At 60.7% G+C, this 57,671-nt stretch carries 45 protein-coding genes, 1 tRNA gene and 1 pseudogene (2 of these 47 running past the window's edge); 29 read left to right on the forward strand and 18 right to left on the reverse strand.

Translation table 11 applies throughout. The features are described 5' to 3' along the window. Positions 1 to 337: the 3' portion of a metallophosphoesterase gene (locus AAAX75_RS02135; protein WP_349090937.1), read on the forward strand. 209 nt of this gene lie to the left of the window's left edge; 337 of the gene's 546 nt are visible here — the last part of the coding sequence; the start codon falls outside the window, past its left edge; the stop codon is at positions 335 to 337. Between the two features lie 138 nt (positions 338 to 475). Further along, on the forward strand, positions 476 to 2,233 hold the full coding sequence (locus AAAX75_RS02140; protein ID WP_349090938.1) for a DUF2130 domain-containing protein: 1,758 nt from the start codon (positions 476 to 478) through the stop codon (positions 2,231 to 2,233). Positions 2,234 to 2,310: 77 nt separating this feature from the next. Here the strand turns inward: AAAX75_RS02140 and AAAX75_RS02145 are convergent, their stop codons facing one another. The 4 genes and pseudogenes from AAAX75_RS02145 to AAAX75_RS02160 all read right to left on the reverse strand — a co-directional run bounded on the left by AAAX75_RS02145 (position 2,311) and on the right by AAAX75_RS02160 (position 7,132). Then, positions 2,311 to 4,992, reverse strand: coding sequence for a DUF3516 domain-containing protein (locus AAAX75_RS02145; RefSeq protein ID WP_349090939.1), 2,682 nt, complete (start codon positions 4,990 to 4,992; stop codon positions 2,311 to 2,313). 309 nt (positions 4,993 to 5,301) lie between these two features. Then, positions 5,302 to 5,703, reverse strand: a complete 402-nt coding sequence (locus tag AAAX75_RS02150) for a hypothetical protein (RefSeq protein ID WP_349090976.1) — start codon at positions 5,701 to 5,703, stop codon at positions 5,302 to 5,304. An 85-nt stretch (positions 5,704 to 5,788) separates the two neighbouring features. Next, positions 5,789 to 6,142: pseudogene (locus AAAX75_RS02155) on the reverse strand (methyltransferase); the annotation flags it as partial. Positions 6,143 to 6,259: 117 nt separating this feature from the next. Next, positions 6,260 to 7,132, reverse strand: coding sequence for a hypothetical protein (locus tag AAAX75_RS02160; protein WP_349090940.1), 873 nt, complete (start codon positions 7,130 to 7,132; stop codon positions 6,260 to 6,262). Positions 7,133 to 7,399: 267 nt separating this feature from the next. Here AAAX75_RS02160 and AAAX75_RS02165 point away from each other — a divergent pair, with 267 nt between their 5' ends. From AAAX75_RS02165 to AAAX75_RS02180, 4 genes are all read left to right on the forward strand, one after another. Further along, on the forward strand, positions 7,400 to 8,122 hold the full coding sequence (locus AAAX75_RS02165; protein ID WP_349090941.1) for a helix-turn-helix transcriptional regulator: 723 nt from the start codon (positions 7,400 to 7,402) through the stop codon (positions 8,120 to 8,122). Further along, a complete protein-coding gene (locus tag AAAX75_RS02170; RefSeq protein WP_349090942.1) occupies positions 8,122 to 9,021 on the forward strand; it encodes a DUF4097 family beta strand repeat-containing protein in 900 nt (299 codons plus the stop codon). The genes AAAX75_RS02165 and AAAX75_RS02170 overlap by 1 nt, the downstream gene beginning before the upstream one ends. A 97-nt stretch (positions 9,022 to 9,118) precedes the next feature. Beyond that, positions 9,119 to 11,026 (forward strand): tRNA uridine(34) 5-carboxymethylaminomethyl modification radical SAM/GNAT enzyme Elp3, encoded by a 1,908-nt coding sequence (locus AAAX75_RS02175; RefSeq protein WP_349090943.1) that lies wholly within the window; start codon positions 9,119 to 9,121, stop codon positions 11,024 to 11,026. Next, complete coding sequence (locus AAAX75_RS02180; RefSeq protein WP_349090944.1) at positions 11,027 to 11,905, forward strand: fused MFS/spermidine synthase; 879 nt, start codon at positions 11,027 to 11,029, stop codon at positions 11,903 to 11,905. It abuts the gene before it with no gap. A 26-nt stretch (positions 11,906 to 11,931) separates the two neighbouring features. On the opposite strand, the gene AAAX75_RS02185 is transcribed toward AAAX75_RS02180, so the two are convergent. The 9 genes from AAAX75_RS02185 to AAAX75_RS02225 form a co-directional block, all read right to left on the reverse strand. Further along, positions 11,932 to 14,376, reverse strand: a complete 2,445-nt coding sequence (locus AAAX75_RS02185) for a DEAD/DEAH box helicase (protein ID WP_349090945.1) — start codon at positions 14,374 to 14,376, stop codon at positions 11,932 to 11,934. Positions 14,377 to 14,492: 116 nt separating this feature from the next. Next, positions 14,493 to 15,797: an ATP-binding protein gene (locus AAAX75_RS02190; protein WP_349090946.1), complete on the reverse strand. Its 1,305-nt coding sequence runs from the start codon at positions 15,795 to 15,797 to the stop codon at positions 14,493 to 14,495. Beyond that, a complete protein-coding gene (locus AAAX75_RS02195) occupies positions 15,790 to 17,550 on the reverse strand; it encodes a TerB N-terminal domain-containing protein (protein WP_349090947.1) in 1,761 nt (586 codons plus the stop codon). Before AAAX75_RS02195 ends, AAAX75_RS02190 begins: the two co-directional genes overlap by 8 nt. A gap of 87 nt (positions 17,551 to 17,637) precedes the next feature. Beyond that, positions 17,638 to 18,423 (reverse strand): DUF554 domain-containing protein, encoded by a 786-nt coding sequence (locus AAAX75_RS02200; RefSeq protein WP_349090948.1) that lies wholly within the window; start codon positions 18,421 to 18,423, stop codon positions 17,638 to 17,640. 49 nt (positions 18,424 to 18,472) lie between these two features. Beyond that, positions 18,473 to 19,903, reverse strand: coding sequence for a hypothetical protein (locus tag AAAX75_RS02205; protein ID WP_349090949.1), 1,431 nt, complete (start codon positions 19,901 to 19,903; stop codon positions 18,473 to 18,475). Positions 19,904 to 19,921: 18 nt separating this feature from the next. After that, entirely contained in the window at positions 19,922 to 20,203 is a 282-nt protein-coding gene (locus AAAX75_RS02210; RefSeq protein WP_152068381.1) for a hypothetical protein, read from the reverse strand. Next, positions 20,187 to 20,786, reverse strand: a complete 600-nt coding sequence (locus AAAX75_RS02215) for a hypothetical protein (protein WP_022095047.1) — start codon at positions 20,784 to 20,786, stop codon at positions 20,187 to 20,189. Before AAAX75_RS02215 ends, AAAX75_RS02210 begins: the two co-directional genes overlap by 17 nt. 89 nt (positions 20,787 to 20,875) lie before the next feature. Continuing rightward, positions 20,876 to 21,385 (reverse strand): hypothetical protein, encoded by a 510-nt coding sequence (locus tag AAAX75_RS02220; protein WP_349090950.1) that lies wholly within the window; start codon positions 21,383 to 21,385, stop codon positions 20,876 to 20,878. After that, complete coding sequence (locus tag AAAX75_RS02225; RefSeq protein ID WP_349090951.1) at positions 21,382 to 21,678, reverse strand: hypothetical protein; 297 nt, start codon at positions 21,676 to 21,678, stop codon at positions 21,382 to 21,384. The genes AAAX75_RS02220 and AAAX75_RS02225 overlap by 4 nt, the downstream gene beginning before the upstream one ends. A 344-nt stretch (positions 21,679 to 22,022) precedes the next feature. Here AAAX75_RS02225 and AAAX75_RS02230 point away from each other — a divergent pair, with 344 nt between their 5' ends. The 3 genes from AAAX75_RS02230 to AAAX75_RS02240 are packed head-to-tail and all read left to right on the forward strand — an operon-like array spanning position 22,023 to position 25,648. Then, positions 22,023 to 23,624 carry an FAD-binding oxidoreductase gene (locus AAAX75_RS02230; RefSeq protein ID WP_349090952.1) on the forward strand — a complete coding sequence of 534 codons (1,602 nt, stop codon included), beginning with the start codon at positions 22,023 to 22,025 and terminating at the stop codon, positions 23,622 to 23,624. Positions 23,625 to 23,626: 2 nt separating this feature from the next. Next, on the forward strand, positions 23,627 to 24,442 hold the full coding sequence (locus tag AAAX75_RS02235; protein WP_349090953.1) for an electron transfer flavoprotein subunit beta/FixA family protein: 816 nt from the start codon (positions 23,627 to 23,629) through the stop codon (positions 24,440 to 24,442). Continuing rightward, positions 24,443 to 25,648: an electron transfer flavoprotein subunit alpha gene (locus AAAX75_RS02240; RefSeq protein ID WP_349090954.1), complete on the forward strand. Its 1,206-nt coding sequence runs from the start codon at positions 24,443 to 24,445 to the stop codon at positions 25,646 to 25,648. It begins immediately after the preceding gene. On the opposite strand, the gene AAAX75_RS02245 is transcribed toward AAAX75_RS02240, so the two are convergent. Continuing rightward, positions 25,645 to 26,457, reverse strand: coding sequence for an HD domain-containing protein (locus AAAX75_RS02245; protein WP_349090955.1), 813 nt, complete (start codon positions 26,455 to 26,457; stop codon positions 25,645 to 25,647). The genes AAAX75_RS02240 and AAAX75_RS02245 overlap by 4 nt on opposite strands. Positions 26,458 to 26,583: 126 nt before the next feature. On the opposite strand from AAAX75_RS02245, the gene AAAX75_RS02250 reads away from it, so the two are divergent. The 4 genes from AAAX75_RS02250 to AAAX75_RS02265 all read left to right on the forward strand — a co-directional run bounded on the left by AAAX75_RS02250 (position 26,584) and on the right by AAAX75_RS02265 (position 30,093). Continuing rightward, positions 26,584 to 27,276 (forward strand): AzlC family ABC transporter permease, encoded by a 693-nt coding sequence (locus AAAX75_RS02250; RefSeq protein ID WP_349074576.1) that lies wholly within the window; start codon positions 26,584 to 26,586, stop codon positions 27,274 to 27,276. Further along, a complete protein-coding gene (locus AAAX75_RS02255; protein WP_349074578.1) occupies positions 27,266 to 27,589 on the forward strand; it encodes an AzlD domain-containing protein in 324 nt (107 codons plus the stop codon). The genes AAAX75_RS02250 and AAAX75_RS02255 overlap by 11 nt, the downstream gene beginning before the upstream one ends. A gap of 150 nt (positions 27,590 to 27,739) precedes the next feature. Further along, positions 27,740 to 28,762 (forward strand): 2-keto-3-deoxygluconate permease, encoded by a 1,023-nt coding sequence (locus AAAX75_RS02260; RefSeq protein ID WP_349090956.1) that lies wholly within the window; start codon positions 27,740 to 27,742, stop codon positions 28,760 to 28,762. Between the two features lie 188 nt (positions 28,763 to 28,950). Continuing rightward, on the forward strand, positions 28,951 to 30,093 hold the full coding sequence (locus AAAX75_RS02265) for a diguanylate cyclase (RefSeq protein ID WP_349090957.1): 1,143 nt from the start codon (positions 28,951 to 28,953) through the stop codon (positions 30,091 to 30,093). Positions 30,094 to 30,200: 107 nt separating this feature from the next. On the opposite strand, the gene AAAX75_RS02270 is transcribed toward AAAX75_RS02265, so the two are convergent. After that, entirely contained in the window at positions 30,201 to 31,136 is a 936-nt protein-coding gene (locus AAAX75_RS02270) for a DMT family transporter (RefSeq protein WP_349090958.1), read from the reverse strand. Positions 31,137 to 31,237: 101 nt separating this feature from the next. Then, positions 31,238 to 34,984, reverse strand: a complete 3,747-nt coding sequence (locus AAAX75_RS02275) for a phosphoribosylformylglycinamidine synthase (protein WP_349090959.1) — start codon at positions 34,982 to 34,984, stop codon at positions 31,238 to 31,240. Between the two features lie 184 nt (positions 34,985 to 35,168). On the opposite strand from AAAX75_RS02275, the gene AAAX75_RS02280 reads away from it, so the two are divergent. Further along, entirely contained in the window at positions 35,169 to 36,731 is a 1,563-nt protein-coding gene (locus AAAX75_RS02280; RefSeq protein WP_349090960.1) for a cation:proton antiporter, read from the forward strand. Between the two features lie 112 nt (positions 36,732 to 36,843). On the opposite strand, the gene AAAX75_RS02285 is transcribed toward AAAX75_RS02280, so the two are convergent. Continuing rightward, the gene (locus AAAX75_RS02285; protein ID WP_349090961.1) at positions 36,844 to 38,187 is read right to left on the reverse strand and encodes a homoserine dehydrogenase; all 1,344 of its coding nucleotides are present in this window, start codon (positions 38,185 to 38,187) and stop codon (positions 36,844 to 36,846) included. Positions 38,188 to 38,440: 253 nt separating this feature from the next. Here AAAX75_RS02285 and AAAX75_RS02290 point away from each other — a divergent pair, with 253 nt between their 5' ends. The 8 genes from AAAX75_RS02290 (at position 38,441) to AAAX75_RS02325 (ending at position 46,398) form a co-directional block, all read left to right on the forward strand. Continuing rightward, entirely contained in the window at positions 38,441 to 39,607 is a 1,167-nt protein-coding gene (locus AAAX75_RS02290; RefSeq protein ID WP_349090962.1) for an ABC transporter substrate-binding protein, read from the forward strand. 271 nt (positions 39,608 to 39,878) lie between these two features. Next, complete coding sequence (locus AAAX75_RS02295; RefSeq protein WP_349090963.1) at positions 39,879 to 41,066, forward strand: ABC transporter substrate-binding protein; 1,188 nt, start codon at positions 39,879 to 39,881, stop codon at positions 41,064 to 41,066. Between the two features lie 139 nt (positions 41,067 to 41,205). Next, entirely contained in the window at positions 41,206 to 42,087 is an 882-nt protein-coding gene (locus AAAX75_RS02300) for a branched-chain amino acid ABC transporter permease (protein WP_349090964.1), read from the forward strand. A 9-nt stretch (positions 42,088 to 42,096) separates the two neighbouring features. Then, positions 42,097 to 43,176 carry a branched-chain amino acid ABC transporter permease gene (locus AAAX75_RS02305; protein WP_349090965.1) on the forward strand — a complete coding sequence of 360 codons (1,080 nt, stop codon included), beginning with the start codon at positions 42,097 to 42,099 and terminating at the stop codon, positions 43,174 to 43,176. Continuing rightward, entirely contained in the window at positions 43,166 to 44,026 is an 861-nt protein-coding gene (locus tag AAAX75_RS02310) for an ABC transporter ATP-binding protein (RefSeq protein ID WP_349090966.1), read from the forward strand. The genes AAAX75_RS02305 and AAAX75_RS02310 overlap by 11 nt, the downstream gene beginning before the upstream one ends. A gap of 12 nt (positions 44,027 to 44,038) precedes the next feature. Next, the gene (locus AAAX75_RS02315) at positions 44,039 to 44,740 is read left to right on the forward strand and encodes an ABC transporter ATP-binding protein (protein ID WP_349090975.1); all 702 of its coding nucleotides are present in this window, start codon (positions 44,039 to 44,041) and stop codon (positions 44,738 to 44,740) included. A 176-nt stretch (positions 44,741 to 44,916) separates the two neighbouring features. Continuing rightward, the gene (locus tag AAAX75_RS02320; RefSeq protein ID WP_349090967.1) at positions 44,917 to 45,594 is read left to right on the forward strand and encodes a copper homeostasis protein CutC; all 678 of its coding nucleotides are present in this window, start codon (positions 44,917 to 44,919) and stop codon (positions 45,592 to 45,594) included. A 3-nt stretch (positions 45,595 to 45,597) separates the two neighbouring features. Continuing rightward, a complete protein-coding gene (locus AAAX75_RS02325; RefSeq protein WP_349090968.1) occupies positions 45,598 to 46,398 on the forward strand; it encodes a DUF4931 domain-containing protein in 801 nt (266 codons plus the stop codon). Between the two features lie 27 nt (positions 46,399 to 46,425). On the opposite strand, the gene AAAX75_RS02330 is transcribed toward AAAX75_RS02325, so the two are convergent. After that, positions 46,426 to 47,424 carry a bile acid:sodium symporter family protein gene (locus AAAX75_RS02330; RefSeq protein ID WP_349090969.1) on the reverse strand — a complete coding sequence of 333 codons (999 nt, stop codon included), beginning with the start codon at positions 47,422 to 47,424 and terminating at the stop codon, positions 46,426 to 46,428. 276 nt (positions 47,425 to 47,700) lie between these two features. Between AAAX75_RS02330 and recJ the strand changes: the two genes are divergently transcribed. From recJ to infC, 7 genes are all read left to right on the forward strand, one after another. Continuing rightward, positions 47,701 to 50,988, forward strand: a complete 3,288-nt coding sequence (recJ, locus tag AAAX75_RS02335) for a single-stranded-DNA-specific exonuclease RecJ (protein WP_349090970.1) — start codon at positions 47,701 to 47,703, stop codon at positions 50,986 to 50,988. A 15-nt stretch (positions 50,989 to 51,003) separates the two neighbouring features. Beyond that, positions 51,004 to 53,364 carry a bifunctional (p)ppGpp synthetase/guanosine-3',5'-bis(diphosphate) 3'-pyrophosphohydrolase gene (locus AAAX75_RS02340; RefSeq protein WP_349090971.1) on the forward strand — a complete coding sequence of 787 codons (2,361 nt, stop codon included), beginning with the start codon at positions 51,004 to 51,006 and terminating at the stop codon, positions 53,362 to 53,364. Positions 53,365 to 53,452: 88 nt separating this feature from the next. Continuing rightward, positions 53,453 to 54,136, forward strand: coding sequence for an MBL fold metallo-hydrolase (locus AAAX75_RS02345; RefSeq protein ID WP_349090972.1), 684 nt, complete (start codon positions 53,453 to 53,455; stop codon positions 54,134 to 54,136). Between the two features lie 194 nt (positions 54,137 to 54,330). After that, on the forward strand, positions 54,331 to 55,197 hold the full coding sequence (fba, locus tag AAAX75_RS02350) for a class II fructose-1,6-bisphosphate aldolase (RefSeq protein WP_035137086.1): 867 nt from the start codon (positions 54,331 to 54,333) through the stop codon (positions 55,195 to 55,197). 351 nt (positions 55,198 to 55,548) lie between these two features. Next, entirely contained in the window at positions 55,549 to 56,982 is a 1,434-nt protein-coding gene (locus tag AAAX75_RS02355; RefSeq protein WP_349090973.1) for a transglutaminase-like domain-containing protein, read from the forward strand. A gap of 39 nt (positions 56,983 to 57,021) precedes the next feature. Then, positions 57,022 to 57,108: transfer RNA gene (locus tag AAAX75_RS02360), tRNA-Leu, on the forward strand. A 431-nt stretch (positions 57,109 to 57,539) separates the two neighbouring features. Continuing rightward, a protein-coding gene (gene infC / locus AAAX75_RS02365; protein WP_006234423.1) for a translation initiation factor IF-3 crosses the window boundary here: on the forward strand, positions 57,540 to 57,671 show its 5' end (the start). The gene runs 438 nt beyond the window's last position; only the first 132 of its 570 coding nucleotides appear in the window; the start codon lies at positions 57,540 to 57,542; its stop codon lies off the right edge, out of view.

The raw sequence follows: 57,671 nt of genomic DNA on the forward strand, positions 1-57,671 counted from the left end.
ATGCCAAAACGTGACGCTCATACGGGGCAACCATGACGTCGATTGGGAAGATCCCGACGCACCGCAGATTTGGGAAGACGTGCGCGATTACCTGGAGATTACTCCCGGCTATGCCAAGGGCCATCGTCTGGTGATGAGTCATTACCCCATGCTCAGCTGGAATGGTAAGGCGCGTGGCGCCATCATGCTACACGGGCATATCCACAGCAGAGGAGACCGCACCAACGTGCGCAACCGCGATCGCGAGCGCCCTGTCTTTCGCTACGATGTCGGCCTCGACGCCAACGAGTACAGGCCCGTAAGCCGAGATCAAATCCTTGGCTTCTTTGGACTGTAATTCTCGAACCACCACAAAGGGAGCTGGTAACTTTGCGGTGGTTCTGGCGCCGTTGCCATTATGGTGGCGGTGCCTTTTTTGTCCGTGCGGCGCGGTAGAGTGTAAGCGGTTGAAATTTGCGTCCATCGAGGAGCTGCTATGAATGAGATCAAGTGTCCGCATTGTGGCGAAGTCTTTAAGGTCGATGCGTCTGGCTATGCGGATATCGTCAAGCAAGTACGCGATGCCGAGTTTTCGCGCGATCTGGATGAGCGTGTGAGGGCAGTCCAGCGCGAGGGCGAGCAGGCGCTGGAGCTTGAGCGCTCGCGTTCGACGGCTGCCTTGCAAAAGGCAGAGTCTCAGCGCAACGCTCAGCTTGCCGAACAGAAGAACACTGCGGAGCAGAAGCTGGCACAAGAGGTTGCCAAGCGCGACGCTGAGCTTGCCGAGCTGCGCGCCAAGCTCGAGGGCGCTGCCACAGAGCGCGAGAGCGCAAGTCAGCGCGCGGCGGTTGAGGCCCGTGCCGACGCTCAAAAGGAGAACGCCGAGCTTCAGCGAGAAATCGACAATTTGCGTGCGCAGCTGGAGCGCAAAGATGACGAAGCCAAGCTTGCCGAGTCGGCGGCGCGCAATGCTGCTCAAAACGATTTGGCTGCACGTGATGCTCAGATTGCCGAGCTGCAGGCCAGGCTTGCCGCGGCGGACAAGGCCCAGGAGATGGCGCTTGCCGCTGCCGCGGCAGAGTCGCAGCGTGAGCTCGATGCCGCTCGCAGCGAGGCCGATCGCGCGCTTGCTGACTACCGCACGCAGGTACAAGAGAAGTTTTCCACCGCAAAGGCACAGTCTGAGCAAGAGGCCGAGGGCCTGCGTGCCCAACTGCGCGAGCAGGAACTGATGGCAAAAATGAACCTGTCAGAGGCGGTCGCCGCGGCGGAACGAGAGCGCGATGAGGCACGTGCCAAGCTGACGAGCGAGCTGGCGGTGCGCGATTCTCGCGAGGAGCAGGCCAAGGCGGCACACGAGCTCGAGCTTGCGCAGGCCAAGCGTGCGAGCGATGACCTGATTCGCTACAAGGATGAAGAGATTGAGCGCCTTAAGGACATGAAGGTGCGCCTGTCCACCAAGATGGTGGGCGAGTCGCTCGAGCAGCACTGCGAGACCGAGTTTAATCGTCTGCGCATGACGGCGTTTCCTAACGCGTACTTCGAGAAAGATAACGATGCGTCCGAGGGTACCAAGGGTGATTTTATCTTCCGCGAGTGCGACGCGAGCGGCAACGAGGTCATTTCGATTATGTTCGAGATGAAAAACGAGAACGATGAGACCGCGACCAAGCACAAAAACGAGGACTTCTTTAAGAAGCTCGATCACGATCGTCGTCAGAAAGGCTGTGAGTACGCGGTGCTCTGCACGCTGCTCGAGCCCGAGAGCGAGCTCTATAACGCAGGAATCGTGGACGTGAGCTATCGCTACGAGAAGATGTACGTGATTCGCCCACAGTTCTTTATTCCCATGATCACGCTTCTTCGCAACGCCGCCATGGGTTCGCTGCGCTATAAGCAGGAGCTGGCGGAATACAAGCAGCAGAACATCGACGTTACGAACTTCGAAGCCAAGATGGAGAAGTTCAAGGACGGCTTCTCGCGCAACTACAACTTGGCGAGCAAGCAGTTCGAGTCGGCGATCAAGGAGATTGATGCTGCCATTAAACAGCTCGAGAAGACCAAGGATGATCTGCGTCGCAGTACCGAGAATCTGCGTCTGGCCCACAACAAGGCCGATGAGCTTACCATTCGCAAGCTCACGTGGGGCAACAAGACCATGAAGGCGGCGTTTGACGAGGCGCGCGGGGCTGCGCCAGAGACAAACGATGAGCCCGCCGAGGCGGATTCGTATGAGGTCGAGGATGCCGAGTAAGGCATAGCATATAGTGCAAAACGGGGCCGCTGGCGATATTGCCAACGGCCCCGCTTGTTTCGTTCCAGTATGTTCGGCTAGTCCCCGAGCAGGTCCTCGATAAAGCCGACGCGGTAGTTTTTGAAGATGACCTCGCCGCCGTCTTGTGTGGCGTCCAGATCGATATCGCCCATGATGCCAAAGTCGTGGTCGCCATCCTCGTCGGCAAAGATCTGGTGCACGTGCCATACGTGCGCGGTCTTCTCGTCGGACTCGTCGATGGAAAACATCGCGGCACTGCGGGCATCTCCGTCGGTGAGGATCTCCTCGTGCTGCTCGTGGTAGGCATCGAGTGCCTTTTGCCAGCGAATTTCGCTCATGCCCCAGTCGTCGTCGAGCTCGCCCAGGTCGCGAACGTGCTCGCGAGCGGCAAGGGTCACGCGGCGGAAGAGCGCGTTGCGCACCAACAGCGTGCAGCCGCGGCGGTCCGCCACGACCTCGTTGATGCCCTGCGGCGGCGCGGCATCGAGGGCCGCCGGGTTGCCGGCGTTCTCCCACTCGTCTACCAGGCTCGAGTCCACCGAGCGCACCACAAAGCCCAGCCACGAGATAATGTCGCGCAGGCGCTCGTCGCGCTTCTCGATGGGCACGGTGCGGTCGAGCGAACGGTAGGCCTCTGCCAGGTAGCGCAGCAAAATACCCTCGGAGCGGGCGATGCCGAGCTTTTGAATGTAGCCCTTAAAATCGCTCGCGCTTTCCAGCATATCGCGCAGAACGCTCTTGGGAGAGAGCTGGTAGTCGTTGGCCCAGGGCACTTCCTGGCAGTACTTGTCAAAGGCGGCGTCGAGCAAATCCTCGAGCGGCTTTTCGTACGTGACGTCCTGAATGCGCTCCAAGCGCTCCTCATACTCGATGCCGTCGGCCTTCATCTCGGCCATGGCGCGATCGCGTGCGGCGCGCTCCTGTGCGCGCAATACCTGCTTGGGGTCCTCGAGCGTAGCCTCGACCATCGAGATCAGATCCATGGTATAGGTCTCACTCTCGGGGTCGAGCAGCTCCAACGCGGCAAGCAAGAACGGCGAGAGCGGCTGATCGAGCGCGAAGTCCTCGGGCAGATCGACCGTCAGCGCATAGTCGATGTCTGGTGCGGCGTCAGCCGGAGCGTCAGACGCGGGCGGTACCTCGGTGCGAACGACGACGCCGGAATCAATGAGCGTGGCGAAGATTTCGTCGGCGCGAACCTCGAGCTTAGCCTTTTCCTCGGGAGTCTGCAGGCTTGTCTCGATGAGGTCGTGTACGCGGGCACGGGCGTCGCCGCCCTGCTCGACCACGCTAATCACCATGGAGTGCGTGATGCGCAGGCGCGGCTTGAGTGTCTCGGGCTGCGTCTCGATCAGGCGCTCAAAGGTCTGCTTGTTCCAGGTGACAAAGCCCTCGGGGGCCTTTTTCTTTTTAATCTTACGGAGTTTTTTGGGGTCGTCGCCCGCTTTGGCCATAAGCTTGGCATTCTCGATCTCGTGCTCGGGTGCCTCGGCAATTACCATGCCCTCGGTATCGAAGCCCGAGCGGCCGGCGCGACCGGCAATCTGATGGAACTCACGGGCGCGCAGACGACGCATCTTGTAGCCATCGAACTTGGTGAGCGCGGTGAGCACCACGGTGTGGATGGGTACGTTAATGCCGACGCCGAGTGTGTCGGTACCGCAGATGACGGGCAGCAGGCCCTGCTGCGCCAAGCGCTCGACCAGCAGACGATAGCGCGGCAACATGCCAGCATGGTGCACGCCGACGCCGCATCCAAGCAGGCGCTTGAGAATCTTGCCGAAGGCCGTCGAGAAGCTCGTCCCCTTTGCCGCCTCTTTGATGGCTTCGCGCTGCTCCTTGCTGGCGATGCCAAAATTGGCGAGCGACTGTGCCGTCGCAAGGGCGGCATCCTGGCTAAAGTGCACGATATAGAGCGGGGCCTCGCCGCGGCGCATGGCGAGCTCGACGGTGCCCTCGAGGGAGGTCGTCACATAGTCGTAGCTCAGCGGAACAGGACGCGGGGCGTCGACAACCAAGTCGCAAGCAGCGCCGGTGTGTTCCTCGAGCGAGGCGGCGATGGCAGTGACATCGCCGAGCGTGGCGCTCATGAGCATGAATTGCGTGTGGGGCAGGGTGAGCAGCGGTACCTGCCATGCCCAACCGCGGTCGGGGTCGGCAAAGTAGTGGAACTCGTCCATGGCCACGCAGCCCACGTCGGCGTCCTCGCCCTCGCGCAGTGCATCGTTGGCAAGGATTTCGGCTGTGCAGCAGATGACGGGCGCCTTGGTATTGATATGCGTGTCGCCGGTAATCATGCCGACGTTATCGCGGCCGAGCACCTGCACCAGGTCGAAGAACTTTTCGCTGACCAGAGCCTTGATAGGAGCCGTGTAGTAGCAGCGCTTGCCCTGTGCCATGCCCATAAAGAGCATGCCCAGCGCGACAAGCGACTTGCCCGATCCGGTCGGTGTTCCCAAAATGACATGGTCACCGGCGGCTAGATCCATGAGGGCCTCTTCCTGGTGGTCCCACAGCTCAATACCGCGATTGCTCGTCCATTCAAAGAAGCGTTCGAAGGCCTGGTCGGGCGTGAGCCATGGTTCGGGCTCGCTGCCATCCTCGGGCTCCCACCAGGTGGGGGAGAGTGCGCCGAGCGAGCCGAACTCGGCTTCGGTTCCCGTGCCGCCCGAGAATGAGCTGGCGGCGCCGGCGCCGGAGACGGTGCTGGCGGCGGTATCTGTCGTAGTCTGTGCCATGTGGTTGCTTTCTCTCGCGTTTGTCCGCCAACTATTATGGCGTAGCGGCGGCGCGGGGTGCCAGCGCGCGAGAAAATGCAGGAAATGGGCGTTCTGTCCAGCTGTTTGGTGCAGTTGCCAGCTAAGTGAGTAGACTTTTTGCGATATCGCGAGCACATGGCTTTTGCGCAAGGGATCTACCTGCGGTTTTAGTTTTCGTTATGCGGGTTGTGCTTGGCTATTGCAAAAAAGTCTACTCACTTAGGTTTGAGGGTCGTTTGCTGGCGCCTATTTGCGCCTGTTTGCTGACGCCGCGACCATCAGAGGCCCCTAGGACTCTTGTGGCAGGCGCTTCTTGCCTTTGCGGGCGCGGTTTTTAAAGTTCTCGACGGCCTCTTCCATGCCCAGGGGTACATAGGTGAGCTCATCGAGGTTATCGGGCAGGTAGCAGGCAAGGCTTTGCTCCTGCATGCGGCCCGCCGTGAGCTGTTCGTCGGTTGGCTGCGCACCGGGTGTGGCGCAAATGCCATAGACGACGGCGCCCATCTCGCGCGTGCGGCATTCATATTCGGTCTCGGGATGCTCGGGATGGTCGCGGCGTACGTCGTCACTTACCCAAAGCGTGTCGTAGCCGGCCGCGGCAAACTGCCCCAGGGCGTAGTCGCGCAATGGCTTGCTGTCGGTGCGCAGCGTGACGGTGGCGTCGGCTGCAAAGAGCGAGCGATAGAGCATTAGATGGTCGACATGGACGAGTCGTTTTTTTGGCGTACTTGGCCTTGGGCTGCGGCGTGGGAAAGTTAATGGTGATGGCATTGAGCTCGCCTGCGGCAAACAGCTGCGGCAGCGATGCGGCGCCTCGGGGCAGGACGAGTGCGTTGGATAGCTTCTGCTCGCAGATTTTCTGTGCGGCATAGGCGATGCAGATGGGCTCCTGGTCCATACCGATAAAGAGGGTGTTTGGCTCGTGGGCCGCGCGCTCTACAAGGTATGTTCCCTTGCCACAGCCAAGATCCAGGTGAAGGTGCTCGAAGGGCTTGCCGCCTGCGGACGCACAGGCCTTGCGCCAATCTCCGGCATAGGCCTCGGGGTTCGTCTCAATCGCATCGGCGTAGCGCTCCAGGCGCTCCTCGAGCACGAAGTTCTTAGGCGTGCGAACGTGGACGGCTCCCATGAGGCTCCTTGGTCATAAGTATGGAACGCATAGCTGCGCGTTCCGTCAATGGGTTGAAAAGGGTGGGCATAGTTTGCCCGAAAGATGCGGTGCGGCCCGGCGGCGAGTCGTCGGTGTCTACAGGCGCTTGAGGATCACATAGCGGTTGAGCTCGCCGCTGCGACCGTCGGCATGGAAGCGCTCAAGCTCGCGCACGGGGACCTCGCCGCTCTTGTAGAACGTACGGACGCCGCGCACCAGGTCGGTGATCTGCTGATCGTCAAAGTGATGACAATAGCGGTAGGCGTGGCGGTCGTTTTGCCAGCCAATGAGGTGGTCACCGGCTTCAAACTGCGCGGAATCGTAACCCTCAAACGGCGGGGTGAGCTCGGCGCGGGCCTCGGCGCGAACAGCCTTGCGCGCCATGCGCTCGTCGTTCATAAACTCCCAAAAGCTGATGGCGATGATGCCGCCCGGGCGCGTCTGGCGCACCAGGGCGTCGAGCACGCGTACACGGTACTCGCATGACGGCACGTGGTGCATAAAGCCAAAGCAGACCGAGATGTCGGCGAGCGGTGCGTCGAAAAGAACATCGGACGTCTCGGCGGGGTTGAGCTTCATGAGGGCATCGAGCACGTCGAGTTCCTGGAAGTGCAGGTTGGGAATGCGCAGGGCGTGGCCACGTGCATCGATAGCCAAATCCTGACACGAGTCGACACCATAGAACTCAAACGGGCAACTGGCATCTGCCGAGGGGTTTGCGCCGTCGACGCCCTTGGCGGCAAGTGCGCCGCCGGCGGCAAAGTTTTCGAATCGCATGTTGCCGCAGGCGAGATCGAAGACGCGGACGGGATGCTCGATTGTGGCGACGTCGAGCTGTTCGAGTGCGATGTCCATGGTGCGCACCCAGCCGGGCCACGGGGCCTGGCGCGTATCGGAAAAGGAGGCGGAGTGCTCGCGATAGAACGTATTGTTGAGCTGGATGAGCGATGAGGCGAAATCGCGGTTCACGGCGCGGAACTCCCTCCGTTGGCGGTGCGGAATTAACAGTACGACCATACTACCGTTAACGCCGCAACGGGGACAACCGAGCCGTGGGTCATTGCTTTGTTTGGACACATTTCCGCAGCTCATATGTGCCCGCAACCGCCGGTTGTCAAAAATCTCACTAGAATAGGTGGCATGCTTTTGGCGGTGGCGGATAGATTTTTAACTGTGCAAGGCGCCTTAAGAACAAAAACGGTCCGGCGGCACGGCTGGCATCACATAGGAGGAACCATGAATGTAGAAACTGCGCAGCGGCTCGCCGACCTTCGTCGCAGCAAGGGTTTTAGCCAAGAAGGGCTGGCGCGAAAGTTAGGGCTGTCGCGCCAAGCGATCAGTAAATGGGAGCGCGCGGAGAGCTCGCCCGATACCGAGAACCTGATCTCGCTCGCCAAACTCTATGGCGTGAGCTTGGACGATCTGCTCAATCCGAGCGACGAGATTGAGGACGATATCGAGTTTGAGAACGAGGACCGCGCTCGTCAGCGCGAGGCCGAGGCGGCAGAGCGCGCCCGCACCCATGAGGCGGCGGCGCGCGCCACCGAGGCGGCAACGCAGGCAAGTGACGCGGCAGCCAAGGCGGCGCAGGCGGCAAGCTGGAGTGCGCAGGCTGCCAATGCGGCGACGGCTCAGGTGACGGGTACCGGTGCGGCTGGTCCGACTCCGGTGAAGGGTCCGTTCCAGTCATTCCCGTATTGGGCCGTGTGCTGGCTGCTGTTCTTTTTACTGATGTTCCTGTTTGGTGCCGGCCCCTTTGCTGCGCTGATCTTCTTCACGATTCCCATCTATCACTGGGTGGCGCGTGCACTCGATGGCGATTGGGCGCGCGGGGATATTCAGGTTGGTCCGGCACCGGTGGCGGTCAGGGCCCAGGGGAAGGATACTTCTGCGGAACCTGATGCTGACGTGGCTACCGCGGCCACCGCTGAGCCATGTGCCAAAGAAGGTGACGAATGATGAAGCTTTCGCATGAATCCAAGCTGCGCCTGGGCGTCGGCATAGGAGCGTTTGTACTGATTATCGGGCTTGTTTTTGGCGTTTCGCGGACTTTGATTCATTTTGATGGCCCGTGGGATCTCGACGATGTTATACCCGGCTTGTCCGGTATGGACGATGTGGTTGGTGACGACGATTTTATGAACGATGGCGGTAACTATTCCGCTCGGCCTCAGCAGCTTTCGTGTACGACCTTTGATGCCGATGAGTTTCGCTACCTCGATTTCGATATCGATGCGGCTACGGTGGACGTCAAGGTTATTGATGGTAACAAGGCTCGCGTTATCGAGCGGGGACGCGTTGCCAATGGTATGGATGCCTCCAAGGCCGCGACGCAGAGCATCGCATCCGTCGAGGACTCGACGCTCAAGGTTTCCCAGTTTGGAAGTGATGACGGTAAGGCAATCGATCGCTCAGTTACGGTCGAGCTGCCGCGCCGTGTTGCCGAACATCTGAAGGGAGTCAACGCGCACGTGGGCTCGGGTGATCTGCAGATTGCCGGTGTCACCTGTGATGGTTTCGACCTTTTCCTGGGTGCGGGAGATGTTGAGTTTGCGGGCAGCGTGACTGATGCGCTCAGTGCTGAGGTCGGTTCGGGCGATGTGACGTTCGAGCTCTACCAGGCTCCCGCGAAGTCGATGGACGTAAGCGTGGACTCGGGCGATGTGGAGATAACGGTTCCGAACTCTACGGGCTTTAAGGCGAGCCTCACCGTGGGCAGCGGTGACTTCGAGAGCGATTTCCTTCCGCTTGGCTACGATGGCGAGACCATTTTGAATCTTGAATTCGATAACGGCGATAAGTCTGCTACGTATCGTTTTGAGGTCGGTTCGGGCGACATGTCGTTTGATCCGGAGTGACATGCGGTTTTCGGAGATCGGTACATATAGGCATGCTCTTTGATGAAGGCGCCGAAGCCGAGATTGGCTCCGGCGCCTTTGCCTTTACAATGGGGGCATGGAACAGATTATCTTGAACATACTTGAGGCCCTGCGTCGCGGCGAGACCGTGGACGACAAGGCGCTCGTCAAACTGATACATGCCGAGGCGCGCCGTGAGGGTGCCGACAAACGCGATTTGGCCAAGCGCCGTCTGCTGCCGTTTTACCAGCGGGTTAAACGTGAGGAGCCGGCTCGGTGGGCTGCGTGGAATGTTGATGCCGATCTGGAACGTCAACTGCTGCAGGTCCTGCGCATGAAGCCTCGTCGCACGGCTTCGGGCGTGGCGACCATTACCGTCATCACCAAGCCCTGGCCATGCTCGGGCGATTGCCTGTTTTGCCCCAACGATCTGCGCATGCCCAAAAGCTACCTGCACGCCGAGCCGGCGTGCGCCCGTGCGGAGCAAAATTGCTTTGATCCGTATTTGCAGGTGAGTGCTCGTTTGACCGCGCTTTCGCAAATGGGGCATGCAACCGACAAGATCGAGCTTATCGTTCTTGGCGGTACTTGGAGCGACTATCCGGAAGGCTATCAGGCATGGTTTATGTCGGAGCTCTTCCGGGCGCTCAATGATGATGCGGTGGCGAGCGTGGCGGCAAACCCCATGTTGGCGCGTCCGGGCATCAGCCGTGCCGAGGCAGAGCGCCTGCTCGATGACGCGCCCGCCGATGCGCTGCCGCCGGTGGTGGCGGAGCGCCGCGAGCGCTATCGGGCCGCCGGCATTGCGACAGACGAGGTCGAGCTTGCTGCCGGCGTTGCCGACGAGCAGGGGCGTGTGGATGCTGCCGTGGGCGGCTATAACCGTGCGGTGCGTCGTCTGTACGGTCCCGGTACGCCGTGGGGCGAGGTCACTGAGTGGCAGACGGCAACGATGGAGGAGCTCGAGCGTCAGCAGCGCATCAACGAGACGGCGAAGCATCGCGTGGTGGGGCTCGTTATCGAGACGCGCCCCGATGCCGTAACGCCGCAGGCCCTCACGCTCATCCGCCGCCTGGGCTGCACCAAGATTCAGATGGGTATCCAGAGTCTCGACCAGCACCTGCTCGATATCAACGAGCGTCGCATTTCGGTGGCTCAGATCGAGCGGGCGTTTTCGCTTGCACGATTGTTTGGCTTTAAGATCCATGCGCATTTTATGCTTAACCTGCTGGGCGCCACGCCCGAGGGGGACAAGCGCGACTACGAGCGCTTTATGACCGAAGGGGCCTTTATGCCCGACGAGGTCAAGGTCTACCCGTGTGCGCTCATCGAGGGCTCGCGTCTGGTGGGCTGCTACGAGCTCGGCGAGTGGCGCCCCTATACCGAGGAGGAGCTGCTCGACGTGCTGGCCGATGACATCGTGGTGACGCCGGCGTTCTGCCGTATTAGTCGCATGATCCGCGACTTTAGTTCCGACGACATTATGGTGGGCAACAAGAAACCCAACCTGCGTCAGCTCGTTGAGAACCGCCTGGCTGCTCGGGGTGACGGTGCGACGGTGCGCGAGATTCGCTATCGCGAGATCAGTACGGCGGGTGCCGACTTGGATGAGCTTTCTCTTGATGAGGAGGTGGCGTACGAGACGCCGGTGACGCACGAGCGCTTTTTGCAGTGGGTGACGCCGCAGGGCAAGATCGCGGGCTTTTTGCGGTTGTCGCTGCCCGACCATTCGTTTGTTGCCGCGCATGCGGACGAGTTGCCGACGTCGCCGGACGAGGCGATGATTCGCGAGGTACACGTGTATGGCATGGCGGCACGCGTGGGCGACCAGGGCCAGGCGGCGCAGCATCACGGGTTGGGGCGTTTACTCGTAGAGCGTGCGTCCGAGATTGCCCGGGATGCCGGCTATGCGCGCGTCAACGTGATCAGCGCGATTGGTACGCGCGAGTACTATCGCCATTTGGGTTTTTACGATCATGGACTCTATCTGCAAAAGGAGCTCTAGATGAACAAGCCGAGTGTTTCTGCCGGCGTCGTTGCCGGCGTTGCTCTGGGAGCCGCGGCGCTTGGCGCGGCCGCTGTCGCTGTTCGTGCTGCCTGTCTGCAAGTTGCGCGAACCCGCAATGGGTTGGCGCGTGTGAAACGCGTGCACGACGAGAGCGGTGACGAAGTCCGCGTATTGGTGCAAGGCGGCGTCTACCAAAGCGCGAGTTACGTTGGCGAGCGCTGGGCGGAGCCCGTCTTTGCGTACTATCGCGCGTTTGACGACGTGTTTGAGGCCGAGGATGCGATGCGCGACGCTTATGGTCACGGTATCAACCGTATGCTGATGCTGGGCGGCGGCGGGTTTGCCTATCCCAAGTTCGCGCTGATGTCGCACGAGGGCTTGCGCATGGACGTCATCGAGTATGACGGAGAGATTACGCGCCTGGCGCGCCGTTGGTTCTATCTGGACGAGCTGGAGCGCACGGTGGGCGACCGCTTGCGGGTGATTACTGCTGAGGCTCGCTCGTATCTGGGTGTGACGAGTGTGGGCCATCGTCGCTACGACGTGGTCGTGAGCGATTGCTTTGGCGGTGCCGAGCCCGTACGCGAGCTGGCGACGGTTGAAGCGTTGCGTTTGGTGCGGGGCAGCCTAAATTTCGGTGGCGTCTACGTTGCCAATATCGTGAGCGCAAGCGAGGGGAGCGATGTGACGTTCCTGCGCGATTGCGCTGCCACGGCACTCGAGGTATTCGCCCACGCCTGGGTGGTCCCATGTGGCGATGCGAAGTTCGGCGGCGAGGAAAACTACCTGCTCATCGCCAGCGACGGCAACTACGCCTTTGCCGAAGCCGTGCCCTTCGACACCGACTTTCTCGGCACCGTCCTTCACGACAAATAAGTTTCCCCGTCCCAAAAAGACTGGTCTTAGGCGTGGTCGCGCCAGCCGAGAACGCGCTGCTTCATGCCCTCTATGTCGAGCACGCCTTCGGCAAAGCCCTTGCGCACGAGCTCTTCGGGAACGTACTCGTCGTAGCGATCAAAGTAAGGCACCTCGCCGGGATAGACGAGCTCGATAGGATCGAAGTCCTTCTCGGCCTCGGCGGCGAGCACCTCAAAGAACGTCTCCTCGTCGGCCTTCATCTTAAACTGCATAAAGTACGGGCGTGACGGGTCGAGTCCGCGAAGGCCCAGCTCCGCGGCACACTTAATCTTGAGCATGCGTTCGAGCGCCAAAAAGGCGTAACTGCCCAGCCAGGGGAAGAGCACCCAGGTGTCGCCTCCCAGGTTAATGAGCGGCTTGGTTCCCGCACCCGAAAGCTTGGCCGTATGGCGAGCCTGCGCCAAGCGGGCCCGCGCGTTACCCATAAGGTACGGATATGCCGCGTGCTCGTTGAGCGCCTTGCGCATACGCTCGAGTACGTGTGTATTGATGTCACCGGGGCAGTCGCCAAAGTAGGCCGGCACCCGGCCCTTGACCTGCGTGGCAAAGACAGTGTGACGCTTCCAGTCCACTTCCTCGACAATCCAGCAGTGTCCGGCGATGGCGATGCGCTCACCGGGCGGGGGCGGATTAACAATCGTGCCCAGCTCGGCCGATTCGCTGCGAACGGTGAACTCCTCGTTTTCTTGGAACACAGCGTAGAACTTAAAGTTGTTGATGATGCGCTCGCCCGCGAGACCCACGATGAGCCCGCCACCTTCGGTGACCTGGATATGGTCGATCTTAATGAGGTGACGTAGCAGCACACGGTAATCGTCTGCCGAGACACGGTGGAAATAACTGAGCGTGAGCACGCGCTGGGCTAGTTCGGCCGGCGTGAGCTCGCCGGTGCTGGCGAGGGTCGACATAGTCTGGTGATAGAGCAGGCTGTAGGGGAGTCGATCGAGCTCGGGCGGCTCGACCCACTTTTCCTCGCGATAGAGTTGTACGAGCGCGATACCCTGCAGGAGCTTCCAGGGAATGGTTTCGGGCATCATCGTGCGCGGCTCGGGTTCTTCCTCGCGCATGACAAACCACATCTCGGGCGGAAGGTCGCGACGGCCTGTGCGCCCCATGCGCTGCAAAAAGGAGCTGACGGTAAACGGCGCGTCAATCTGGAAGGCGCGCTCCAGGCGGCCGATATCGATACCGAGCTCCAGCGTAGAGGTGGTGACGGTTGTCTGCGCCTGCTCCTCGTCGCGCATGAGCTCCTCGGCCGTCTCGCGCAGCGATGCCGAAAGATTGCCGTGATGGATGAGAAAGCGGTCGGGCTCGTGTCGGCTTTCGCAGTAGCTGCGCAGCATGGAGCACACGGCCTCTGCCTCCTCGCGCGAGTTGGCAAAGACCAGGCACTTGCGGCCGCGCGTATGCTCAAAGATATAGCCCATACCGGGGTCGGCGTTGTCGGGCGCCGTGTCGGTGGGGTTGAGAAGCGCCTGCTCGGTCGCTCGTGGGATGTCGACTTCGCCCTCGGGGACCGAGGAGGTGCGACGGTCTTTGGGAGCGGCCTTGCCCCGTGCCCGCTCGCGACGTTGACGGCGCTCCTCTTGTGTGAGCTGTCCGCTGTGACGCATGTCTTGTCCGGATGCGGGCAGCGCCGCTGGTGCCGCTGCCTCAATGCGCTCGCATGCGAGCACCTCAGCTTCCTGCGGACCTGTGCTCGCGAATCCTCGCTGCTGCGCCTGGGGACCCGAGTTGTAGAAGTGCTCCATGGAGATGCGCCACACGCGGCGCGGCTCCTCAAAACGGGGGATGACGCAGTTGCGTCCCGTCCCCTGCGACAGGAAGGCGCCCGTGCGCTCGGGGTCGCCGATGGTTGCCGACAGACCGATGCGGCGGGGCTGCACGCCTGCCATGCGCGAGAGCCGCTCGATAAGGCAGAGCGTCTGCCCGCCGCGGTCGCCGCGCATGAGCGAATGGACTTCGTCGATAACCACATAGCGCAGGTCGCAGAATATACGAGGGATCGCCATGTGCTTATGGATCAGGAGCGCCTCGAGTGACTCGGGCGTAATCTGCAAGATGCCGCTCGGTTTTTTGATGAGCTTAGCCTTGTGCGACTGCGAGACATCGCCATGCCAGTGCCAGACAGGGATATCGGCTTCTTCGCACAGATCGTTGAGGCGGACGAATTGGTCATTGATGAGCGCCTTGAGGGGGCCAATGTAGAGGGCGCCCACGCTTGCGGGCGGCCTCTCCCAAAACTCGGTCAGGATGGGAAAAAAGGCTGCCTCGGTTTTGCCGGAAGCCGTGGATGCCGTCAGGAGCACATTGTCCTGCGTGTTAAAGATGGCATCTGCCGCCGCAACCTGGATAGAGCGCAAGCTCTCCCAATCGTGGGAGTAGATGAAGTCTTGGATAAACGGGGCGTAGCGGTCAAAGGCGTTCACGGGGCCTCCTCTCAAAAACGAATCTCTCAACGCGGCTGGCAACGGCTTGCTGCATTACAGTCTCAACGTTCGCCCAGATAAAACCTGCCAAAATAAACCTGTCCCTTTTTGGCAGGTTAGATGGTGAATTCGGCGAAGTTGCGGTCGCCGTCTGCGGTGCCGGTGTCGCCTGTTGCGGCTGCCGGCGCTAGCGCGTCGCCACCGACGCTTTGCAGCAGCTCGGCTACGTTAGCATCGGGGTTCTGGCACAGGATGTCGAGCAGCTCGATAAAGTCGCGAATGACCTCGCGCGGCGTCAGATGCGTGTCGGCTCCCACACGACCGAACTCGATCTTGAGGAAGTCCACCAAGTCGTTCTCGGTAAGCGTGGGCGTCCAGCCAAAGTAACCGGCGTGAATTTGCATGAGTTTTTCGATCAGCACCAGCAACTCCTCGTAGGTGAGTGGCTGCAGACGGATGATGGGCGCGAGCATGTCCTTAAGGTCCTCGCGCGCAAAGCGGCCCTGAGCGAGTCGGCTGCGCAGGGCCTCGTAGGAGAACACGCCTCGGCGGCGGTCTTCGATAGAGGTTGGAGTGCCGCCCATGATCATGCCCAGGTACTGCGCCTTGCCCTGGAGCGTGTCGTTGTACATAGTCAGGATCTTCTCGTAGTTGTATTGGCGCGTGATCGCGTTGGGAATCTTGTACAGATTCACGAGTTCGTCGATGAGCACCAGCATGCCCTTGTATCCGCTGCAGACCAAAAAGCGTGCAATGAGCTTAACGTAGTCGTACCAGTCGTCATCGCTGATGATGGTCGAGGAGCCCAACTCGGCGCGAGCCTCGCTCTTGGTGCGGTATTCGCCGCGGATCCATTTGGTCACGCGACTCATAGCTTCTTCGTTACCCTCCGAGACAGCCATGCGATAGCGGCGGAGCATGCGGGCGAAGTCGAAGCCGTGGACCATCTCCTCGAGCGGGGCCAGTTGGGTATTGACGATCGACTCGTCGACATCGGCACACGAGGCGACCCAGCGATCCAAAATAAGGTTGAGCGCACCGCCCTCGGGGCGCGTCTTGGTCGATATATTGCGGATGAGCTCGCGGTAGGTGGCAAGGCCCTGTCCCTGACCGCCCTGCAGACGGCGCTCGGGCGACAGGTCGGCATCAGCGACGACGAATCCCTCGCCCATGGCGTGCGTGCGGATGGTCTGGAGCAAAAAGCTCTTGCCGGCGCCGTAGCGACCGACTAAAAAACGGAAGCTTGCGCCGCCATCGGCGATGAGACTCAGATCGGTAAGCAGGGCGCGGATCTCGACCTCGCGCCCTACGGTAATGTAGGGAAGGCCGATGCGCGGGACCACGCCGCCCTTGAGCGAGTTAAGAATGACGGCGGCGACGCGTTTGGGTACACGGGGTGCTGCGGGTGCGGTATCACTCATGGTCTAGGTATCCTCTCACGTCTGCTTCGTAGTCCTCGATAATTTGCGGTCCTGCCGCGCCAAATTCAATTACGGTGTCACCCACCAGGTCAAAGAGCGCCTCGTTGATGGTATCGACGAGCATGTCCTCGCTCTGCCCCGATTGCACTACCGCCGATTCCGCCTGTACTGCGTTTTGCTCGAGCAGTGCGCGAAGGAAGGCATCTGCGGCGGGCGCGAGTTCGTTTGTGGCTTCAGCGGGCGCAGCAGCTGCGAACGCGGGCGTCGGCGCGAGAAGCGGTGCCACGACACCAAACTGTTCGGTGGATATGGTCGGCTCGTCGGTCAAGTCCTGCCGAATGGGTGTCACGACCGGTTCGACAATCGCGTCGGTTACGGGCTCGGCTTCCGGTTGCCCTGAGTCCGCTGCCTCGGCTTCTGCGGACGCGCCGTCCTCGCGTTCCTCGTCGATCAAAAGCGCTTCGCGCGTTTGCGCAGCGGCGCTCCGAATGTGCCCCAGCTGACTCAGATCGATATCGATCTTGACGGGCTGGTGTGCGGCGTCCCACGAAAGCCATGCCACAATCTCGTCATCGATAATCTTGGCCAGATATTTGGGGACCTTTTCTTCCTTAAGGGGATGGGCGGGGTCCAGCGCCAGGCGCAGGCGTTGGTCGCAGGCGCGCATCATTTCACCGAGCTTGCTGCTCTTTTGCCTACTACCGTGGATACGCATGCATTCCCAAAAGCCGTTTTGGCAACGGTAGATATGGATGGGATTCAAGCGGTATTCGCAGTCCTCGTGGCGCTCGGGCGCAAAGAATACGGCCGAGGCAAACATGGTGTAGGGCATGGCCGTCTCCTCCCCAAATAAGCTCGCCACGATGCCGGTCTTTCGGTGCGTGTCATAGTAGCGCGCCATACGGACATACACGGCGCACGCCACGTGGCGCAGATCGCGGTGGTGGCTGCGGTCGAGCCGCGAGTTACTTAGGTTGTACGTGGAGAGGGCGTTGATGGCGGCCATGAGTCTCTCCTCGCGCACCTCATCGGGCGGAAGGGGGAGCGTGGGCTCGGAGGTTTTGCGACGCTTAGGGGTCTGGCCGGACGGTGCCGGTGCTGGTACAAGGTCTCGTGCCGCGCGCCGCAGCTCGATAAGGGCGTTATCGAACATGACGGTTTTAGAGTCGCGAAGCAGCTTGGGGTCGAGCCCGTGGAACACGGCGTAATCCTGCAGCCACACGCGTGCAAATCGGTCGATGCCGGGCTCGAAGGCGCGATAGACATCCCAAAAAGCCTTGATCTTGTTAAAACCATCGAGCGGGTCATCTACGCCAATGCCGCAAATCAGCTCATAGAGATACAGAAAGGCAAAGGACGTAGACGTTTCCTCGACGGTTCCGCGGCGCACTTGGGCACGCCAGGTAAAGTAGCCGCGCAACTGCCGGTCGCTCATGGCGTTGTAGGTGGGAAAGTACGATTTAAAGGTGCCGTTGTAGGGACAGTCGTCCTCAAAGTCGGCCATCAGCAGGCCCTGGCGGTAGAAAAGCTCGGCCTCCGAAAGCCAGCGACCTGCGCCGCCTTTGGGGTCATCCTGCCAGCGCGATATCTCGCGCATTTTACGGTACTGGTCGGGGAGGAAATTCTGCATCTGTCGGCCGGTTTTGAGAATCGGCTCGTCTGCGTAGACTTCATGTGAGAAGCGGGCAGACTGATGGGTCCGGGCCTCGGCCATAATGCGCTCGATGAGCATCTTGATGTCCTGGTCGGCCACCGCTTCTCCTCTCGAACGCAGCTACGGTGCCCTCATATCATAGCACAGCATCAAACAGGTGTTCGAGATACCGCTGCGTTGATAGATTTAGAACAGGAGGGCGTAGATGACGGCGATGACGACGGAGGGGAGCATATTGGCCGTGCGGAAGGTCTGAGGACGGATGAGGTTGACGCCGACGCAGAAGATGAGCATGGAGCCTACGAGCGAAAGGCTGTCGAGGGCTGCCGTAGTCATGATGGGGGAGAGTGCGCCGGCAAACAGCGTGATCGTCCCCTGGAACACGGCGACGGGCAGGGCGGAGAAAATGCAGCCGCGGCCAAGCGACGCCGTCATGGTGCAGACGATGATGCAGTCCAATGCGCCTTTCAGGGCAAGCGTTGACCAGTCACCGAGCAGACCGTCCTGGATCGATCCCACAATGGCCATGGCGCCGATACACACGGTGAGTGAAGTCGAGACAAAAGCGTTGGTGAACTCGTTATCGCCCTCGCTGCCGGTTTTGCGCTTGAGCCATTCGCCAAGGTTTTCAATGGCGGCCTCCAAGTTGATGACCTCGCCGATGAGCGAGCCGAGGGCGAACGAGACGATGAGCATGGTGGTGCCGGTGGTCGCTAGCGCCTTCCCATCGATAAGGAGCATCTTTTGCATGGTGCCGCCAAGGCCGATAAACAGGACGCACAGCCCCGATGCTTTCATGAGCGTGTCTTGGATGCGCGGTGTAATGAAGCGGCCGCCCGCTAATCCCAAAAGACCGCCCGCAACTAAAAGCACAACGTTGATGATTGTTCCCAAGCCCGGCATGAGCCCTCCTGTATTGATGCCAACGTGGCAATCGTAGCAGAACGAAATGCGAGGTACATCGCGACTCATCTAATACGTTATATAAGTGGTATTAGGAATGATGCGCGGCATTTAAGCCTCAGGTGGTTGTCGGGACATAGGGATAGTATTCAAAGCGCAGTGTCATAAGCCGCTGTGGGGATTCAATAGCCGCGGCGATGATATTGGCATCGCGGGCACGATCAAACCCTTCGAGTTCGATCTGATACGAGACGTCTTGCATAATGTCCAGACGTCGCCAGGCCAGGAGTGTGTCGCCATCGAATTCCAAGGTCTTGCCTCCGTCTGGGGGAACGGCGTATAGACGCAGCTTGGCGGTGGTTGCAGGGGCGACAACCGTGATCTTTTTAATTTCGTTTCGAGTATTCTTGGCGCCCAACAAGGTGAGCAGTGTTGGGGCCACGACCTCGCCCGATGGCAAAAAGACGACTTCGATGGATTCAGGAAATGCGATGATAGCCGACTTGCGGACGGGCTGATTGGCGGCGGCAACTTCGATGTTCGCAGCGTCGATGACCTCTGTGTGGTCGAGCGCGGCAAGCACGCAGCAGTTACCTTCATCGATCTCTTGAGGATCAGCAAGCCCCAGACTGTCCGCGAGCTCGGGATCGTTTGGATCGGCAGCGGGCTCATTCGGCGCTTCGAAAGAAGCTGGGACGCTGTTTGTCGGCGACGGCGTGTCGCCCACACCTGCTTCTTTGTCCGCGCTCTCTTCTTGTATGGTTGCGTTGATGGGTTCGTCGTTTGAGGGGAGCGTCTTGGCGTCAAGCGCGGAGGGGAGAATTCCGATGGCTCCGGATCCGTTCCACTCCATTTCGAGAAGCGCCGGGTCGGCAAGAATGCGTTGCCTACTTTGCGCGTGGGCATCGATTTCAATAGGGCCTGCCTCTATCCCTCGTGTAAGGCTGAGTGATCCGGCTGGCTTCTCGAAATGAGCGTCTGTGTCTTTGGCGCTGACGGCGTAGAACAGCAGGGACGCTTCTCCCGCCGCGGTGGCATCGGTACCGGCTTTGGTCAGCCGCAACGATGCCGTGAATGAGAGGGTGGGCTGCACATCGTCTGCATTCGCGGCGGCGCAGCCCAGACATATACCGCCTCCTTTCTCAAAAAACGTACCGTCGAAGGCGACCTTCGCTCCGTTCGCCGAGTCATCGACCGAAGCGATGTCGATGCGCAGCTCTAAATTGCATGGATCGCCATCCGCATCGAGCACAACCGAGCGCCACGTGCAGACGGCGAACCCCGCCTGGGAGCCGTTTGCCTTGTTCGAACGCTTGATATCCACGACTATCGAGCCGTCCGTATTACGACGAAGGCATCCCGAGGTTGAGATCACGGCCTGTGCGATCGAAAAACGCTCGCACGCAATGGCGCTCGACGGATTTGGGGCGGAACTTAGGGCTGCTGGTAAGGAGTCTGCCATGACGGGAGTCGCCCAAGCGGCGACAGGCGTTCCGGTTGCGAGCGCGCCGCAGAGTGCGACGACGGGCAAAAGGTTCTTCGATGCCATGGGGTCTCCTTAGCTAATTTAGTGCGGCCTGTCCATGTTTTGTTTCTGGCTGCGTTTGATGTGCAGACCGAGGCCGGCGGTTCCCGCGCCTGCTGCTGTGGCGCCCGCTGCCAAGAGCCATCGTCTGTCGCCTGTCTGCGCCAACGGTTCCTCGCGGTCGCCGCGGTCGAGCTCCGAGAGGTCGACCGTCACTTGCGTGGCGGCCTGCGCCTGTTCTTGCTGGGCAAAGGCCATGGCTGGCCCAAACGCTAGGATGCTGACGGCGGCGGCCAGGGCGACGGCCTTATGCCGTGTGCGCACCGGGCTCGACCGTCCAGGTGATCGTTGCAACCTGATCGCCTTCGCCGGTTACGCGGAAGATGTCGCGCGTGACGCGGGCGACGTTTCCGCTTGTCTTGAGCTTAATTTTGTCCGTGCCGCCGGCAATGCCCTGGTAGCCCATGTCGAAGGCTGCGTTCTTGGAAAGATCGAGGCCCGTCCCTTGCATTGCGGCGCTGGCGTTCTGGAGTGCGCCGTCGGGGCCGACCTTAAAGTCGATGGAGTTCTGTGCGGTTCCGGCCTTGGCGTCGGCAGCAATGGTCCAGGTGTTCATGGCGTCGATCTTCATGTTGGTGACATGGATGCCGTAGGCCGAATGATTGTCGATGGTGGTCGCGTCTTCAGAGGGGCCCTGAAGCGTGCCGTCGGCCTTGGCGACGAAGGGGATAACCGTCGGAACTTTGAACTCAACGTTGTCGATCTCGGTCCTGACCATTACTTTCGTGGTTCCAACGCGTCCGGCTGCCATAGCTGGCGTCGGGGCGGCGCCCATTGCGAGCGCGAGCGCGAGCCCTGCGCCCACGACGAGCGCTCTGGCTCCGTTCATGTTCCTGGTGATGTCCATGGTCGTTCCTTTCTATTCGCCGCGGGCCGTCCCCGCGATGATTGGACGAATGCTGGTGAATTGCGTGCGGTGTCGCGTCGGCCGGAAGGCTAGTTCTCGGCTTGCTCAACCCGCACCTTGACACGTGTCGGATTGCCGTGGCTGTCGAGGGTCTTTGTATCGAGTGCCTGGATCTCGATGTACGCCTCGCCTTCTTTGATGTCGCCGGCGGGGCACGTCTCGATTGTCTTGCCGGTCTCGACCACACCGGATTCGTACATGGTCTCGTCGTTTTGGATGACGCGGAATCGCTGGGGAAATTTATTGTCTTGGACGTTTTGCACGTTGACGCGCAGCTTGCCGTCCTCCTGCAACTGAGCGACCGGCGCGACCGAAATCGCCATCATGTTGTCGCGGACGATGGCGTCGAGCTCATCTTGGATTTCCTGGCGCGTTTTGCCCTCGGCCGTCGTAACCGAAGCGCCCGCCTCGGGTACGGGCTGCGACTGCCAAGCGTATAGTCCTACGGCGACAAGGGCGCAGACGATGGCCAAGCAGGCAACGATGAGCTTCTTGCGATGCCCCAGGCCTGCAAAGTGGGGTGGCTTCTTAACGCTCATGCGGCATCCTTGGCGGTATAGACACGCGCAAAGGTGGACGGATCCGCTCCAAAGAGCATGTGAAGCATCAGGCGGCGCGAGTAGACGAGCTCTTCGAAGTCGGGAGGGAGCTCGATGTCGTGGATATGCGCGATGTGGTGGGCGAGCGCCGAGAACGACTCGGGGTCGCAGATCACATCGGTGGTAACGTGGTAGACCGTCGTATCGGGGAATGCCTCTTCGTCAAAAGGCAGGAGATGGGGACCGTCGTCGACTTCGATGGCGATGCCGTACTGGGGCCAGTAATATGCCATGGGAACCTCCCTGCTTCTGGGCCAAAACTACTATCGGTTTGGCTGTCGACGCCGACCGTATCAGCCGCTACTTGACCAATTTCTGACCAAATGCTTGACGGATTGGCATCTCCGCAGGTAAAAGGCGGCAAAAAATACTCCAACTTTTTTCGAGCGACAATCGCGCGGTCGGCGACGGCAGGGCCATATGTGTCAAAAGCATCGTCTGCCGAGGAAATCCAGCCGCTCGCCGAATTGCATGAACGTAAAAATCGCCAATTATGGAGACGGTCTCGAACACGTCGACGAAACGATGCGGTAACATCTCCCTGCAAACACTGTAGTTAGCTAAAGGGGGAGTTCGCGTGTCTGCAACCATCAAACCCTTCACCGACGAGTTCGAAGAGTATGGCCGCGATGAATCTCGCGCATCGGGCGAAGCATCGAGCATCTCGTTTCCGACAACGGAAAACGAGGTCCGTGCCATTTTGGAAAAGCTCCATGCCGAGCGTGTCCCGGTAACGGTTCAGGGCGCCCGAACCGGCCTTGCCGCCGGTGCCGTGCCCCACGGCGGGCATATCCTCAATACTTCCCGTATGAATCGCTACTTGGGCCTTCGCCGCGATGAACAAGGCCAATTTTTGCTGCGCGTGGAGCCGGGCGTTGTGCTCTCGGAGCTGCGCAAGCAGCTGAGCAAGAAAGTGCTGCCGACCGCTGGCTGGGACCAGGCATCGCTTAAGGCCTACGATGAGTTTCAAGAGGCCCCCGAGCAGTTTTTTCCCACCGATCCCACCGAGGCATCTGCCTGTCTGGGCGGCATGGCGGCATGTAACGCCTCCGGTGCCCGCAGCTACGCCTACGGCCCCATGCGCCCACATATCACGGGACTCCACGTCGCGCTGGCTGATGGCGATTTGCTTGAGCTTCAGCGCGGCGAGGCTTTTGCCCAGGGCCGCCACCTGTCGCTTGTGACGGCAGCGGGCCGTGCTCTCGAGCTCGACCTTCCCGACTACACCATGCCCAAGGCCAAAAATGCTTCGGGCTATTTCGTTGCTGACGATATGGATGCCATCGATCTGTTTATCGGTGCGTGTGGCACAATCGGCGTCATCACCGAGCTCGAGATTGTCCTGCAGGCGGCGCCTGCGGTCGTTTGGGGCGTGAGCTGCTTCTTTGACAGCGAAGACAAGGCCGTGTCCTTCACCGATTCTGTGCGTCCCGTCCTGTCCCATGCGGCTGCCATCGAATATTTCGATGCGGGCGCCCTGGATATCCTGCGTCGTCAGCGTGAACAGTCGACCGCGTTCGCCTCGCTGCCTGCGCTCGACAAAGAGGCCAAGGTCTGTGTCTACGTGGAGCTCGACTGCGACGACGAAGTTCAGGCGACTGAGGAGCTGTATCACTTGGGGTGGGTACTGGAGCTTGCGGGCGGCAGTGACGATGCGACATGGGTCGCGCGCACCGAGGTCGATCGCGAGTGCCAGCGGTTCTTCCGCCACGCGGTGCCCGAGAGCGTCAACATGCTCATCGACGAGCGTCGCCGTACGGATCCCACCATCACCAAACTGGGCTCGGACATGTCGGTGCCCAACGCGCGCCTGGCCGATGTCGTGGCCCTCTATCGCCGTACGCTGGCCGAAAGCGGGCTTGAGTCTGCCGCCTGGGGACATATCGGCAACAACCATCTGCATGTGAACATCCTGCCGCGCGATGCACAGGATTACCGTCGCGGTGGCGAGTTGTTTGCCCAGTGGGCTTCCGAGGTCACGGCCATGGGCGGTGCCGTTTCTGCCGAGCATGGCGTCGGCAAGATCAAGGCGGGCTTCTTGGAGACGATGTACGGTCACGAGGCCATGGTCGAGTCGGCGCGGCTCAAGCTCCAGCTCGATCCCGACGGGCAGCTGGGTCGCGGTAACCTGTTTTCGGAGAAGCTCTTGGATGAGCTCGTCCAGAAAGGGGGCGCGTGAAGATGAGCGATTTCCATATGGTGGTGTGCGTCAAGGCGGTGCCGGGCAGCACCGAGGTCAAGATGGACCCCAAGACCAATACCATCGTGCGCGATGGCAAGCAGGCGGTCATTAATCCCTTCGATGCAAGTGCCCTAGAATGCGCGCTGGCGCTGAAGGACGACTTTATCGGCTTTGGCATGGACGTGCGCGTGACGGTGGTGTCGATGGGCATCCCCGCGACCGAATCGCTGCTGCGCGACTGCATCGCTCGAGGCGCCGATGACGCGCTGCTGCTGACCGATCGCGCCTTTGCAGGTGCCGATACCCTGGCGACCACCTATGCTCTCAAATGCGGCATCGAGGCGCTCGACGAGGACTTCGACCTGCTCATCTGCGGCAAGATGGCGGTGGATGGCGATACGGCCCAGATTGGTCCCGAGCTTGCCGGTGCCTTTGAGATTCCCTGCGTGACCGACGTGAGTTGCGTGCAGAGCGCGGGCTTTACGACCTGTGGCTCGCTGGCGCTCGTTCACGGATGCGATGCCGGCGAGGAGACGGTGTACCTTGAGATGCCGTGCGCGATGACGACTGCCAAGGAGATTGGCCAGTTGCGTATGCCGAGTATTGCCGGTATTCGCGCGGCAGAGGAGGCGGACGTGCGCGTGGTCAGTGCCGCCGACGTGAACGCCGACCCCGCGCGTTGCGGCCTTGCCGGGTCGCCGACACAGGTCGTGCGCTCGTTTGTGCCCGACCGTGACCAGACGTGCGAGACCGTTGAGGGGACGGCGTCCGAGCAGGCGGCAAAGCTTGCCAAGATTATCGAGAGGATGGCATAGATGAGCGGACTGATTATCGATAGCGAAGCCTGTATCGGCTGCGGTCGCTGCGTTCGCGCCTGTGCCTCGGGCGGCATCGTAGTGGAAGGCGAGCGACCCAGCCGATGCGCCCGCGTAACCGACGGCTGCATCCTATGCGGTGGGTGCGTCGACGCCTGCCCCGTCAACGCTATCTCGATCGAGCGTGACGAGGCCGCTGGTACGGTGGACCTCGATGCATATCGAGACATTTGGGTCTTCGTGCAGACTGACGAGCACGATGCCGTGGCTCCCGTGGCCTACGAGCTCATGGGCAAGGGGCGCGAGCTTGCCGATGCTCGCGGCTGCCGTCTGGTGGCACTGGTCGGCATGAGCCCCGAGGGCTCGCTTGGGGACCTGGAGCATCTGGTTTGCGCGGGCGCCGACGAAGTCCTGGCCTGTCGCGACGAGCGCCTGCGCCAAAACGATGCGGAGGTCTACGCCCGCTTGATCTGCGATTTGGTAGCCGAACGCAAACCCGAGGCCATCCTATATGGTGCGACCGCTTTTGGTCGCGAACTGGCACCCGGCGTTGCCGTGCGTTTGCAGACGGGTCTTACGGCCGACTGCACCGTGCTTTCGATGGATGCGGAGTCGGGCCTACTGCAGCAGACGCGCCCGGCGTTTGGCGGCAACTTGATGGCCACCATCATTTGCCCCAACCACCGTCCGCAGATGGCAACGGTTCGTCCCGGCATCTTTAAGGCGCCCGACTTCGACTACGGCCGTTCCGGCGCGATCGCCCAGGTGATGCTTGCGGAAGACGTTAAGGCCCGTGTCGAGATCTCGATTCCCGCCGAGGAGTGGGGGCAGCAGGCTTCGATTGCCGATGCCGAGCGCCTCGTCGTGGTGGGTCGTGGCATTGGTTCCAAGAAAAACCTGCGGCTGATGCGAAGGCTCGCCGATGCCCTGGGTGCCGAGCTTGGTTGCACGCGTCCCGTCGTGGAGGCGGGTTGGCTGGAGTATCGCCACCAGATTGGCCAGACGGGCGTATCGGTTTCGCCCAGGCTTCTCGTGAGTATCGGTGTTTCGGGCGCCATCCAACATCTTGCCGGCATCGGTGGGGCGGAGTGCATCATCGCCATCAACGAGGACCCGGATGCCCCCATTTTTGGTGCTGCCCAGTACAAGGTTGTCGGTGATGCCGTCGAGGTCGTCGAAGAGCTGCTGGCCCAGCTTGAGCGCTAGGCACGCGCCAGCCAGTCGCGCATCTCGTCCTTAAGGCGGCTCCAAGTTGCCTGCGTGGCGGGGTCGGTAAAGGGCCGCGTGATGCCAAAAGGCGCGTCGAGCAGGCGGTAGATATTGCCCTGCTCGCGCGCCAGCGCGCGGCTCGCTGGATAGACGAGCTCAAACATAAAGCAGATGAGTCCCACCAGGTAGTCTGCGGGCTCGTTGCGTTCATCGCGCGTGACGCAGCGGTGCTCGTCAAAGGCGGCAAGTGTCGGCGACGAGAAACGGCTGCCGAGAAACGTCTTCTCGTCCACCTTGAGGATGGTGTCGACGGTGCTGTCGGCGATGGTACGCATAATGTCGATCTTGTCGCCATCGCGCACGATATTGCAGAAGCTCTGCGTGCGCTCGTCGAGCTGCGCGGGTAGACGGAAATCGCTGTGATAGGCAATGCTCGCTCGGATGAGTTCATCTTCTGCCGGGTCATCGATAAAGTCGCGGATGCTCGTTACAGCGGGTGCATCGGCGGGATTTTCGCCAAAGAGGACCTCGATGCCCAGCGCCGCATGGCTCATGCTCTCGGCGTCCTTAAAGGTGTCCCAGCGTCGCAGCTGCTCAAAGCGGCCCATATCGTGTAGCAGGCCGCAAAGCCATGCCAGGTCAATATCTTCTGACGACCAGCCCTGCTCGCGCGCTACGGCATCGCATGCCTCGGCCACGTGGTACGTATGCTCGATTTTGAGCGCGATGCGTGGGTTGGTGGCGTCGTAGGCATCGGTGTAGCTTTTGAAGGCCGCGCGCGCCCGGTCTCGATCGATAGCTGTCATAATGACTTCCTAAAAATTTGTGTCTTTCGATCCGGTGGCAATTGTAGGTGAACTCGGTTGCTGTCGGATGATGATTCTGCCGTATCGCTACATGCGGCTCGGAGACCTTGTCAGGATGAGAAGCGTATGGTGCTCAAAATCGTTAGAACCGTCTGGCCGGTGATGCTTACCTATGTTGCAATAGGCGCGCCGTGCGGAATGATCATGGGGCAGACGGGAATGGAGCCCTGGATGGTCTTTGCTCTGAGCAGCACGTTTGTGACGGGCAGCGGGCAGTTTATGATTTGCAATCTTTGGCTGGCGGGCGTACCGGCACCTTCGATTATCGCGAGCGTTGCTGCCATCTCCTCGCGTTTTGCGCTTTACTCGGCATCGATCGCGCCGCATCTGAAGAATGCCTCGAAGCGTCAGACGCTGGCTGTTGCCGCGACACTTACCGAGGAGGCATATGGCATCTCGCTTGCCAAGCTGATTGAGGGGGAGGATTGGGGCCCGCTCGAGTCCTTCGTGCTCAACGTGATCCTCATCGCAACATGGGGCGTTTCGTGTACGATGGGCGCCATCGTCGGCGCCGTTGTCGATGTTCCCACCGCCATTGCAGCCTTTGTCTGCACCTCGCTCTTTATCTGCCTGCTCTTTTCGCAGCGGCTGTCGCGCGGCAACGTTGTCGCGGCGGTTTCGGGCGCGGTGTCCGTCGCCGTATGCAAGTTCTTGGGCCTCGTGAATATTGCCGTGCCGGCAAGCGTCGTGGTCGGCATTACCATTGCGCTGGCGTGCGGTGCTGTATTTGACAGAAGAGGTGCCCGCGATGCCCGTTAACGAGTTCTTGGTTCTATGGCTGTCGTCGTGGGCTGCTATCGCGTTCTTTCGCATCGCGCCGGCGTTCGCCTTGCGCGGGCGGACCTTGTCGCCCCGCATTACCGAGGCCCTGGGCTATATCCCGCCCGCTGCCTTTGCCGCGCTGGTCGCCAACGACTTGGTGAGCCCCGGCGCGTTCGGCGCGGGACTCTGGCCTGCCTTGGTTCCCTGGATTGCGGCCGCCGGCGTCGTGGTCGTGGCGGTCAAGACAAAATCGATGCTGTGGTGCTGCGTCTCGGGCATCGTACTCTATATCGTCTTGAGCCTTATATAGGGGTGGCGTCGCGGGCGCCGAATCTCGTTCCATCCCAACTTGTCGAATTTTTCACCGAGCTGGTCTATTTCTTCTGGTACCATGGTCAAACTTTACTGTAGCAAAGCGTGACGTGGGCTTTTGTACCCCGTCAGCGGAAATGGGGGTTTCATGGGACAGGAAGCAACCGCCAACGAGCAAAAGAAATTCAGGGTCCCGCGCATCCCGGGCGACATCATGATTTACCCGATGATCGTCGGTCTTTTGCTCAACACGTTCTGCCCACAGGTTTTTGAGATCGGCGGCTTCTTTACGGCTGCCTGCCGCGGTGGCTCCAATACCATCGTCGCCGCGATTCTGCTGTTTGTGGGCGCCGGCATCAGCTTTAAGTCCACGCCGGGCGCCATCAAGACCGGCATCGTCGTGCTGATTCCCAAGCTGGTCGTCGCAGCGGCTCTCGGCCTGGGCGTGGCATATTTCTTTAACGATAACTTCCTGGGTCTGAGCTCCGTGTCTATCATCAGCGGCATTACGTTTTGCAACATGGCGCTCTACACGGGCATCATGGGCGAGTTCGGCGATGAGTCCGAGCGGGGCGCCGTCGGTATCCTGTTCTTTACGGCCGGCCCCGCCGTCACCATGATCATCCTCGGTGTCTCGGGTCTCGCCAACATTCCCATTGGCACCATTATCGGCTCCATCTTGCCGCTCGTTATCGGCATGGTTCTGGGCAACCTGTTCCCGTTTATCAAGAACCTGCTGGTTCCCGGTGCCAATCCCGCGATTGCCGTCATCGGATTTCAGCTCGGTGCGTCTATGAGCCTGTCGAGCTTTATCACCGGCGGTATTTCCGGCATCTTGCTGGGCCTTGTCACGCTGTTTGTCGTCGGTCCCATCACCTTTGCGTTCGAGCGCCTGTGCGGTGGTAACGGCAAGGCTGCCGTGGCTTGTTCCACCATCGCCGGCACGGCTATGACCACGCCGGTTGCCCTCGCCGAGGTCGCGCCGCGCTACGCCGAGCTTGCGCCCACAGCGTACGCCCAGATCGCCACCGCCGTTATCATCACGGCAATCATGGCCCCGATTCTGACCGGCTGGGTCGATAAGAAGTTCTGCCAGGGCAAGGAAGACCTGTCGCCTGCCGGTGTCAAGGCCATCGAGGAGGCCGTCGCGACCGACATCGATGACGAGTAGCAATTGGCGCCCATCAATGATGCTGGCGTGCAATTCGCGCCGCTAGAGCGCCCGGATGGTCACTGCTTGCAGTGGCCGTCCGGGCGCTCTGCTATTATTCCCCTTACCCCTGCGGAGTAGGGGGTGTTTGTTGCCCAGATTCGAATTGGGCGATTCTGACCATTCGGATATTGAAGGGATGGCGTCTAGTGGTTAAGGCACTCAAGATTGAGATATTCCTGCTATGCATGATTGTTCTTATCGGGCTTGCCGCGCGAAGTCGTCGCTCCTTGTTCTCGAGCACCCTGCAACTATTGTTTAGCATGCTTGGCTACACTTCTGCCGCGTACGTATTATTCGATATGATTTGGACGCTTTCGGATGGTGTGGACGGCACGTTGGGCATTGCAGCCAACTGGATTTCCAACGCGGTTTCGTTTTCGCTCTTCGCCATCGCGTGTCTCATTTGGTTTATCTATTCCGAGACGATGCAGGGCTCTCACCTTGTGACCTCGCGCTATAGGGTGGTGCTTGTAACGTTGCCTACGGCTCTGGTGGTCGTGCTGGCTTTTACCAGTTACTGGACGCACGCCTTGTTCTATATCGATTCGCAGGGCGTGTATCGTCGCGGCTTTGCCTATATGATCCAGCCCATTGTCAGCTACTGTTACGTTATACATACGTCCCTGCATGCGTTTGTGCAATCTCGCAGGGTCGAGAGCCTGCAGACGAAGGCTATCTATCGAACCTTGGCATTTTTCGCCATTCCGGCCCTGGTGGGCGGTACCTTTCAGATCGTATACTCGGTGCCTGGCCTTTGTGTCGGCATAATGATTAGCATGTTGCTGCTCTATATCATCTGCCAGGAGCAACTGATCTCGACTGACCCGTTGACTGGACTCAACAACCGCAACCGTTTTGAGACCTATATGCTGTCGCTCTTTTCAAATGTGGATCAGGCCGAAGATGTATATCTGCTTATGATGGACGCTGACGGCTTTAAGCAGATTAACGATCGCTATGGACATGTGGAGGGCGACCATGCTCTTCAGGTTGTTGCGACGGCGCTCAAGGATGTCTGCTCGGCGTCTGGTGGCTTTATCGCGCGTTATGGTGGCGATGAGTTCGTGGTGCTCCAAAAGGCAGCGGCGGAACAGGATATCATGCATCTGTGCGCGACAATCAACGACGAGCTCGCGCATGCCGAGGTGCCGTATGCATTGCGGATGTCCATCGGTTGCGCGCGGGTCGGCGATAGTGTTGATACCTGGCAAGACTTACTTCGCGCTGCCGATGCGGAGCTCTATCGCGTCAAGGCCGAGAAAAAGAAAGCCGGCGTACAAATACGCTAGAAAAGGGGCATACGACCGTGTTTGGTCGTGCGCCCCTATTGCGTTGGCGGGATTAGTAGCGGCTGTCGAAGATACGCCTCGTCTTTTTCTTGGAACGAGGCAGTTCGCTAGGCCTTTTTGGGCTTGTTTACGATGATGATGCCGCCGCAAACCAACAGCAGGGCAACGATGACGGTAATGGGGCTCGTGCCCGCGCCTTCGCCGAGCAGCAGCGCGCTCAGCAGCACACCAAAGACGGGGTTCATAAACCCAAAGACCGAGACGCGGCTGACGGGGTTGACGGCAAGCAGGCGCGACCACAGCGAGTAGGCGACCGCGGAGATAAGCGCCATGTAGATGATGAGCGCGATGGCGGGGGCAATCGCCGTGGGGGAGAGCGCGCCACCCATCAAAAAGCCGATGGCGGTGAGGACAAGGCCGCCGACCAAGAACTGCCACCCGGCAAGCAAGACGCCGTCGTGCTCGCGCGAGAAGACGCCAATCAGGCAGGTCGAAAGGGCACCCGCGACGGTGGAGGCTAGGATAAAGCCCTCGCCATCGAGCGTAAAGCCAAAGGTGCCGTCCGCGCCCGAAAGGTTGACGAGCGCGACGCCGGCAAAGCCCAGTGCGCAGCCGAGCACTTTGGCCGCATTGAGCTTCTCGGTGTGAAATGCCAGGGCGGCAAAGAGGATTGCGAGGAAGTTGGCGCTGGCCTCGATGATGGAGCTCGACATGGCGCTGGCGCGCGAGAGGCCCAGGTAGAAAAAGAAGTACTGCCCGATAGTCTGGAAGAGCGACAAGATGCAGATGGGCTTGATATCGCGCGCTTGCGGAACGAGCGGTCGGCGCTGGGCCACGCTCATGCCAACAATGACCAGCATGCCGGCAAGGGTGAAGCGCAGGCCCGCGAAGAGCAGCTGCGAGGCGCTGTCGTGCGCGGGAATACCAAAGAGGCCGTAGCCGATCTTGATGCAGGGGAAGGCGGAGCCCCAGAGCGCGCAGCAAACGAGACAGCCCAGGATGAGTCCGGGCAGGGTGGCGAGATACGGCTTGCGGCTTTCCATGATGTCCTTCTCCTATACGCGCAAAGCAAAAAAGAACCCGCCACCGGGGGTGCCGGTGGCGGGTGTTGTTACCCGAGGGGATTGTACCCGATGGAAACGTATTAAGCGAAGTAGGCTACGCCGCTCTCAAAGATCGGCATGAATTTGTCGCCGGGGACATGCTCGGGCACGTTGCGGTACAGGTTGTCGCCGCGACGCTCGGCATGGCCCATCTTGCCCAGGACACGGCCGTCGGGGCTCGTGATGCCCTCGATGGCGAGTGCGGAGCCGTTGGGGTTGACGGAAAGGTCCATGCTGGGCTTGCCGTTCTCGCCCACGTACTGCGTGGCGACCTGGCCGTTGGCAATCAGCTGGGCGAGCACTTCGTCATTGGCGACAAAGCGGCCCTCGCCGTGGCTGATGGCGACGGTGTAGGGGTCGTCCAGGCTGCACTGCGACAGCCACGGGGACAAGTTGGACGAGATGCGGGTGCGCACCAGACGGCTCTGGTGGCGACCGATGGTGTTGAACGTCAACGTGGGCGCATCGGGCGTGGCGTCGACGATGTCGCCGTAGGGCACCAGGCCGAGCTTGATCAGGGCCTGGAAGCCGTTGCAGATGCCCAGCATCAGGCCATCGCGAGCCTTGAGCAGGTCGCGGACTGCCTCGGTGACCTCGGGAGCGCGGAAGAACGCCGTGATGAACTTGGCAGAGCCGTCGGGCTCGTCGCCGCCCGAGAAGCCGCCGGGGATCATAACGATCTGGCTTGCACGGATGCGGCGGGCAAGCTCGTGGGTGCTCTCGGCGACGGCCTCGGGCGTGAGATTGTTGATCACGAAGGTGTCGGCCTCGGCACCGGCGGCACGGAAGGCGCGGGCGCTGTCGTACTCGCAGTTGTTGCCGGGGAACACGGGGATGATCACGCGCGGGCGGGCGATCTTGGCGCCGCCGTACACGTGGATATCCTTGGCGCGGAAGTCGATGGTCTCGACCTCGGGGGTCTCGCCGGTGCTGCGGTAGGCGAAGACGCCCTCGATGCCGCTCTCCCAGGCCTCCTGGAGCTCGGCGAGCTCGATGATCTCGGATCCGGTGTCGATGACATAGCCCTCGACGGTGGTGCCCAGGGGCTCGACGACAACGCCGTCGGCGACCTCGGGCAGCTCGGCGTCCTCGGCGAGCTCGACGATAAAGCTGCCGTAGAGCGGGGTGAAGAGGCTCTCCACGTCTACATCCTCGGCAAGCTCGATACCGATCTGGTTACCGACGCACATCTTGAAGAGGCTCTCGGCGCCGCAGCCGTAGCCGGGCGTGGATATGGCCAGGGCGTTGCCGGTAGCAGTGAGCGCCTCGACGGCGTCAAACGCGGCGAGCAACTGCTGGGCGTCGGGACGGTAGTCCTCGCCATAGGTGGCGGGGGCGATGCGGACGACGCGGTGCGTGAGGCCCTTGAACTCGGGCGAGACGGCGCGGGCGGCCTTGCCCACGGCGACGGCGAAGCTGATCAGGGTCGGCGGAACGTTGAGCTCGCCGGTCTCGTCCTCAAACGAACCGCTCATGGAGTCCTTGCCGCCGATGGCGCCGGCACCCAGGTCGACTTGGGCCATGAGGGCGCCCAGGACGGCTGCCGTGGGCTTGCCCCAGCGCTCGGCCTCGGTGCGCAGACGCTCGAAGTACTCCTGGAAGGAGAGATAGGCGCGCTTGTGCTCAAAGCCGGCAGCCACGAGCTTGGCGATGGACTCGACCACGGACAGGTAGGCGCCCGCAAACTGGTCGGCCTCCATCAGATAGGGGTTGAAGCCCCATGCCATGGCACTCGCCGTGGTGGTCTCGCCGTCCACGGGGAACTTGGCGACCATGGCCGAGCTCGGGGTGAGCTGCGTCTTGCCGCCAAAGGGCATGAGCACGGTTGCGGCACCGATGGTGGAGTCGAAGCGCTCGGAAAGGCCCTTGTTGGAAGCGACGTTGAGGTCGGTGACGAGCGAGGTCATGCGCTCGGCAAGCGTGGTGCCGGCCCAGCTGGGCTGCCACACGCTACGGGCGCACACGTGGGCGACCTGGTGCTTGGGTGCGCCGTTGGAGTTGAGGAACTCGCGGGACAGATCGACGATGGCGACGCCGTTCCATGCCATGCGCATGCGCGGCTCGGCGGTAACCTCGGCGATAACGGTCGCCTCCAGGTTTTCCTCGGCGGCGTAGCCCATGAACTCCTCGACGTCACCGTCGGCGACGGCGCAAGCCATGCGCTCCTGGGACTCGGAGATAGCGAGCTCGGTGCCGTCCAGGCCGTCGTACTTCTTGGTCACGGTGTCCAGGTCCACGTACAGGCCGTCGGCAAGCTCGCCTACGGCGACCGAGACGCCGCCGGCGCCAAAGTCGTTGCAGCGCTTGATCAGACGGCAGGCATCGCCGCGGCGGAACAGGCGCTGCAGTTTGCGCTCGACCGGGGCGTTGCCCTTCTGGACCTCGGCACCCGAGGTCTCGATGGACTCGGTGTTCTGGGTCTTGGAGGAGCCAGTGGCACCGCCGATGCCGTCACGGCCGGTGCGGCCGCCCAGCAGGATGATCTTGTCGGTGGGGGCGGGGCACTCGCGGCGCACGTGGTTTGCCGGGGTAGCGCCCACGACGGCGCCGACCTCCATGCGCTTGGCCACGTAGCCGGGGTGATAGAGTTCGTTGACCTGGCCGGTGGCAAGGCCGATCTGGTTGCCGTAGCTGGAGTAGCCGGCGGCAGCGGTGGTTACGAGCTTGCGCTGCGGCAGCTTGCCCTCGAGCGTCTCGGACACGGGGACGGTGGGGTCGCCGGCGCCGGTGACGCGCATGGCCTGGTACACATAGCTGCGGCCCGAGAGCGGGTCGCGGATGGCGCCGCCCACGCAGGTGGCGGCACCGCCGAAGGGCTCGATCTCGGTCGGGTGGTTATGGGTCTCGTTCTTAAAGAGGAACAGCCAGTCCTGGTCCTCGCCGTCGACATCGACCTTTACCTTGACGGTGCAGGCGTTGATCTCCTCGGACTCATCGACATCGGTCATGACGCCGGTCTTCTTGAGGTACTTGGCGCCGATGGTGCCCATGTCCATGAGGCAGACGGGCTTGGCGTCGCGACCGAGCTCATGGCGCATCTCCATGTAGCGGTCGAAGGCCTGCTGCACCACGGCGTCGTCGATCGTCACGTCGTCCAGGACGGTGCCGAAGGTGGTGTGACGGCAGTGGTCGGACCAATAGGTGTCGATCACGCGGATCTCGGTGATGGTGGGGTCGCGATCCTCATCGCGGAAGTACTGCTGGCAGAAGGCGATGTCTGCCTCGTCCATGGCAAGGCCGCGCTCGGTGATAAAGGCGGCAAGGCCGGCCTCGTCGAGCTCGCGGAAACCGTCGAGCACCTCGACGGGCTGGGGCTCGGGAGTCTCCATGTACAGCGTCTCGGGCAGGTCGAGCGAGGCGATGCGGGCCTCGACGGGATTCACCACGTAGTGCTTGATGGCCTCGATGGCGGCCTCGTCCAGAGCGCCCGAGATCATATAGACCTTGGCGGAGCGCACGGCGGGGCGCTCACCCTGGCTGATGAGCTGCACGCACTCGCTGGCGGAGTCGGCGCGCTGGTCAAACTGGCCAGGCAGGAACTCGACGGCAAAGACGGCGCCATCGCTTGCGGGGAGCTCGTCGTAGGTCACATCGACCTGGGGCTCGCTAAAGACGGTCGGCACGCAGGAGCGGAAAAGCTCCTCGTCGATGCCCTCGACGTCGTAGCGGTTGATGATCCTCAGGGCCTCGATGCCCTTGATGCCGAGAATCTCGGTCAGCTCGCCCTTGAGCTGCTGAGCCTCGATGTCGAACCCGGGTTTCTTCTCCACGTAGATACGAGAGACCATTGGTTCCTGCCTTCCTGATCGGTTGGGCGTACGGTACGGTATGCGGCAGCGGTCGGTTTGCGGGGACTGCCCTGCAGTCGCCTTGAGCCACATGTTTGTAAACCTCACTATGATACGACAGCTCGCGGCGCGTTGAGGACGGCGAGGGTGCTACAGTGAAGCGCAAACAAGAGAAAGGCATCACATGGCATTCGTTTCACTCGCCATCATCGCGCTCGTGGCCTTCGCAAGCCCCTTCATCGCCTCAGCGATTCCCGGAAAACCCGTTCCCGAAACGGTCTTTTTGCTCGTGTTCGGCGCGGTGCTGGGACCTCATATGCTCGGCGTTATCCATGTAGATGCCGAGGTCTCGCTCGTGTCGGAGCTCGGTCTGGCCTTTTTGTTCCTGCTCGCCGGCTTTGAGATCGACCCTAAGAACATTACGGGTGTGGAGGGGCGCTACGGCTTGGCGACGTGGGCCGTCACGTTTGGTATCGCCTGGCTTGCCGTGCGCTTTACGCCGTGGTTCTCGGTCAGCCATTTCGACGGTATCGCCGTGACGCTTGCCTTGACCTCGACGGCGCTTGGAGCGCTCATGCCCATCTTGCGCGAGCGGTCGCTTGCCGGAACGCGTGTCGGTGATTCGATTCTCGCCTATGGTACGTGGGGCGAGCTCGGCCCCGTGCTCGCCATGTCGGTACTGCTGTCTGCCCGTACGGGCATCGAGACGCTGCTGATCTTGGGCCTATTTGCCGCCGTGTGCGTGCTGCTTGCCGTGGTCCCCGGCCGCTCCAAACGCATCGGCAGCCGTTTTTTCGCCTTTATTCAGGAGCGCGCCGATACCACATCGCAGACGTTCGTGCGCCTGACGGTGCTTATTTTGGTCACGCTCGTGGCGTTTTCCGCCATTTTTAGCCTCGATATCGTGTTGGGCGCTTTTGCCGCCGGCTTTGTCCTGCGTTATATCATCCCCGAGGGCAACCATACGCTGGAGACCAAGCTCGATGGCCTGGCCTACGGCTTTTTGATTCCGGTGTTCTTTACCGTATCGGGCGCGAAGATCGATCTGACGGCCGTGGCGTCGCGCCCGGGCTTGCTCGTGGGCTTTATCGTGGCACTGCTGATTATTCGTGCCGTGCCCATTCTCATCTCTATGAGCATTTGTCCCGTGACGCGCGATGTGTCGGCGTATGGTCGCATTACGGTGGCCCTGTACTGCACCACGGCGCTGCCGATCATCGTTGCCGTGACAAGCGTTGCCGTCAACGCGGGCGCGCTGTCGCAAGATATTGCGTCGGTCATGGTTGCCGCCGGTGCCATCACGGTGTTCTTGATGCCATTGCTCGCGCAGCTCTTCTACCGCGTGGTCGACGCCGCACCGGTCGCCGCCGTGGCAGAAGTTGCCGAGCATCCATCCGATGCGCTCGACATTCTGCGCGCCCATCACGATTTGGCGAGTCTGCTCGCACGCGAGCACGAGCTGCTGACCTCGCATGGACATGGTCGTGTATTCGAGGGCCTGCCTACGCTCGATGCGATTGCCGAGCGTCTTTCCGCCGAGGCAGCGAGCGGCCACATCGATGCCCGCATCGTGGACGCGGCGCACCTGCTTGCCGATAAGACCTATGGAGACGAGGTCGACCCGTCCAAGCTGACTCCGCGTGAGCGCCGCCGCCTGGAGCGCGCCAAGCTCGCCGTGCACGAATACCGCCGCCGCATGCTGGAGCTCTACGCGCGCGATGAAGCACAGGACGACGACGGTAAGTAGTAAGGAATGCCGGGATACGGGTTCCGTCCAAATAATAGAAGGCGCGCTGCCTGCGGTTGATGCAGGCAGCGCGTCTTTTGCGTTGAGCTCCGTTGAGGTTCGAAGTAGTGGACTAGTTGGCCATGACGCCTTCGGTCCAGGCCTCGACGTCCTCGATGCGCAGGACGTTGGCGACCTCGGCCACGCAGTCGACGCTGGCAAGCTCGGCGGCGGCAGCCTGGACGTCCTTCTCGAGCGCGCGGTGCGTCAGGAAGATGACCGAGCAGGTATCGCTAGCGCCCGACTTGCCGTCCTCGACCTGGTTGATGAGCGAGATCGAGATGTTGTGCTTGGCAAAGATATCGACCGTCTCGGACAGGGCGCCCACGCGGTCGGCGACCTTCAGGCGCACATAGTACTTAGTCTGGAGCTCGTCCATGGGCTTAAAGGCGAGGTTGTGACCATAGGGCTCAATCTCGGGCAGCGGAGCCACGCCGCGGCTGATCTGCTCGGAGAGCGACAGGATATCGCCCACGACGGCGCTCGCGGTGGGGAAGGAGCCTGCGCCGGCACCGTAGAACATGGTCTCGCCCACGGCGTCGCCTACCACGTAGACAGCGTTCATGGCGCCGTTGACCTTGGCAAGCATGTGATCGGTGGGGATCAGCGTGGGGTGCACGCGAACGTCGACGCCGGCGTCGGTGTTGCGGGCGATGCCGAGCAGCTTAATGGTGTAGCCGAGCTCGCGGGCCTGGGCGATGTCCTCGGCGCCGATGGTGCGAATACCCTGCTGGTACACATCATCGGTGGTCACGCGGGTGCCAAAGCCGATGGAGGCGAGGATGGCCGTCTTGCTGGCGGCGTCGAAGCCGTCGACGTCGGCGGACGGGTCGGCCTCGGCGTAGCCCTTGGCCTGGGCGTCGGCGAGCACGTCGGCGTAATCGGCGCCCTCGGCGTCCATGCGCGACAGGATGTAGTTGGTGGTGCCGTTGAGAATGCCGGCGATGGTCAGGATCTTGTTGCCCACCAAGTCGTGCTCGAGCGTGCTCACGATGGGGATGCCGCCGCCGCAGCTGGCCTCGCACTTAATCTGCACGCCGCATGCGCGCGCCTTCTCGGCGAGCGTCTCGACATGACGGCCCAGCAGGGCCTTGTTGGCAGAGACGACGTGCTTGCCGTTCTCGAAGGCGGTGGTAAAGATCTCGGTCGCGGGGTGCTCGCCGCCGATCAGCTCGACGACGATGTCGACGGCGGGGTCGGTGACGACGTCGTGCCAGTCGCTCGTAAAGGCCTCACGCTCAATACCGGCTGCCTCGGCCTGCTCCCAAGCAAGCGCGCAGGCGCGGGTCAGCTTAAGGTCGATGCCGTAGGCTGCCAGGTACTCATCGTGGTGGCTCTTGATCAGACGGGCCACGCCGCCGCCGACGGTTCCCAGACCGATGAGGCCGACGTTCACGGTGCGCAGGGGTTCGCTCATAGATAGCTCCTTCGTGCATCTTATGGATGGATTAACCGCTTAAAGGTTGAGTGCATTCTAGCGTGAACCGAGGGCGCGTGCTCGCCAGGCAACAGGAGTCGCACAAAACGGCACCCCCGAAACGCTGCGGAAACATTGGAAACACGCTCGCTACAAACGAAACTCCGTAACAAACTGTCAACGTTTGCGCCATAAGGTTTGCCCCGTACCGCAAGACGGCCGCACCGCGGCCAGCGAAAAAAAGGGGGACACCATGTTCAACATCAACAGCGCGCTCAGCCGTAGGAACTTTCTCGCCGGCGCCGCGGCGCTCGGCACCGCCGCCGCACTCGCTGGTTGCTCGTCGGGTGGCTCGGATGGCGGCTCCGCCGATGACGGCAAGACCTTCAAGATCGGTGTCATCGGCCCTCTGACCGGCGCCGCGGCAACCTATGGTGTTTCGGCCGAGAAGGGTGCCAAGCTCGCCGCCAAGGATTTCTCGACCAAGGATCTCAAGCTCTCGCTTAAGTCCGAGGACGATGTCGCCGACGGTGAGAAGGCCATCAACGCCTTCAATACCCTGTGCGACTGGGGCATGCAGGCACTCGTCGGCCCCGTCACGACTGGTGCCGCCGTCGCCGTCTCGGGCGAGATCGCTGACGATATGCTCATGGTCACGCCTTCGGCCTCGTCGCTCGACGTCACCAAGGATAAGACCACGGTCTTTCAGGTTTGCTTCACCGATCCCACCATGGGCGCCAGCGCCGCGAAGTTCTTGGCCGAGAAGTACGCGGATGCCAAGATCGCCCTGTTCTACAACTCCGGCGATACGTATAGCTCGGGCGTTGCCGACGCTTTTGCCGAGCAGGCCAAGGCGTCCAAGCTCGACATCGTCGATACCGAGACCTTTAAGGACGATTCCTCCACGAGCTTTACCAACCAGCTCACCAAGGCCAAGGAGGCCGGCGCCACGCTTATCTTTGCCCCGATCTACTACACGCCGGCGTCCGTTTTGCTCAAGAACGCCAAGGACATGGGCTACGACATGACGCTCATGGGTACCGACGGCATGGACGGCCTGCTCTCTGTGGAGGGCTTCGATACCTCTCTTGCCGAGGGCGTACTGCTCATGACCCCGTTTTCGGCTGACGATGAGAAGAATGCCGACTTCGTCAAGGCCTATAAGGATGCCTACGACGAGACGCCCAACCAGTTTGCCGCCGACGCTTACGATTGCGTCCACGCCATCGCCGAGGCTATCGATAGGGCGGGGATTGACATTTCGGCCGACGGTGCCGACATTGCCGGCGACCTTGCCAAGGCCATGCGCAAGATCAAGATCGAGGGCCTGACAGGCGAGCTGACGTGGAATGACGAGGGCCAGGTCGAAAAGCCCGCCACAGCCTATGTGATCCAGGACGGCAAGTACATCGCCGCCTAAGTGCGCATAAAGCGCGACCGGTGAGGCCGTTTTATTCAGGGCAGGGACGCCTGTAACAGAACGGAAACATTACTTTCACACAATAAAGTGGCATTACTGTATAAAGTAATAGAAATACGCAGAACTATGGATAAATGAACAAAACAAAAGAAAAGTTGAAATAATCGCCACTTTTCTCAACTAAAGCGTCTACTATTTTGCGAACGCCGAACACGGCGAAGGATGGCCTGTCGGGCAACTGAAACCCGACGATAAATGAGAGGAGAGCCGCATGTCGAGCCTCACCGGTAAGTCATTGAACCCTGTTATGAATCGCAGGAGCGTTATCGCGAGCGCAGCAGGTCTGGGGGCGATGTCCATTCTAGCTGGTTGCTCCTCCAACGGCGGCGACAGCGGTTCCGCTTCGAGCGACGCTTCGTTTAAGATCGGCACCATCGGCCCGCTGACCGGTGCCAACGCGTCCTACGGCAAGTCCGTTACCCAGGGTGTCGAGCTTGGCTGCAAGGATTTCTCGACCAAGGATCTGCCGCTTGCCAGCAAGGCCGAGGATGACCAGGCCGATGGCGAGAAGGCCGTCAACGCCTTCAACACCCTGCTCGACTGGGGCATGCAGGCCCTCGTCGGTCCGACCACCACGGGTGCGTCGGTTGCCGTTGCCGCAGAGTGTGGTAACGACCCCAAGACGTTCATGATCACCCCGTCCGCGTCCTCCGAGGACGTCACCGACGGCAAGGATTGCGTCTTCCAGGTTTGCTTCACCGACCCCAACCAGGGTGTCAACGCTGCCAAGTTCCTGGCCCAGAAGTATCCGGACGAGAAGTTCGTGCTGTTCTATAACTCCGGCGACGCCTATTCTTCGGGCATCGCAGATTCCTTTAAGGCCCAGGCCGCTGAGTCCAAGCTCGAGATTGTTGACGAGGAGACCTTTAAGGACGACTCCGCCACGAGCTTTACCAACCAGCTGACTAAGGCCAAGCAGGCCGGCGCCACCATGATCTTTGCGCCGATCTACTACACGCCGGCGTCCGTCCTGCTCAAGAACGCCAAGGACATGGGCTACGACGTCAAGATGATGGGCTGCGACGGCATGGACGGCATCCTGGGCGTTGAGGGCTTCGATACCTCTCTTGCCGAGGGTCTGCTGCTCATGACCCCGTTCTCCGCCGACGACGAGAAGAACGCCGACTTCGTTAACGCTTACAAGGATAAGTACGGCGATACCCCCGACCAGTTTGCCGCCGACGCCTACGACGGCGTGCACGCGGTGGCCGAGGCCGTCAAGGAGGCCGGTCTTGGTGTCGACGCCGATCCGACCGAGGTCGCCGAGAAGCTGTCCAAGGCTATGCTCAAGATTACCGTTGACGGTCTGACCGGCAAGCTCACCTGGAACGATAAGGGCCAGGTTCAGAAGGAGCCCACGGCGTACGTCATCACCGATGGCAAGTACGTACAGGCCTAATAAGCCGCCTCACATAGAGCGGTTTTGATCCCAAGCAGGGGAGGTTTTGGCCTTCCCTGCTTGCTTGGTATCTAGGGACAGTGTAACGTCCCTGTTTCATACATTAACTGGAAACCTATTCGAAAGGGGGATGTGGAACATGACGGTCTTTATCCAATACCTGGTCAACGGCCTGTCCATGGGCAGCGTCTACGCCATCATCGCGTTGGGCTACACCATGGTCTACGGTATCGCCAAGATGCTCAACTTCGCTCACGGCGACGTCATCATGGTCGGTGCCTATGTCTCGTTCTGCGCCACGTCGTATCTCGGCCTCCCGGGCTGGGCATCTGTAGTTCTCTCTTGTGTGGCCTGCACGGTTCTCGGTGTTCTCATCGAGGGTCTGGCCTATAAGCCGCTGCGTCAGGCGGGTCCGCTGGCCGTTCTGATCACGGCTATCGGCGTGTCCTACTTCCTGCAGAATGCCGCACAGCTTCTGTGGGGCGCCACGCCCAAGAACTTTACTTCGCTCGTCGCCTTCCCGGTGCCGGAGTTCTTGGCAAGGTTCAACGTGAGCGCCGTCTCGCTCGTCACCATCGTCGCCTGCCTGGTTATCATGGCCGGCCTGATGTTCTTTACAGGCAAGACCAAGATGGGCAAAGCCATGCGCGCCGTGTCCGAGGACAAGGCCGCCGCTCAGCTCATGGGCATCAACGTCAACCGTACCATCTCGATGACGTTCGCCATCGGCTCTGCCCTTGCCGCCATCGCCGGCGTGCTGCTGTGCTCCTACTCGCCGGTGCTGCAGCCTACGACAGGCGCCATGCCTGGCATCAAGGCCTTCGACGCCGCCGTCTTCGGTGGCATCGGCTCCATCCCCGGCGCCTTTGTCGGCGGCATTCTCATCGGCATCATCGAAGCGATGGCGCAGGCCTACATTTCCACGAGCCTTGCCAACTCCATCGTCTTTGGTGTTTTGATCATCGTCCTGCTCGTCAAGCCTGCCGGCCTCTTGGGCAAGTACGTCCCCGAGAAGGTGTAGGTGAGCGCTATGAAGTTTCTTAAAGACAAGCAGACGCGTCACGACTTTGTCACGTACGCCATGTGCCTTGTGGCGTTCGCCATCGTGTTCTTTATGCAGTCTAACCACATGATTCCGCGCATGATCGCCGGTCAGCTGGTTCCCATCACGGCCTATATTGTCATGGCCATTTCCCTCAACCTTGTCGTCGGCATCGCGGGCGACTTGTCGCTGGGCCACGCGGGCTTTATGAGCGTCGGCGCCTATACGGGCATCGTTACCGCTGTCGCGCTGGAGAGCGCCGTTCCGTCCGACCCGATGCGCCTGATCATCAGCATTGTGGTCGGCGCCATCGCTGCCGCCATCCTGGGCTTCTTGATCGGTATCCCGGTCCTGCGCCTGAGCGGCGACTATCTGGCCATCGTGACCCTGGCTTTTGGCGAGATCATCAAAGAGATCGTCACTTGCCTTATCGTGGGCGTCGACTCGCGCGGCCTGCACGTGATCTTTAACATCACGGGCAACTCTACGATCGACGACCTGCACCTGCTCGAGGACGGCACCGCCATCATCAAGGGCGCCCAGGGCGCCTCGGGCGTGTCGACGTACTCGACCTTCCTCGCCGGTGCCATCCTGGTCATGGTCGCGCTCGTGATCGTGCTCAACCTGGTTCGCAGCCGTACCGGCCGTGCCATTATGGCCGTGCGCGATAACAAGATTGCAGCCGAGTCCGTAGGCATCTCCGTCACTGAGTACCGCATGATCGCCTTCGTGGTTTCTGCTGCCCTCGCCGGTGCTGCCGGAGCCCTCTTCGGCGGTAACTTCTCGCAGCTCTCCGCCACCAAGTTCGACTTCAACACGTCCATTCTCATCCTGGTGTTCGTGGTCCTGGGCGGTCTGGGCAATATGCGCGGCTCCGTCATCGCGGCGGCGCTGCTCACGGTGCTTCCCGAGCTGCTCCGTCAGTTCTCGGACTACCGCATGCTCATTTACGCTATCGTGCTGATCCTGGTCATGATCTTTACCAACAACCCGCAGCTCAAGGCGTTCTTCGCACGCATTAAGGATCGCTTTGCTTCCAAGAAGGAGGTGGCAGCCGATGCCCAGTAAATTTGAGTTCAAGAAGGGCAAGATGGTCCCGTATCCTTCTGGCGCCATCGTTCCCGATCGTGACCTGGGCGAGCGCCCTGCACTCGAGTGCATCCACCTGGGCATTGAGTTCGGTGGCCTTAAGGCAGTCGACGACTTTAGCCTGACTATCGGCAAGACCGAGATCGCCGGTCTGATCGGCCCCAACGGTGCCGGTAAGACCACGGTCTTCAACCTGCTCACCAAGGTGTATCAGCCCACGCACGGCACCATCCTGCTCGACGGAGAGGATACCTCGGGCAAGTCGGTCTATCAGGTCAACCGCATGGGTATTGCCCGTACATTCCAGAACATTCGCCTGTTCAACACCATGACGGTGGAGGACAACGTCAAGGTCGGTCTGCACAACCAGGAGCGCTATTCCGGTTTTGAGGGCGTGCTGCGCCTGCCGACGTATTGGAAGCACGAGAAGGCTGCTCACGAGCGCGCCATGGAGCTGCTGTCCATCTTTGATATGAAGCATCTGGCAAACGAGCAGGCTGGCTCGCTGCCTTACGGCGCCCAGCGTCGTCTGGAGATCGTCCGCGCGCTTGCCACCAACCCCAAGCTGCTGCTGCTCGACGAGCCTGCCGCCGGCATGAACCCGTCCGAGACCGCGGAACTCATGGAGAACATCGTTAAGATTCGCGACACCTTCGGCATTGCCATCATGCTTATCGAGCACGACATGTCGCTCGTCATGAATATTTGCGAGGGTATCTGCGTGCTCAACTTTGGTAAGGTCATCGCCAAGGGCACGGCCGAGGAAATCCAGAACAACGACGCCGTTATCGAGGCATATCTGGGCAAGCAGGATAAGGGGGAGAACTAAATGGCAGAGCCGATGCTTTCCGTCTACAACATCAACGTCTGGTACGGCGCCATCCACGCCATCAAGGACATCTCCTTTAACGTTAACGAGGGCGAGATCGTGGCCTTGATTGGTGCCAACGGTGCCGGCAAGTCCACAACGCTCAAGACCGTCTCGGGCCTGCTGCGCTCCAAGACCGGCTCCATCAAGTTTATGGGCGAGGACATTACCCATACGCCTGCCGACAAGCTGGTGGGTAAGGGCCTGGCTCAGGTCCCCGAGGGCCGTCGCGCCTTTTTGCAGATGACGGTCGAGGAGAACCTGGAGATGGGCGCCTATACACAGCCCAAGTCCACGGTTGCTTCGGGCCTGGAGCGCGTCTACGAGCAGTTCCCGCGCCTTAAGGAGCGCCGTCGCCAGGTCGCCGGCACCCTTTCGGGCGGCGAGCAGCAGATGCTCGTTATGGGCCGCGCCCTTATGAGCAACCCCAAGCTGCTCATGCTCGACGAGCCTTCCATGGGCCTGGCGCCGATTCTGATTGAGCAGATCTTCCAGATTGTCGAGGACCTGCACAAGGCTGGCACCACGGTGCTTCTGGTCGAGCAAAACGCGCAGATGGCGCTTTCGATTGCTACGCGCGGTTACGTGCTCGAGACCGGCAAGATCACCATGACCGGCACCGGCCAAGAGCTACTGCACGACGATAACGTGCGTAAAGCCTACCTGGGTGGTTAATCCATTCAACAAAGGGGGCGCTGACCAACCCGGTCAGCGCCCCCTTTTTAAGTTGCGGTGGAATAGGGACTAAATGGGAGTCTCAGAGGCCAAAACAGTCCCTATTCCACCGCAACTTCATGGGGATGTGTGACAATGCCCGTCGGAAAACATCTGCTGTCTTTGGGGGTCTATCTATGGTGTACGAGTTTTGTGCCGAGAACTTTGAGCGGGTGCCGGCGGCTATCGATGCCGGTGCAAGGCGTATCGAGCTGTGCGACAACCTTGCCGTTGGTGGTACCACGCCTTCGGCCGGCGTTATCAGCGTTACGACCAACTATGCCCACGAGCACGATGCACGGGTGATGTGCATGATTCGCCCGCGTGGCGGCGACTTTCACTACAACCAGGACGAGCTGCGTATGATGGAGATGGACCTGGGCCTTGCCGTAAGCGCCGGCGTTGACGGCTTGGTCTTTGGCTGCTGCAAGCCCTGCGCTGGCGGATGGGCGCTCGACGAGCTTACGTTGGGCGCCCTCGTGATGGCCGCGGGCTGCGCGACTGAGGAATGCAAGCGTGAGCCCATCGACATCACCTTCCACATGGCGTTTGACCAGCTCTCGCCCGAGGCTCAGCTCGATGCGATTGATACACTTGCCGACTGCGGCGTTACGCGCATCCTCACGCATGGCGGCGCTGCCGGTACGTCGATCGAGGATAATTTCGATTACCTGGCTCGTTTAATCGAGTATGCGGGTGATCGTTTGACCATCCTTCCCGGCGGCGGCATCACTACGGCAAATCGCGATGCGGTCGCGGCGGCGCTAGGCGTCTCCGAGCTCCATGGCACCAAGATCGTGCCGCTGGAGGTATAACCCGTGGCGCTGGTATTTGACGTTCAGCAGGCGAGCGGTAAGCCCGACGATAATCGTCGCCCTGGCACCGCGTGCCCCTTTTGCGACACGGAGGGACTTGCCAATATCATCCAGCGCGATGGTGACTGCATCTGGCTCGAGAATAAGTTCAAGGCCTTGCGGGCCACACGTCAGACCGTATTGATCGAGTCTGCCAATCACGACGCCGACCTGGTGACCTATGAACCGGATGAGCTGCATCATGTGATGCGGTTTGCCCTGGGCTGTTGGCAGCAGATGATCGATTCCCAACAGTACCGCAGTGTGCTCATGTACAAGAACAAAGGCCCGCTTTCGGGCGGCAGCCTCGTCCATCCACACATGCAGATTGTGGGCCTGGAACAGGAGGACGGCTATGCGGCGCTGACCTCAGCCAACTTTGAAGGCATCAGTGTCTGGCAACAGGGGAGAATCTCGGTCGACATCTCAACCGAACCGATCATGGGGTTCTTTGAGGTCAACGTTTCAGCCCCGCAGGGAATCGCCGGCAGCGATGACACGAGAGACCAAGCCGAGACGGACCTCTTCGCCGATGCGATTCAGGTAGCTCTGCGCTATATCCTGAACGAGCACCATGGTGGTCGCGCAGAGTCGTACAACCTGTTCTTCTATCACATGAGCGGCCGGACCATTGCCAAGGCGCTTCCACGTTGGGTGGTTTCACCCTACTTTGTCGGGTATCGGCTGGCTCAGGTCAATGCTGAGACCACGCTCGATGTTGATGCGGAGCGACTCCGCGCACATCTGGAGGCGCTCACATCGTAAAGTGAGCGCCCGCACACTGCGGACGGTTTAGCGCGCCATTGCATCGCGGCCGGCCTCGACGCGCTTGCGCTGGGCGGCGCGCTCCTCGCCGGTCAGACGCTCGAAGAAGTGCCCGATAAGCGAGGCGAGCACCTGCTGAAACAACGTTCCACACATGACGGGAAACACAACTTCGCCCGGAAAGTATTGCGTGGCGATGACGGCGCCCGAAGAGATATTGCGCATGCCGCAGGTAAAGCACATGGTGGTCGTTTCGCTATATGGCAGATGCAGCGCGCGGGCGACCAGAATGCCGACGACAAAGCCGCTGATGGCGAAGACCAAAATAAAGAGGGCAACTTCCAGGCGCACCGCGTTCATGTGCAGCACGTACTCGCTCATGGCGGTGGAGTTGGAGGCGATAACGCCCATCATCATGAACTTGCAGGCGGGCGAGAGCGCGGGGGAGAGTTTTTCGTGCCCCCATCCGCGCGTGAGCTCGTTGATCACGATGCCGAGCACGGCGGGGATGGCGATCATAAAGGCCATGTTCTGCATCATGCTCGGCATGTCGATCGAGACGGTGGCGCCCAGCAGGAGCTTGAGCGTAAGCGGAATCGTCACAGGGGAGATGACCGAGGACGTCAGGATGATGGTGAGCGCGAGCGGGCCGTTGCCGCCGAACATGCTGATCCACATAAAAGCGGTGACTGCCACGGGCACACTGTATTCGAGCACGATGCCGCAGACAAGGTTGGGGTTGGAACCAAAGAACAACGATCCCATGGCGTAGGCCGCGATGGGAATAAGCGCCGCCGAGACCAACAACGCCAGAATCAGGTGCAGCGGACGGTGGAACACCTCGGCTACCTGGTGAAAGGTGTTGCTGAGCGCACCTTGGAACGTCATAAAGGCAAACAAGGTGGGAACGATGGGCTTGAGAACGCCGATCTGTTGAGGAAAGAGCACGCCGAGCGCCACGCAAATCGGAACGATGACCTGCATATGCCCCGCGAGAAACTTGCCCAGTCCAGCCCATTGCCTCATATGCTCTTGTGACTCCCTTTGCTTGTGAATCCGTTTTGACTGGATATGCTAGACGCTCACATGTGTCCGTGCGTCAGAAACGCTCGATTATTTCGAGGCTATTACCGGCATCGTTTACCGAAACCGCGGCGTGCTGCGGCGATTTGCGTCCGCGCCGCACGGTATAATAAATCCGTTCAACAGATCTGCCTGCCGAAGCGGGCATACACAGAGGACTCATCGCTATGAACCGTGAGAGGTATCGCGGCGACCTGCCCCTATCGGGGGTGGGTGCCTATGTCATCGCTTAAGACGACGCATCGCTGGGCGGTCGCTCAGCAAAACTCCGAGCTCGAAAAGGAGCTTTCGGCTGGTCTGGGCATTCCCGGGCTGGTGGCGCGCATTATGGTCGCGCACGGCATTGGCTCCATCAAAGAGGGCCAATTGTTTTTGACGCCTTCGCTCGATCGCGACTGGGCCGACCCACTCATTATCCCGGGCATGTCGGTCGTTGCCGACCGCGTCGAGCGTGCTATTCGCAACCACGAGCACATTGCAGTCTTTGGCGATTTTGACGTTGACGGTATTACGTCGACCTGCCTGTTGACCGAGGCGCTGCGCACGTTTGGCGCCGATGTCACGCCGTTTATTCCGCATCGCTTTGATGAGGGCTACGGTCTTTCGCGCGCGGCGCTCGACCGCGTTAACGAGCTCGCTCGCCCCCAGCTGATCGTAACCGTCGATAACGGCATTGCCGCCAAGGAAGAGGTTTCCTATCTGGAGAGCCTGGGGATCGATTTGGTGGTCACGGACCATCACGAGCCCTCCGACCAGGTGCCGCAGGGTGTGCCCCTGACTGACCCCAAGCTCGAGGACGAGGGCCCCTCGCGTGAGCTTGCCGGTGCTGGTGTGGCGCTCAAGCTGGTGCAAGTCCTGGGTGAGCGCCTGGGCAAGCCGTCGTATTGGCGTTCGCTAATCGAGGTCGCGGCGCTGGGCACCGTGTCCGACATGATGCCGCTCACGCCCGAGAACCGCGCGCTGGTTGCCGAGGGCATCCAGCAGATGCGCGTAACCGCTCGCCCCGGCTATATCGCGCTTGCCGCGCTCGCCAAGGCGGACCTTTCGAGCATTACGGCGGATGGCCTGTCATTCTCGCTCATTCCCCGCTTAAACGCTGCCGGTCGCATGGCCGATCCCAAGCTGGCGCTCGACCTGCTGCTTGCCCGCGATCCCATCGAAGCAAGCGCACTGGCGGCTGAGCTCGAGGAAATCAATCGCCAGCGCCGTGAGATCGAGGCGGAGCTCACGCGCGATGCCATGGCAAAGGTCGAGGAGACCTATGACGGCGGACGCGCGATCGTCGTGGGCGGCGAAGGCTGGCACGAGGGCGTCAAGGGCATCGTGGCAAGCCGTCTGACCAACCGCTACCACGTGCCGGCGCTGCTGTTCTCGATCGAGGACGGTATCGCGCGCGGCTCTGGTCGCTCGGTGGGCAAAGTTAACCTGTTTGACGCCATCGAGCGCTGTTCCGACCTGATGATTCGTCGCGGCGGACATGCCGGTGCGGTGGGTGTGACTATCGAGGCATCCAAGCTCGACGAGTTCCGCCGTCGCCTTTCCGCCGTGTTGTCCGAGCTTCCCGCCGAGGACTTTGAGGACACCGACGAGGTTGCCGCCACGGTCGACCTTTCCGAATTGAATATCGAGACCATCGAGCAGATTTCCCGCCTTGAGCCGTTTGGCCAGGGTAATAAGGTGCCGCTGCTGGCTGCCGAGGGCGTGACGATGTGTGATCGCGCCGTGGTGGGTAAGACCGGCGAGCACATGCGCTTTGTGGCGACCGATGGCGCCGCGAGTGTGCCGGCCATTATGTTCCGCGTGCCGCAAATCGATAAGCTCATCAACTGCGATAGCGCTGTCGACTTGGTGTTCGAGGCCGTTGCCGAGCATTGGCAGGGTCGTGTGAAGCCCAAGCTCATGGTCAAGGATGTTCTGGTCCGCGATACCACGCTGCCCAGCGTCGACGATCCGGCATGCGAGCTTCGTCGTGGCGTGCAGCCGGCGGATTCCGGCCTGCGCTTGGAGTCGCGCAAGCGCGAGACGCTCGCCCAGCTTTCCTATACCGAGCTCACGCGCTCGCTTATCCATAGCTTTATCGGATCGAACCAGCCGCACCGCGCGCAGGTTGAGGCGCTCGACGCCTTGGCCGATCACCAGAGTGTCTTGGCGGTTATGGGAACGGGCCGCGGCAAGTCGCTCATCTTCCATGTGCATGCCGCGCGTGAGGCGGTGCTTCGCGGACGTGCGAGCATCTTTGTCTATCCGCTGCGTGCGCTTGTTGCCGACCAGGCCTATCACCTCTCGTCGACGATGGCATCGCTTGGCATTGGCGTTGGCGTGCTGACCGGCGAGACCGTGGAGGCCGCACGCGATGACGTGTTCGCCGGCCTAGCTTCGGGCCGCACCGGTATCGTGCTCACGACGCCCGAGTTCCTATCTATCCACCGTGACCGCTTCGCGCGTTCGGGCCGCATCGGCTTTGTCGTTATCGATGAGGCGCATCATGCCGGTCTTGCCAAGGGCGGCGACCGCAGCGCCTATCTCGACATGCCCGATATCCTCAAAGCCCTGGGCGACCCGGTCGTTATGGCTGCGACGGCCACCGCGACGGCTCCGGTCGTGGCCGAGCTTGCCCGCATGCTGCCGATCACTCGCACGGTGGTCGACGAGACGGTGCGCGAGAACCTGCAGCTCGAGGACGACCGTGATCTTGCAAGTCGCGAGAACCGTTTGGTGTCGATTGTGGCGACGGGGGAAAAGACCGTCATCTACGTCAATTCGCGCGACCAGTCCGTGGCGCTCGCCAAGACGTTGCGCAAGCGTGTGCCCGATTGCGCAACCCATATCGCGTTCTATAACGCGGGACTTGCGCGTTCCGATCGCCGTCGCGTGGAGGAAGCTTTCCGAGACGGCAGCCTCAGCTGCATCGTCTCGACATCTGCCTTTGGCGAGGGCGTCAACCTGCCCGATATCCGCCATGTCGTGCTCTATCACATGCCGTTTGGCGGCATTGAGTTTAACCAGATGAGCGGCCGCGCCGGTCGCGATGGCCAGCCCGCCGTGATCCATCTGCTCTATTCGTCGCGCGACGCCCGCATTAACGAGCGCCTGCTCGACTGCTATGCGCCCGAGCGCGACGAGCTCGTCACGCTCTATCGCGCACTGCAGACCATGTGGCGCTCCAACCGCGGCAAAACCGGGGACGATTCCTTTAGCGCGAGCGATATCGACATCGCGCAGATGTGCCTTGCCATCGATGCTCGCACGCCGGTCGACGAGCGTTCGGTGGAAAGCGGCCTGGGAATCTTCGAAGAGCTTGGTTTTTGTCGCGTTTCGGGGTTTGACGACACCCGTCGCATCGCGATGGCCGAAAACCCCGGCCGCGTGCAATTGAGTAGGTCAATTCGCTATTTGGAGGGCTTGCGCTCGCGCATGGAGTTTTCGGCTTTCCGGAGCTGGGCGCTCGATTCGTGCGCTTCTGATATGCTAGCCAAAGTTAACCGCCCGATCGTACCGCGGGCCTAGGGGAAGGGGACCTCGATGGATGCCGCAGCCCGTACCGCCCATGATTCCACCCTCCAGCCGTTTTCGGAGATGGAGCACTATAAGCATGCCGATGAGCTGCCGCCCGAGATTATGGCGGACAGCTACGACAAGCTGGAGCGCCTGTGCCTCAAATATATGAATGAGGACGACTTTTCTAAGGTGGAGCAAGCCTACTGCTTTGCCGCCGAGAAGCACTGCAACCAAAAGCGCCGCTCGGGCGAGATGTACATTAACCATCCCGTCGAGGTTGCCATCATTTTGGCCGATCTCAAGATGGACTGCGATGTGGTGTGCGCCGCGCTGCTGCACGATACCGTCGAGGATACCGAGACCTCGCTCGCCGATGTTTCCGGCCTGTTTGGCGATACGGTGGCCGAGCTCGTCGATGGCGTGACCAAGCTCACCAACATCGAAGTCGACAGCATGGACGAGAAGCAGGCGCTCACGCTGCGCAAGATGTTCCTTGCCATGTCCAAGGACATTCGCGTCATCATCGTTAAACTTGCCGACCGTCTGCACAACATGCGAACGCTGGCAGCCCTGCGCGAGGATCGTCGCCTGTTTAAGGCTCGCGAGACCATGGACGTGTATGCGCCCCTGGCCGACCGTCTGGGCATGAGCTCCATTAAATGGGAGCTCGAGGACCTGTCCTTCTTCTACCTTGAACCCGACGCCTACCAGCGCATCGCGCGCATGGTGGCGGAGTCGCGCGAGGTCCGTGAGCGCTATCTGGCCGAGACCATCAAGACACTCACCGACGAACTCAACCGCATTGGCCTGGAGGACTTCCAGATTAACGGCCGTTCCAAGCACTATTGGTCCATCTACCAAAAGATGAAGCGCAAGGGCAAGGAATTCTCCGAGATCTACGACCTGGTGGCACTGCGTGTCATCACGCATTCGGTGCGCGATTGCTACTCCACGCTCGGCGCGGTGCATACGCTGTGGCACCCCATGCCCGGTCGCTTTAAAGACTATATCGCCATGCCCAAGGTCAATAACTACCAGTCGCTCCACACGACGGTCATCGGCCCCACGGCTCGTCCGCTCGAGATTCAGATTCGAACCTACGAGATGCATGAGCAGGCCGAGTACGGCATTGCCGCCCACTGGCTATACAAGAAGTCGGGCGGATCGTCTGCTTCCAAGACCAATGACGCTCAACGTTTGGACGACCAGATCAACTGGCTCAAGCATTCGCTCGATTGGGCGGCTTCCGACGAGATCACCGATGCCAAGGAATACCTGCACTCGCTGAAGGTCGATCTGTTCGATCAGGAGATCTTTGTCTTCACGCCCAAAGGCGAGGTCATGGCGCTTCGTGCCGGATCCACGCCGCTCGACTTTGCCTATGCCGTTCACACCGAGGTGGGAAACCATTGCGTCGGCGCCAAAATCAACGGTGCGGTGGCTCCGCTCACGCACGAGATTAAGACGGGTGACCGTGTCGAGATCCTGACCAACAAGAGTTCCAAGCCGTCGCGTGATTGGCTCAAGATCGTTAAGACACCTTCCGCCAAGTCAAAGATCCGCCGCTATTTTGCCGCTGCGACCAAGGACGACGACGCTGCTGCTGGTCGCGATATGCTGGGCAAGGACCTGCGTAAGCGTGGCTATGGCATTTCTACGCCGCGTTCGACGCGTGCGCTCAACGCCGTGGCGGAGCAGTTTAACTTCAAGCAGCTCGAGGACCTGTTTGCCGCCGTCGGCGCCGGCAAGGTTGCCCCGCGCGCTGTGGGCAATAAGGTCGAGCAAATCTTGGACCCCAAGCCCGAGGAACAGCTCACCAAGGCCGAGGCTATCGCCGAGGTCGTGAAGCAGCCCGCTCGCGGCTCCAACCGCAAGCCGCAAAAGCGCGGCAAGAGCGCCAGTAACGGCATTATCGTCAAGGGCGAGAGCAACAGCGGCCTGCTGGTCCGTCTGGCTCATTGCTGCAACCCCGTGACGGGCGACGACATCGTCGGCTTCATCACGCGTGGTCGTGGCGTTTCGGTGCATCGCGCCAACTGCCCTAACGTCAAGGGTCTTATGGAACATCCCGAGCGCATGATTGATGTGGAGTGGGACGGCGCTGCCGATACCCTCTTCCAGGTCGAGATCGTGGTCGAGTGCCTGGACCGCATGGGCCTGCTCAAGGATGTCACCATTGCCATTGGCGATGCGGGCGGCAATATCCTTTCCGCCGCCACGTCGACCAACCGCGAGGGTATTGCAACCCTGCGCTTTATGGTCGAAATTTCGGATGCGAGCGGCCTGGATCCGCTGCTGGCTTCCATCAGCAGTGTCGATTCGGTCTACGACGCTCGCCGTCTTATGCCCGGCGAGGGCGGAGCGCAACTCAAGCGCCGTGTGTAGGTGCGAGAGCCTCTCAGCATCATAGATATTGGTTACGTTCGAGGCATCGTTTGGTGCCTCGAACGTATTTTAGAAGGAGGGTATGCGCATGGGCGATATGACTTTGGACCTGACACCCCGAGGCGCGGCTTCGATTGAGGCGCTCGTCAACGGCCCGATTCAGACCAACAGCTACGCCGTGATTTCGAATGACGAGTGCTTAATCGTCGATCCGGCGTGGGAGGGCGAGCGTCTTGTGGAGCATATCCACACCGCGCATCCCGAGGTGCGCGTACTCGGCTCTGTCTGCACGCACGGTCATGCCGACCATGTTGGCGGGGTTGCCGGGGTTCGAGCTGTCGTTGGCGACAGCGCACTATATGAGTTGTGCGCTAAGGACGTGACGGTACCTCGCGCAAATATCGAGGAGCAGCGCGCCATGTGGGACATCGAGACGCCCGATCCGGGTGAGCCGACGCGCTTGCTTGCCGAGGGCGATACAATCGAGGTGGGCGACGTCTGCCTGCAGGTGATCGAGACGCCGGGGCATACGCCGGGCGGCATTGTCCTGTTCGCCGCGACCGAGCAGGGGAACATCGCCTTTGTGGGCGACACGCTTTTCCCGGGCAGCCACGGTCGTACCGATCTTTCCGGCGGTGACGAGGCGGCGATTATGCGCTCGCTTTCCAAACTTGCCAAGACGCTTCCGCCCGATACCGTTTGCTTGACGGGCCATGGCGGTTCGACCACGATGGCGCGCGAACTTATGCAGAACCCGTTTATGCAGATGTAGGCTCGAAGCCGTCTTTCGAACCACGAAGACCACTCAATCGTCAAGCTATTTTCCCCAGTGGGTCGATTCTGTGGGGCAAACGGTCAAAATTTGTCCAATCGGATGGTATTCGTGAGCAAACGAACGTTTATGCTCGGGTATGTCGTGGTAAAATCTCAGGCGTTATCGGAGCAACCTTACAGGAGGTTTCTTTTATGCTCGTCAACGCAGCAGACATGCTCAAGAAGGCCGAGGCCGGCAAGTACGGTCTCGGTGCCTTCAACACCAACAACCTCGAGTGGACCCTGGCTATTCTCCAGGCCGCCGAGGAGGCCAAGTCTCCGCTGATCCTTCAGTGCACCGCTGGTGCCGCTAAGTGGATGGGCGGTTTCAAGGTCTGCGCCGACATGGTCAAGGCTGCCGTCGAGGCCACGGGCGTTACCGTTCCCGTCGCCCTTCACCTCGATCACGGTTCTTACGAGGACTGCTTCAAGTGCATCGAGGCCGGCTTTACGTCCATCATGTATGACGGCTCTCACGAGGAGACCTTCCAGCTTAACCTCGACCGCACCAAGGAGCTCGTTGAGCTTGCCCACTCCAAGGGCATGTCCATCGAGGCCGAGGTCGGCGGCATCGGCGGCACCGAGGACGGCGTGACCTCCAGCGGCGAGCTCGCTGATCCTGCTGAGTGCAAGCAGATTGCTGACCTGGGCGTCGACTTCCTCGCCTGCGGTATCGGCAACATCCACGGCGTGTACCCTGCCGACTGGGCTGGCCTTTCCTTCGAGCGCCTGGGCGAGATCAAGGCTCAGACCGGCGACCTGCCCCTCGTCCTGCACGGCGGCACCGGCATCCCCGAGGATCAGATCAAGAAGGCCATCTCCCTGGGTATCTCCAAGATCAACGTCAACACCGATCTGCAGCTCGTCTTCGCCAAGGGTGTTCGCGAGTACATCGAGGCCGGTAAGGATCAGCAGGGCAAGGGCTTTGACCCCCGCAAGCTCCTCAAGCCTGGTCGCGACAACATCGTTGCCCGCACCAAGGAGCTCATGGAGGAGTTTGGCTCCGTCAACAAGGCGTAAGCGTCGCTAAACTTCCCGTCGGAAGCCCCGTCCCCCTACACTGTTTCCTTTACGCTCACCTGACTTCGCCAGAAGTCGCGCCAAGGAAACAGTTCCGGGGGACGGGGCTTCCTTCGTTTAACGCCGCAGGGTTACGAGTCTGAATTAAGATGGCTACTGGCTTCGCCAGAAGTCGCGCAATGGGAAAAGCTTCGGGTGAACGGGGCCTCCTTCGTTAACTCGCTACAGGGTTACTGGGCTGAATTCATTTTTAGAGGTACCGTTTATCGGTGTTGAGGGTTCCTTTATTGGGGCTTTCTTTTTTATCTCGCTACAATGGGCTTCAAGAGTTCTAATGACTTGGAGTTTGGTATGGCTGTTATTAATGTGCTGCCTTCGGATGGGAAGGTCATTGACGAGGGTCCTGTTGGTTGCTCTGTTGATGTTTGCTGTGATGATTTCCGTCATCTCGATATTGGACTGCCGCCCGAGATTCTTCGTCTCAAGGATGCCGGATATTTGACGCAGGCTGTTGCGGCTTGTGATCGTCTTTTGGGGCAGAATCCCGATCCCTCGCTTGCTGCCTGCGTTCGTGCCGAGCGGTATCGCATGCTTGAGACGCCGCTTCATTTTTCGGTGTCGCGCGATCGGGCTATTGCGATGATTCGCGAGGAGTGGCCTGAGTTTACCGAGGAGCAGTTTGACGATCTGATTGACCGTAATCGTATTGACTGGCGCTTTATCGATGGCGAGCTGTTCGTTCTCGACAACTTCCTCGATTCGCTTCGCGTATATCCCAAAGAGGTTCCCGGCATGCGTCCCGATCCTACGGACGGAATTGCACTGCGCAACGAGATGCTCAAGGAGATGGAGTCACAAAACGGATTGACTCGCGTTATTACGCTTAAGGCGTCCTTGTCTGTCCCCGGCGCTCTAGAGGGGGAGACCGTTCGCGCTTGGCTTCCCGTAGCCGCCACCTGCCGCCAACAGTCTCAGGTCGAGATTCTCGACATGACGCCGGAGGGTGCTGTTGCTCCCGCGAACGCTTCGGCGCGTACCGCCTCGTGGTCTTCTTCGAGTGAGCGCTCATTCTCGGTGACTTATCGTTATCACATCGATGCTGCTTATTGTGATGTCTACGGTGGCACACTTCCGGTTCATCCGCGTATGGACGCGCCTCTGCCCGAGGATATTTCCGAGGACCGTCCGCACATTGCATTTACGCCGTATCTGCAGCAGCTGACGGCCAGCGTTGTTGGCGGACTCGAGGATCCGCTCGATCGCGCCCGTGCTATCTATGATTACCTGACGCAGTATATCGACTATCGCTATCAGCCGCCGTACTTGCTTTTGGGATCTATTGCCGATGACTGCGCGCATTCGCTCCGCGGCGATTGCGGCGTTATGGCGCTCACGTTTATCACCATGTGCCGTATCGCGGGCGTGCCTGCCCGTTGGCAGAGCGGCCTCTACGTTGCGCCCGATTCGGTGGGGTCGCACGACTGGGCAGAGTTCTATACGCCGCAGACCGGTTGGCTCAACGCCGACGTGTCATTTGGATCTTCTGCTCGCAGGATGGGGGAGGAGTGGCGCCGCCGTCACTACTTTGGCAATCTCGACCCATGGCGTATGGTGGCCAACAATCGATTCCAGGCAGAGTTTGAGCCCTCTTTCGACGGCATGCGCGAGGACCCTTACGATAACCAGATGGGTGAGGCTTCGGTCGACGGTCGCGGATGCCGTCAGCGCGAGATGCTACGCACGGTCGAACTCATCGAAATGCTCGAAGTTCCATTTTCGGACTAATCGGTAGAAAGCTGTGATAAACTAACTCACGCATTACGTGCCCGAGTGGCGGAATTGGCAGACGCAGTGGACTCAAAATCCACCGTTGGCAACAACGTGCGAGTTCGAGTCTCGCCTCGGGCACCATACATGCAAGTGAGCGTTCAAGGGGGTTGCGGCCCCCTTTTTCGTGCCGAACTCGCGTGAGCGCGCGAAGCGTTAAGCAAACAGGCCTGCGGCCTGTTTGTAGCGGAGCGTGGCGAGGGCGCCTCGCGCCCGAAGCCCGGGGCTTCGCGAAGCGAAGGCCCTTCGAGTCTCGCCTCGGGCACCATACATGCAAGCGAGCGTTCAAGGGGGTCAAGGCCCCTTTTTCGTGTACGTAATGTGATAACGCGCTGTACGTGTTATTATTCGCAAGGCGTTGTTCCCGCAATGCCGTAAAGAGGAACCCGAGGGTTCCCACCTTTTGGCGCCAATGAGCAGCTGACTGGTCATACAACTTAGATTCCCTTCCTCAAATCGAGGATTTCTATGTGTACGACCTGGTTGCTGAGAAGCGCCGGGTTATTTTTTTATGAATGGAGGTAGGGAAAATAGCTAAGTCTGATGACACCCGCATCAACGACGAGATTACTGCATCTTCGTGCCGTTTGATTGGCGTCGATGGCTCTCAGCTCGGCCTGTTCGCCATCCGCGATGCCCAGCGTGTC

This window comes from Collinsella sp. CLA-ER-H7 (genome assembly GCF_040092345.1).
GTDB lineage: Bacteria > Actinomycetota > Coriobacteriia > Coriobacteriales > Coriobacteriaceae > Collinsella.

Bases quoted from the DNA above. Each gene is read 5' to 3' on its own strand.
- AAAX75_RS02310 (WP_349090966.1), top strand. From the start codon at position 43,166: ATGCCCAGTAAATTTGAGTTCAAGAAGGGCAAGATGGTCCCGTATCCT.
- AAAX75_RS02340 (WP_349090971.1), top strand. From the start codon at position 51,004: ATGGATGCCGCAGCCCGTACCGCCCATGATTCCACCCTCCAGCCGTTT.
- AAAX75_RS02140 (WP_349090938.1), top strand. From the start codon at position 476: ATGAATGAGATCAAGTGTCCGCATTGTGGCGAAGTCTTTAAGGTCGAT.
- AAAX75_RS02290 (WP_349090962.1), top strand. From the start codon at position 38,441: ATGTTCAACATCAACAGCGCGCTCAGCCGTAGGAACTTTCTCGCCGGC.
- AAAX75_RS02280 (WP_349090960.1), top strand. From the start codon at position 35,169: ATGGCATTCGTTTCACTCGCCATCATCGCGCTCGTGGCCTTCGCAAGC.
- AAAX75_RS02255 (WP_349074578.1), top strand. From the start codon at position 27,266: ATGCCCGTTAACGAGTTCTTGGTTCTATGGCTGTCGTCGTGGGCTGCT.
- AAAX75_RS02300 (WP_349090964.1), top strand. From the start codon at position 41,206: ATGACGGTCTTTATCCAATACCTGGTCAACGGCCTGTCCATGGGCAGC.
- AAAX75_RS02165 (WP_349090941.1), top strand. From the start codon at position 7,400: ATGAATGTAGAAACTGCGCAGCGGCTCGCCGACCTTCGTCGCAGCAAG.
- AAAX75_RS02220 (WP_349090950.1), bottom strand. From the start codon at position 21,385: ATGAGCGTTAAGAAGCCACCCCACTTTGCAGGCCTGGGGCATCGCAAG.
- AAAX75_RS02355 (WP_349090973.1), top strand. From the start codon at position 55,549: ATGGCTGTTATTAATGTGCTGCCTTCGGATGGGAAGGTCATTGACGAG.
- AAAX75_RS02250 (WP_349074576.1), top strand. From the start codon at position 26,584: ATGGTGCTCAAAATCGTTAGAACCGTCTGGCCGGTGATGCTTACCTAT.
- AAAX75_RS02275 (WP_349090959.1), bottom strand. From the start codon at position 34,984: ATGGTCTCTCGTATCTACGTGGAGAAGAAACCCGGGTTCGACATCGAG.
- AAAX75_RS02315 (WP_349090975.1), top strand. From the start codon at position 44,039: ATGCTTTCCGTCTACAACATCAACGTCTGGTACGGCGCCATCCACGCC.
- AAAX75_RS02175 (WP_349090943.1), top strand. From the start codon at position 9,119: ATGGAACAGATTATCTTGAACATACTTGAGGCCCTGCGTCGCGGCGAG.
- AAAX75_RS02270 (WP_349090958.1), bottom strand. From the start codon at position 31,136: ATGGAAAGCCGCAAGCCGTATCTCGCCACCCTGCCCGGACTCATCCTG.
- fba (WP_035137086.1), top strand. From the start codon at position 54,331: ATGCTCGTCAACGCAGCAGACATGCTCAAGAAGGCCGAGGCCGGCAAG.
- AAAX75_RS02170 (WP_349090942.1), top strand. From the start codon at position 8,122: ATGAAGCTTTCGCATGAATCCAAGCTGCGCCTGGGCGTCGGCATAGGA.
- AAAX75_RS02150 (WP_349090976.1), bottom strand. From the start codon at position 5,703: ATGCTCTATCGCTCGCTCTTTGCAGCCGACGCCACCGTCACGCTGCGC.
- AAAX75_RS02205 (WP_349090949.1), bottom strand. From the start codon at position 19,903: ATGGCATCGAAGAACCTTTTGCCCGTCGTCGCACTCTGCGGCGCGCTC.
- AAAX75_RS02320 (WP_349090967.1), top strand. From the start codon at position 44,917: ATGGTGTACGAGTTTTGTGCCGAGAACTTTGAGCGGGTGCCGGCGGCT.
- AAAX75_RS02285 (WP_349090961.1), bottom strand. From the start codon at position 38,187: ATGAGCGAACCCCTGCGCACCGTGAACGTCGGCCTCATCGGTCTGGGA.
- AAAX75_RS02215 (WP_022095047.1), bottom strand. From the start codon at position 20,786: ATGGACATCACCAGGAACATGAACGGAGCCAGAGCGCTCGTCGTGGGC.
- AAAX75_RS02200 (WP_349090948.1), bottom strand. From the start codon at position 18,423: ATGAGTCGCGATGTACCTCGCATTTCGTTCTGCTACGATTGCCACGTT.
- AAAX75_RS02345 (WP_349090972.1), top strand. From the start codon at position 53,453: ATGGGCGATATGACTTTGGACCTGACACCCCGAGGCGCGGCTTCGATT.
- AAAX75_RS02225 (WP_349090951.1), bottom strand. From the start codon at position 21,678: ATGGCATATTACTGGCCCCAGTACGGCATCGCCATCGAAGTCGACGAC.
- AAAX75_RS02245 (WP_349090955.1), bottom strand. From the start codon at position 26,457: ATGACAGCTATCGATCGAGACCGGGCGCGCGCGGCCTTCAAAAGCTAC.
- AAAX75_RS02260 (WP_349090956.1), top strand. From the start codon at position 27,740: ATGGGACAGGAAGCAACCGCCAACGAGCAAAAGAAATTCAGGGTCCCG.
- AAAX75_RS02295 (WP_349090963.1), top strand. From the start codon at position 39,879: ATGTCGAGCCTCACCGGTAAGTCATTGAACCCTGTTATGAATCGCAGG.
- AAAX75_RS02190 (WP_349090946.1), bottom strand. From the start codon at position 15,797: ATGAGTGATACCGCACCCGCAGCACCCCGTGTACCCAAACGCGTCGCC.
- AAAX75_RS02240 (WP_349090954.1), top strand. From the start codon at position 24,443: ATGAGCGGACTGATTATCGATAGCGAAGCCTGTATCGGCTGCGGTCGC.
- AAAX75_RS02235 (WP_349090953.1), top strand. From the start codon at position 23,627: ATGAGCGATTTCCATATGGTGGTGTGCGTCAAGGCGGTGCCGGGCAGC.
- AAAX75_RS02180 (WP_349090944.1), top strand. From the start codon at position 11,027: ATGAACAAGCCGAGTGTTTCTGCCGGCGTCGTTGCCGGCGTTGCTCTG.
- AAAX75_RS02305 (WP_349090965.1), top strand. From the start codon at position 42,097: ATGAAGTTTCTTAAAGACAAGCAGACGCGTCACGACTTTGTCACGTAC.
- AAAX75_RS02330 (WP_349090969.1), bottom strand. From the start codon at position 47,424: ATGAGGCAATGGGCTGGACTGGGCAAGTTTCTCGCGGGGCATATGCAG.
- recJ (WP_349090970.1), top strand. From the start codon at position 47,701: ATGTCATCGCTTAAGACGACGCATCGCTGGGCGGTCGCTCAGCAAAAC.
- AAAX75_RS02145 (WP_349090939.1), bottom strand. From the start codon at position 4,992: ATGGCACAGACTACGACAGATACCGCCGCCAGCACCGTCTCCGGCGCC.